Here is a 56,201-nt window from a genome sequence, read left to right on the forward strand (position 1 = left end):
CGGGATGAAGTCGCCGCGGCCGATGAGGGTCTCCAGTGCGTCCCTGGTCAGCGGATCGGCCTTGCCGGCCATGTCCAGCAGGCCCGCCCGGCTCGACGGCGCTGCCAGGGCCCGGGTGGCGTCGACGAACAGCCGCCCGCCGGCCTCGTGCATCGGCGCCATGGCCGTGAGCTGCCACATGGAGAAGCCCAGGGGCTTCATGGCGTCCGTCATCATCTGCTGGTGACCGACGGAGAGGTAGACGTGGTTCTCCCCGTCGGCGGACCTGGGGATCGGGAACAGCGTGGTGATCGGCCGGCTCTGGACGATCTGGAAGTCGTCGTCGACCAGGCACCATTCGATGTCCTGCGGGCGGCCGAAGTGCGCCTCGATCCGCCGGCCGAGCTGCACCAGCCGCAGGACCTGCGCGTCCGTCAGCGTCGGCTGCTGCTGCCGCTCCGGGTCGATCGCCTGGTGCGTCGTCCCGCCGGCCGGCAGCGCGTGGACGGCGAGCCGCTTGGTGGCGATCGTCCGGTCGACGACCGCGCCGTCCCGCACCGTGTACGCGTCCGCGTTCACCAGCCCGGAGACCAGCGCCTCGCCGAGTCCGAAGCTGGCCTCCACGGAGGCGACCTTCCGGTTGGACGTGACCGGGTCGGCCGTGAACAGGACGCCGGCCACCTGCGGGAAGACCATCGTCTGGACGACGACGGCCATCTGGACCCGGCGGTGGTCGATGCCGTTGCGCTGGCGGTAGGTCACCGCGCGCTCGGTGAACAGCGAGGCCCAGCACCGGCTGACGTGCCGCAGGATCGCCGCCGGCCCCACCACGTTGAGGTAGGTGTCCTGCTGCCCGGCGAAGGAGGCCGTCGGCAGGTCCTCCGCCGTCGCGCTGGACCGGACGGCGTACGCCGCCCGCTCACCGTGCCGGGCGAGCGCCCGGGTGATCGCCGCCGCCACGTCGTCGGGGAGGACGGTTCCCTCGATGGTGCGGCGGATCTCCGCACTGAGCGTGCGGATCCCCTCCCGGTCGTCCGGGTCCAGGCGCGACAGCTGAGCGAGCCGCTCGTCGATCGCCGGCGCCTCGGACACGACCCGCCGGAAGGCGTCCGTCGTCACGCAGAACCCGGCCGGCACGCGAATGCCGTCGATCCGCGCCAACGCCCCCAGGTGCGCGCCCTTGCCGCCGGCGAGCACGACCTGCGTCTCGTCGACCTCGTGCACATCCGACACGTATTGCTCGATCATCGCGATGTCGCGCCCCGATTCTTCGTCCGTTCCCCGGTCCGGCCGACGATTCTGCGCCAGACCCGGGGTCTTGCGGCAAGACCCCGGGTCCGATATACGTTAAAGTGGGGCCGCGGAAGATCCCGCGAGATCAGCTGATCAGCGGGCGACTCACGACACTTTCGGTGCGGCCGCTCAACTCCCGGTCCAGGCTCTCCTGCGCGTCGCGCATCGCCTCGGCATACTGCGGCTCGGCGAGCCGCCGCATGCCCACCTCGGGTGCGACCTCCTCTACCACCGCGCTGATCCACCAGATGTTGCCGAACGGGTCGCGTACCCGGCCGCCCCGCTGACCGAAGGCGTGGGTCGCCGGCGCGGTGACCACCCGGGCCCCGGCGGCGACCGCGCGCTCGATCGCGGTGTCGGCGTCGGGGACGAAGACCCGCAGCAGCGACGGCATGGCCGGCCAGTCCGGCTGGCGATCGAAGGCCAGCAGAATCGTGTCGCCGACCCGGATCTCGGCGTGGCCGATCGTCCCGTCCTCCAGGCGTACCCGGCCGAGCTCGACCCCGTCGAACACCGCGGTGACGAAGTCCAGCAGCTGCCCGGTGTCCGGCGTGACGATCCACGGTGCGGCGGTCGTGTACCCGGCGGGCGCGGTGCGGCTCATAGTGGATCTCCCTCGTGTCGTGTGAACTGCGCCCACGGTAGATCGCGTATAGGTCAATTCCTGTCCTAGTCACGCGGCAGAATGGCGGCCATGTCCGACCCCCGTGCCCGACTGCTGTCCCTGCTGTCGTTGCTGCAGACCCCACGGCTCTGGCCGGGAAGCGAGCTGGCGCAACGGCTCGGGGTGTCCGGCCGGACCCTGCGGCGTGACATCGACCGGCTGCGTGACCTGGGCTACCCGGTCCACGCGGAGCAGGGCGGGCTGGGCGGATACCGGTTGGCCGCCGGCGCGGCGATGCCACCGCTGCTGCTGGAGGACGACGAGGCGGTCGCCGTGGCCATCGGTCTGCGCACGGCCGCGGCGCAGCCGGTGGCCGGGGTGGACGAGGCGGCGGTGCGGGCACTGGGCAAGCTGCTGCAGGTGCTGCCCGCCCGGCTGCGCCGCCGGGTCGACACCCTGGCCTCCTCCACTGTGGCCCACCCGTTCGCACCGGCCGTCGAACCGGTGGACCCCGACACGCTGGTCGTCGCCTCCGCGGCGATCGCCAACCACGAGCGGCTGCGGTTCCGATACCGTGACCAGGGCCGGCACGTCGAGCCGCGCGCCCTGGTAACGGCCGGGCGGCGCTGGTACCTCCTCGCCTTCGACCTCGACCGCGACGACTGGCGGACCTTCCGGCTGGACACGGTCACCACGGCCGCCGCGACCGGTGCGCGGGCGACCACGAGGGACGTACCCGGCGGGGACGTCGCCGCCTTCGTCGCCGACCGGACCATGCGGATGGCGCCGACCTGTGCGGCCGACGTGGTGCTGCACGCGCCGGCCGCCCAGGTGGTGGATCGCCTCGGCGGGCCGCCGCCCGGCACCCTGACCGATCGACCGGACGGCACCTGCCGGTGGCTCGCGCCGCCAGACACCCCCGAATGGCACGCGCTCCGGCTGGCCTCGATCGGGCTGCCGTTCACCGTCGACGGCCCGCCGGAGCTGGCCGCCCACCTCAGATCGACGGCCGCGCTGTTCCGGGCCGCCACGGCCGGGCCGGCCCGACCGGTCGCGTAACGGCTCGGCAGCCCCCAGCGCCTTTCTTGTACCGCACCTTCCCGTGGCCTCGGGAGAGGTGCGGCACGGTCGAGTCGAGCAGGGGGAGTGTTCATGGTGGAGCACGCGACGTCCGTTCCGCAGCCGGGGCCCGGCCCGCAACCGGCGGCCGCCCTGCCGGAGGCCACCACGGCGACACCCGCCGCCGACGCCGGCGCCGCTCCGGCCGTACAGCCGGCGCTCGGCACGGGGCACAGGCCGACCTGCCAGCACTGCCGGCAGCCCCTGTTCGAGGACAGCCTCTGGGGATGGATGCACGCGGGCGGCCGGTACCTGTGCCAGGACGCGGCCACCGGCGAGCCGCTATGCCAGCCCGCCACACCCGCCTGACTTTGCCCGCCGGCTCACCCGGTCGGGCTGTTCGCGCTGCTCGTTCGGGCAAGGCACCCGACCGCGGGCGGTGGCGCGCCTAGGGTGGAGGCCCGGGCGGCCACCGTGGTCGACCGTCGCAGCGAGGCGGGCTGCCGGGGCCGGTACCCGCCCCCGGGTGTTCAGCCGGAAGGCACCGATGGCCGAGACAACCGCGCCGGTACGGAACGCCGGCAGGCCGCCGCTCGACAGGCCGGCGACGCCCCCGGCGACCAGGGCGTGCCCTGGCGGCCACCGCTGAGATGGACTGGGCCGGATGGGCGGTGTTCGGGCTGGTCGCCACCGCCGCGCTGACCGCGGCGATGATCATCGCGCAGATGGCCGGGTTGACCCGCCTCGACCTTCCCCTGGTGCTCGGCACCCTCGTCACCGAGGACCCCGACCGCGCCCGGGTCGTCGGCTTCTTCATCCACCTCCTCTCCGGGCAGGGCTTCGCCCTGGGGTACGCGGTCGCGTTCGCCCTGCTGCACCGCGCCACCTGGTGGCTCGGTGCGCTGTTCGGCGGGCTCCACGTCGCGATCGCGTTGACGGTGATCCTGCCGCTGCTGCCCGGTGTCCATCCGCGGATGGCCTCGCTGCGGGCCGGGCCCTCCAGCACCGCCGTGCTGGAGCCACCCGGCCTGTTCGCCCTCAACTACGGCGTCCAGACGCCCGCGGTCACGGCCGTCGTCCACGTGATCTACGGGGTCGTCCTCGGACTGCTCCTGCGGACCCCGTCGTGACGGACCCCCGACCGCCGGCGCCGATCAGCGACTACGGGCTGCTCGGCGACACCCGTACCGCCGCCCTCGTGAGCGGTGACGGCGCCATCGACTGGCTCTGCGTACCCCGGTTCGACGGTGAGCCCGTGTTCGGACGCCTCGTGGGCGGCCCGGCGGCGGGGACCTTCCGCGTCGGTCCGGTCCCGCCCGCCCCCGTCGTCCAGCGGCGCTACCGGCAGGACACCGCCACGATCGAGACGACGTGGGAGGTGGACGGCCGGCGGCTGACCCTCACCGAGTCGATGGTGGCCGAGATCACGGGACGGCTGCTGCCCACGACGCTGCTGGTGCGGCGGCTGTCGGCCGAGGGGGGCACGGTGGGCGCGGTCGTCGAGTTCGACCCCCGCCTCGGGGCACGGCACCGCCGGCCGCGACTGCACCGCCGGGGGAACGCCCTGGTGTGCCAGTGGGGGGCGCTCGCCGTGTCCCTGGACTGCACGCCCGGGGTCACGGTCGAGCCGGGCCGGACCACCCCGGTCGAGGTGGTGCCGGGCCGTCCGCTCACCCTGGTCCTCGCCGTGGCCGACCGGGAACCGCTGATCCACGTGGAGCCGGAGGCGGCCTGGGAACTCGTCCTCGGCGACGAGGCCCGCTGGCGCGCCTGGACGGCCGGGATCCATGGCTCGCTGCCGTTCCGGGAGGCTGTCGTCCGCAGCCTGCTGACGTTGCGGCTGCTGACCTACTCACCGTCGCAGGCGCCGGTCGCCGCGCCGACGATGTCGTTGCCCGAGGACCCCGGAGGGGTACGCAACTGGGACTACCGCTACGTCTGGCCCCGGGACGCCAGCATCGGAGTGAACGCGTTCCTGGGCGTCGGCAAGCTCGACGAGGCCCACGGCTTCCTGGCGTGGCTGCTGCACGCCAGCCGGCTGGAGCGGCCGCGCCTGCCGGCGCTGTTCACGCTGACCGGCCGCCACGTGCCGCGGGAACGGGAGCTGCCCGGCTGGCCCGGCTACCTCGGCAGCGTGCCGGTACGGACCGGCAACGGCGCCGCCGGGCAGCACCAGCTCGACGGCTACGGCTGGGTGGTCGACGCGGCCTGGGTGTTCGTGCAGGCCGGGCACCGCCTCTACTCGGAGACGTGGCGGGCCGTACGCGGCTTCGCCGACGTCGTCGCCGGCCGCTGGGGCGAACCGGATGCCGGCATCTGGGAGGTGCGCGAGCCCGGTCACCACGTCCACTCGAAGCTCATGGGCTGGCTCGCCCTCGACCGGGCACTCCGCATCGGTGACACCCACCCGCTGCCGGACCGGCAACGCCGGCGCTGGCAGGAGGCCCGCGACGCCATCGCCGACGAAGTCCGGACGCGCGGCTTCGACCCGGCCCAGTCCAGCTACGTCCGCAGCTACGGGGCCCCGGACCTGGACTCGGCGGTACTCGTGCTGCCGCTGCTCGGCCTGGACGACGTCGCCTCCGCCCGCGTGCGGGGCACCGTCGACGCCATCCGCGAGCGGCTGTCCGCCGGCGGCCCGCTGCTCTACCGCTACCCGCCGGGACGCGACGGCCTTCCCGGCCCCGAAAACGCCTTCCTGCCCTGCTCGTTCTGGCTCGTCCAGGCCCTCGCCTCCACCGGGCGACGCCGCGAGGCGGAGGAGCTGTTCCGGGAACTGCTCGACCACGCCAGCCCGCTGGGCCTGTACGCCGAGGAGCTCGACCCCGCGACCGGCGCCCACCTCGGGAACTATCCGCAGACGCTGACCCACGCCGCGCTCGTCCAGGCCGCGCTCGCGATCCGCGACAGCCCTGACCCTGGCGACGGCGGAGGACCCGTCTGAGGTCGGCGAGCAGGTCCTCGCGCCGGTGGTTCAGCGCCTCAGGTCGCCCGCAGCCAACCGCGCCGCCAGGTGCGGATCGCCCTCGGCGCGCTTCAACAGGGACTCCACCGACCATCGGGCGGTCCGGTTGCCGCTCGACCCGTCGATGACCTCGAGTTCGAGGCCGAGCTCGAAACGGTCGCCGAACATCGCCATCTCGACGTCGGGCAGGCGCGCATGCAGGGCATCCAGCAGCATCATGGCCGAGGCGTCGCGCTGCGCGCGGCGTAGGGGATCACACTCTCGCAGTGCGGTGGCGACATTTTCGCTGGTCGGATCAAATTCCTCGAGCAGCGGGACCAACGACGGGTGGGCCAGGAACGCGGCAGCCTCGAAGGTGGAGGGGTGGACGCTCTCCTCGGCGAGCAGGCCGGCCACCAGCGGCAGCGCCCGCGGATCCCGTCGCCGAGCCAGCCCCCGGATGCCTTCCTCGCGAGCCTCACCGTAGCTGTCGCTGGTCCGCTCCCACAGCGCCTGTCGGACCGGGCGTCCGTCGACGGTGCTCTGCCAGCCCAGGGCGAACGCGGCCCAGTTGCGCACCTCAGGGTCGACGTCCCCGCACAGGTTGACCAGCGTCGCCACAACGGATCGATCCACGTCGTCACCCAGCACGGCCGGCAGCGACGTCGCGACTTCGAGCCGGATCTCCGCATCGGCGCTCTCACCCAGGCCGAGCAGCACGGGCGTGGCCCGCACATCACCGGTGGCCCCCAACGCTCTGGCGATGGACCACCGCACCGCGTCCTCGACCTCGTCAGCGGCGAGCGAGATCAGCGCCGACGCCGCGTCCTCGCGGATGTCCTCGTGCGACTGGCTGGCCACGCCGAGCAGATCGCACGCGGTCGACCGCACCGCCACGTCAGCAGAGGTCGTCCGGGTGACAGCGAGGCGGGCAGCCAACCTGCCGGCCTTGCCGGCCCGGCGCAACAGCTCCCACCGGTCCTCGTCGTCGCGGGCACCGGCGGCGGAGGCTGAGCGTGCCGCTGCTGCATCGAAGAGCGCGGCGACCTCGCGTGCGTTCACGGCCCGGATCGTCCCACGCGGGGCCATGGGGTGGCTTTCGAGATCCGGCCGCTCGGGGCTCGGTGGCGTGAGCGCCCAGGACATCGGTGCCGCCACGGCCTTGTGGTATCCGCGTACCGCGGGCGACACTGCGGCCGTGTGGCTGGCCTTGTTGATCCTTGTGAGCGCCTACGTCGTCCTGAGGCAGGTCGGCGTGTCCGACGGCGGAGCGGGGTTCTGGGCACCTGCGGCTGCGGCCGTGGTTGCGCTCCTGCAGGTGTGGCGTGGCGCGCGCGACGGCGAGGCGCCGTCGGTGCAGCGGCTGCGCCGCGCGGCGTTCGCCCGCCGCGTGCTGACGTTGGCCATCCTGACCTACCTCGGCACGTCACTGGTTGCCGGAGCCGTCGGCGGGTTCGTGCCGGTGATCCCGCCGGGTGGTTCTCCTGATCACGCCATCGCTGTAGGCGTCCGGCTCGCGACGACCGTGGGCCTGCCCGTCAGTCTGATCCTCATCGGTGGACTGGGCCGACTGTCCGCGACATGGTTGACGGTCCGGAGACCTTTCCGCTGGCTCGGGTTGATATCCGCGGTCCCGGCCCTGGTCTCGTTGGCGCTGCATCCCATCGCCGTCGCATTCTCCGCGAACCATGGCACCACGCCTCCTCGCGGACTCGCCGAGACCGCTCCCCGTACGGCTGTGGTGACGGTCTTGATCTTCTGCGCTCTGGCCCTCGGGAACCTGAACGGGCGAGCGTCTCTGCGACGACGGGCGGCGCGGACGGACGGGGCTCACCTCCGCAGCCCCGGTGCCGTTGATGCCGGCGAAGCCACGGGGCCGAACGCGCGGCCCTCCTGACGCAATTCTTCCAGTGGGTGTGGGACGGCGAGCTGCCGAGAGGGACGTGGTCGCGTGGGTTCACCTTCGCCTTTCGGAGGTTCACGGCCGCCGGTCCCCGGGGTCGCGTCGGACGCCTTCCCGGCGGGTCAGGGGACGCCGCGGGTGCGGCGACCAGCCGGGGCCGGTGCTGCCTCGCGCACCGGAGCCGGTCGTGCCCGGGCAGCGCCCGGTCACGCGCCGCGCCCGACAGGTGGTGCCGGACCGGGAAGCGGCGGGGCCCGCCCGGCGGCCGCCGGAGGCCCTGGGCGCCATGCCGACCCGGAGCGGCGGGTCGGCGGGATCCCTCGGCGCCGCCAGGTCACGGCCGCGCCGCAGCGGGGACAGCAGCAACGGTACGGGCGCGAGCGCCAGGCCGGCGCCGATGAGCAGCAGCGTGGACCGGATGCCGACGAGCTCCCCGAGGGCGCCGCCGAGCAGGCCGCCGAGCGGCAGCGCGCCCATGACGAGGAAGCGCATGGTGGCGTTGACCCGGCACTGGAGTCGCGCGGGCACGGTGGCCTGCCGGTAGGTGGTCTGTGCGATGCCGTAGACGACCTGCCCGGCGCCACTGCCCAGGAGGCCGACCACGAAGAAGGCCAGGCCCCAGCCACGGCCGGTCAGGGGGACCAGCAGGTTGAACGGGCTGCTCACCGCCGCTGACAGCCAGATGGTGCGGGTCAGGCCGACCCGGCGCGCGAGCCGGCCCGCCGTGACGGCGCCCAGCAGGGCGGCGGCCGGGGCGGCGGACAGCAGCACGCCGGCGGCGGCGGGCGAGACGCCGACGGTGTCGATCAGGAACAGGACGATCAGGGCGGTGGCGGCGGTGAACAGCAGGTTGACCAGGGCGCTGGTGGCCGCGATGGCGCGGAGCACCGGATCCCGGAGGACGAAGGACAGGCCTTCCCGGGCCTCGTGCGCCGTGCCCGTCCGGGCGGCCGGCCGGGGCGCCGGCTCGCGGGCCCTGATCCGCGCCAGGCAGGCGGCGCTGATCAGGAAGCTCACGGCGTCGACCAGCAGGGTGTTCGTGGCGCCGACCAGGTGGGTGAGCCAGCCGCCGAGGCTCGGGCCGGCGACCTGCCCCGAGGAGCGGACGGTCTCCAGCGTGCAGTTGCCGCGCAGCAGGTCCGCCCGGTGGAGCAGCCTCGGCAGGTACGACTGGTGGCCGATGTCGAACAGCACCCGCATGGCGGCCATGACCGCGGCCGCCGCGACGAGCAGCGGCAGGGTCAGCCGGCCCAGCGCGGCCGTCACGGTGACCGCGACCAGCGCCGCGCACCGGACCAGATCGGTCGTGATCAGCACCGGCCGGAGCCGCCGCCGGTCGAGCCAGACGCCGGCCGGCACCCCGAGCAGGAGGAACGCGCCGTTCTGCACGGCGACCAGGACGCCCAGCTGCCACGGTGTGGCGTGCAGGAGCAGCACGGCGATCAGCGGGAACGCGATCGTCGTGACGTCGGTGCCGAGCTGGGTGACGGTCTGGCCGGCGACGAGCAGCCGGAAGTCGCCGGACCGCCAGGGCAGGCCCTGAGCTCGTACTGTCATCTGCGCCCTCGCACGTGCCGTGGTTCCCGTGCGGACACCGCCGCGGGGGGAGCCGGCCACCGGCCCGCCGGTCGGCGGCGGGCGGGAGCGTGCGAAGAGCGGCTCGCGGGCGTTGGGGGAGACCCGCGGCCCTCGGTCAGAGGTTAGCCCAGCGACGCCGGGCCAGGCGCGTGATCGGCCACGGCGCAGGGGACGGCGATCGCGGCCGTCCGGCGCGGGGCCCCGCGCGCCTGCGGGGCCCCGCGCGGCCTCAGCGGCCCTGGAGGGACTTCACGTTGTCCCCGAAGGTCCAGCCCTTCGAGCCGTCCCAGTTGACCGACCAGGTCATCAGCCCCTTGAGGCCGCCCCGGTAGGTGTTCCACGCCTGCGCCACCAACGCCGGAGACAGGTATCCGCCGCCGGCGCCGGTCTGCGCGGGCAGCCCGGGGACCTGCTTGTCGTAGGGGACGCGGATGGTGGTGCCCTGCACGACCAGGCCGCTGTTGAGGCAGTCGGTCTGCACGGTGAAGCCCTGGACCGTGCCGGCCGGGTACGAGTCGCCCGCGCAGCCGTACATCGAGCCGTTGTAGTACTGCATGTTCAGCCACCAGAGCCGGCCGTTGTCCGCGTACTTCTTGATGATCGGCAGGTACGCGCCCCAGATCGAGCCGTAGGTGACGCTGCCGCCGGTGACGTACGCGGTCTCGGGGGCCATGGTGAGCCCGAAGCCGGCGGGCATCTGGGCCAGCACCCCGTCGATGATCCGCACGAGGTTGGCCTGTGAGGTCGAGAACTGGTTGATGTTGCCGCTGCCGGTCAGCCCGGTCTCGATGTCGATGTCGATGCCGTCGAAGTTGAACCGCTTGAGGATCGGCACGACGGTGGCGACGAACCGGTCGGCGACCGCGCTGGAGCCGAGGTCGATGCCGGCGGTCGCGCCGCCGATCGACAGCAGGACGGTCAGGCCGGTGGCCTTGGCCTGGCACACCTCGGCGGGCGTGGGCACCTTGACGCCGGCGTCCATGCCGTTCTCCCAGAGCACGGTGCCGTCGGCGCGGATCACCGGGAATGCCAGGGTGACCACGTTGTAGCCGTGTGCGGTGATCCGGGAGTCGGTGACCGGGATCCAGCCCATGCCCGGGTGCACGCCGTTGGCCGCGCCGTCCCAGTTCTCCCAGTAGCCCTGGAGCACCTTGCCGGTGGGCCGCGACTTGAGCGCGCAGGTGGTACCGCCCGGCGGCGTGGTCGCGGTGGGAGTGGGCGTCGCCGTGGGGGTGGGCGACGCCGTGGGGGAGGCGGTGGGCGTGGGGGTGGGCGAGGGCGGCTTCGTGGTGGCGGTCGGTGACGGGGTGCCGCCGCCGCAGGCGCCGAGGTCACTCCAGAGCGCCGGTGTGGCCGGTGGCGTCCAGCCCGCGCCGGCCGGCGGCGTGTGGGTGACCAGCGCCTGGTAGAGCCGGTTGGCGTAGGTGGCCCGGCTGCCTGCGGTCCAGGTCACCCCCTCGGCCCAGGCCGGCACGCCCGCGCAGGAGACCAGCGCGGTCTCCGCGGCGGAGGCGGCCAGACCGGTGGCGGCCGGCAGGGCGGTGGGTACGGCGAGCAGCAGGGCACCGCCGAGCACGGCGGTCAGCCGTCGTCGAAGTCGCATGACATACCTCCTCATCGATGCGCCGGAGGCTAGCAGTTAACTTTGTTAAATGTAAATGCGCAGTAGTCTGTCAGCACTTGGTTCACGGCGTGAAGCAGGTCGCCGGGGGCGGCCGGGAGAGGACGGCGGCGGACGTGGACGCCAGACGCACCACCGTGCGCGACATGCGTCGTGCCAACCGGTCGGTCCTGCTCACCCGGATCTGGCTGGACGGCCCGCTGAGCCGGCACGAGCTGGGGCAGTCCACCGCGCTCAGCCTGGCCAGCGTGAGCAACCTGGTCGGCGAGATGATCGCCGAGGGCCTGGTCGAGGAGGCCGGCTCGGTCGAGTCCGACGGCGGCCGCCCCCGGGTCCTGCTCCGGGTCGCCCCCGCCTACGGCTACCTCGTCGGCGCCGACGTCGGCGAGACCCGGGTGCAGGTCGAGCTGTTCGACCTGGCGATGACCGCGCTCGCCAAGGCGGAGTATCCGATCGCCGCCGCCGAACCCGACCCCCGGCAGGTCACCGACCACCTGCTGCACGGCCTCGCCGCCGTGATCGACCAGGCCGGTGTCGACCCGGCCGCGGTGCTCGGCTTCGGCGTCGCCGTCTCCGGCACCGTCGAGCGCACCGCCGACGCCGTCGTGCACGCGCAGACCCTCGGCTGGGACGGCGTGCCGCTCGGCGCCATGCTCCGCGCCGGCACCGACATCCCCGTGCACATCGACAACGGCGCCAAGACCCTCGGCCAGGCCGAGATGTGGTTCGGCGCCGGGCGCGGCGTCCGGCACGCGGTCGTGGCCCTGGTCGGCTCCGGCGTCGGGGCCTGCGTGGTCGCCGACGGCGTGGGCTACCGCGGCGCGCACAGCAGCGCCGGCGAGTGGGGGCACACGACCATCGTGTACGGGGGCCGCCGCTGCCGCTGCGGCAACCTCGGCTGCCTCGAGGCGTACGTGGGGGCGGAAGGGGTGCTCGACCGGTTCCGGCAGGCCAACCGCGGTCGCCCCGCGGCCGGCGGCGACGAGGAGACCGCCTTCGGCGAGCTGCTGCGCGCCGGCAGCCGTACCGCCGCGAAGGTGCTCGACGAGACGGTCGGCTACCTGGGCGCCGGGGTGGCGAACCTCGTGAACCTGTTCAACCCCGAGCGGGTGGTGCTGGGCGGCTGGGCCGGCCTGGCCCTGGGCGAGCGCTACCTGCCGCAGATCCGCGAGGTCACGGCGCGGCACGCGCTGCGCCAGCCGTACGCCCAGACCTCGATCGAGCTGTGCCGGCTCGGACCGGACGCGGTCGCGATGGGCGCGGCCACCCTGCCGATGGCCCGGCTGCTGCGCGACGGCGGCGTGCCGCGCGAACCGGTCGCCCGGCTGTCCCCGGCGCCGGTGCCGCCGGCCCGCCGGCCCCGCGCGCGCACCCGCTGAGCCACCGGGCCGGCGGCGGGAGCGCCGCCGGCCCGGCCCCGGCTCAGGACGGGAGGTTCCACTTCTGGTTGGCCCCGCCCGTGCAGCTCCAGATCTGCGTCTTCGTGCCGTCGGCGGAGGTGTTGCCGGTGACGTCGAGGCACTTGTTCGCCTGCGGGTTCACGAGGTCCCGCGCGGCCGTCCAGGTCCACTGCTGGGCGGGGCTGCCGTTACAGGTCCACAGCTGCACCTTCGTGCCGTTGGCGGTGCCGCCGCCGGACACGTCGAGGCACTTGCCCAGCACGCGGAGGGTGCCGTCGGCGGCCCGGGTCCACTGCTGGTTCGCGCCGCCGGTGCAGCTCCAGATCTGCGCCGGGGTGCCGTCGGCGCTGCTGTTGTCGGTGGCGTCGAGGCACTTGCCACCGATGCCGGTGATCGGGCCGGTCGGCGTGCCGCCCCCGCCGCCGGACTGGGTGCCGGCCCAGGTGAAGGTGGCGGTGGTGCGGGCCGGCAGGGTGTAGGTGAAGGACTGCCCGCCCCAGACCACCTTCACCGACTGGGCGGAGCCGCCGCCGTTGTGCGCGAGCAGCGCCTTGGTGCCGTCCGGGTTCCGGTACGCGACGTTCTGCACCGTGCCGTTGGCGGTGGAGTCGATCCGGAGCGCGCCGGGCCGGACGAACTTCGTGAGGTGCCCGGTCGTGTAGTACTCGATGGTGTAGTCGACCTGGCCGGCGCGGGCGCCGCCCTCCTGCACCGTGATGAGGCCGGTGCAGGTGCCGCAGCCGCCGTTGTGCGGGCCCATGAACTGGTTGACCGCGAGGCTCCACTTCACGACGCTCCGGCTCCAGTTCCGGGCGTAGTTCACGATGTCGGCCATGTCCTCGTTGTGCTGGTTGCCGATCCAGGTGCCGCCGGAGTGCTCGGTGCTGAACTGCGGCACCGCCGGGTACTGGCCGTGCACCTGACTGCCGACCGCCGGGTCACCCCAGTAGCCGTGCCAGGCGATGCCGCCGAAGAGCGGGTCGGTGCGCACCGCGCTGTCCGCGAGCAGCCCGGCGCCGATGGTGCCGTAGTCGCCGTAGTTCCAGTCGTGCACCAGCACCTTCGTGGTGATGCCGGCGGCGCGGAACGCCGGGTAGACGAAGTTCTTGGTCAGCTCGACGAGGCCGGAGGAGTTCCAGCTCATCCCCGGGTAGTCCATGGCGGTGGGGTTGCCGGACTGGCAGCAGTTGGGTTCGTTCTGCACCGAGAGGTAGTCGACCTTCACGCCCCGGGCCGCGTACGCCTGGATGGTCTTCACGAAGTACTGGGCGTAGGTGGCGTAGTACTCCCACTTGAGCCAGCCCATCTGGTCCATCCGGCCGTTGTCCTTCATCCAGCCGGGCGCGCTCCACGGCACCACCATCACCCGCAGCGCCGGGTTGAGCTGCCGGGCCTGCGCGGTGAGCAGTTCCACGTCGGTGTCGTAGCCGTTTGCGCCGAAGTCGTTGAGGTCGCAGCAGGTGTCGTCGAGCGAGACGTTGCCGGGCCGGGACAGGTCGGACGCGCCGATCGGGTTGCGGACGTAGGACAGGCCGATGCCGTCGGTGGGGCTGAACAGCTTGCGCATCACCTCGTCGCGGGTGGCCGCGCTCACCGGCCCGCCGCGCAGCAGGTACGCCGTGGTGTCGGTGATGGACGCGCCGGCGCCCTCGAACGGCTGGTAGCGGGTGTTCTCGTCGACGGTGATCGTGTGCGTGGCGCCGGGGCTGGTGGCGGCGAAGGTCAGGGGGCTCTGCTGTTGCAGGCCCCGGGTGACGGTCCGCCCGCCGGAGTCGGAGGTGGTGGTGAGCCAGACGTTGACGCTCTCGCCGGCCGCTTGGGCGGCCGGTGGCGGCGCGAGGGCGAGGGTGCCGGCGGCGAGGCAGAGCGCCAGGGCGGCGCGGCCGGCGAGCCGGGGCATGGTGGTGGGGGACACGGATGCTCCTTCCGAATAGACATCCGTGAATGAGAAAACCCCTCACACCTGCTTATGTCAAGACATGAAAAAAGCGTCTGAACGGCTCGCCGGGCACGGCGGGGCGGCCGCCCGGGAGGATCCCGCGCGGCCGCCCCGAACTGCCGGTCAGCGCTCCCCGCGCACCCGCCGGATGGTGTCGCGGTACCAGTGCGCGCTGCGCTTCGGCGTGCGCTTCTGGGTGTCGTAGTCCACCCGCACGATGCCGAACCGCTTGTCGTAGCCGTACGCCCACTCGAAGTTGTCCAGCAGCGACCAGGCGAAGTAGCCGCGCACGTCCGCGCCGGCCTGCCGGGCCCGGGCCACCGCCCGCAGGTGCTCGGCCAGGTACTCCACCCGGTCGTCGTCGGCCACGAACCCGTCGGCGTCCGGCTTGTCGTCGAAGGCCGCCCCGTTCTCGGTGATCACCAGGGGCACGCCCGGGTAGTCCCGGTGCAGCCGGACCAGCAGCTCGGTGAAGGAGTCCGGCACGATCTCCCAGTCCATGGCGGTGCGCGGCAGGTCCCGGCGGATGACCCGGCGTACCGGCCGGCCGTCGTCGTCGCGCTCCCGGCCCTGCTCGTCGGTCCCGGAGTGCACCTGCCCGAAGTAGAAGTTCACCCCGAGCACGTCGATCGGCGACGAGATGACCTCCAGGTCCCCGTCCTGCACCGGGATGCGCACCCCCTCGGCCGCCAGGTCGGCCACCACGTCCTCCGGGTAGGAGCCGCGGAACACCGGGTCGAGGTAGAGCCGGTTGCCCAGCCCGTCGGCCGCGCGCGCCGCGTCCCGGTCGGCCGCGCTGTCGCTGGCCGGGTCCGCCGTGGACAGGTTGACGGTCAGGCCCAGCTCGATCGGGGTGGCCGCCGCGGCACGCAGCCGCTGCACCGCCAGCCCGTGCCCCAGCAGCAGGTGGTGCGCGGCGGCGATCCCGTCACCCAGGTTCCGCCGGCCCGGGGCGTGGTTGCCGTACGCGTACCCGAGCATCGCCGAGCACCACGGCTCGTTGAGCGTGGTCCAGGTCTTCACCCGGTCGCCGAGCGCACCGAAGACCAGCTCCGCGTAGTCGGCGAACCGGTGGGCGGTGTCCCGGTTCGGCCAGCCGCCCGCGTCCTCCAGCTCCTGCGGCAGGTCCCAGTGGTAGAGCGTCACCCACGGGTCGATCCCGCGGCCCAGCAGCTCGTCCACGAGCCGGTCGTAGAAGGCCAGCCCGGCCGGGTTCGCGGGCCCCCGGCCGCCCGGCTGCACCCGCGGCCACGCCACGGAGAACCGGTACGTGTCCAGCCCCAGGTCGGCGATGAGCGCGACGTCCTGCGGCATCCGGTGGTAGTGGTCGCAGGCCACGTCGCCGTGGTCGCCGTTGGCCACCGCGCCCGGCACGCGGCAGAAGGTGTCCCAGATCGACGGCGTCCGGCCGTCCTCGGCCACCGCGCCCTCGATCTGGTACGACGAGGTCGCCACCCCCCACCGGAAGGTCGGCGGAAGGGTGTCGATCGGGTCGGCCTGCCCGGTGGTGTCTGGGCGGGTGAGGTCGGTGTCCATGGTTCTCCTCGCGGTAGCGGGTCGTTCGGTCGAACGGAGGGCGGAGGTCAGCGGGGGACCGGTGCGGCGACCGGGTGCAGCCAGCAGGCGACCTCCCGGTCCGGGTCGGTGGCGCCCAGCACCGGCACCTTCTTGTCGCACGGGTCGAACGCTTTCGGACAGCGCGGGTGGAATGCGCAGCCCGCCGGCATGGCCCGCAGGTCCGGCGGCGAGCCGGGGATGCCGGTCAGCTCCCGGCGCGGTCCGCGCAGCGCCGGGAAGGAGTGCAGCAGACCCTCGGTGTACGGGTGCAGGGCCTGCCGGTACAGCTGGGCGGCGGGCGCCTCCTCGACGATCCGGCCGCCGTACATGATGGCGATCCGGTCGGAGAACTCGACCAGCAGCGACAGGTCGTGGGTGATGAACAGCACCGCGAAGCCGAGGCGCTCCCGCAGCTCGGCGAGCTGGCCGAGGATCTGCCGCTGCATCACCACGTCCAGCGCGGTGGTCGGCTCGTCCATGATGACCACCTGCGGCTCCAGCGCCAGCGCCATGGCGATCATCACCCGCTGCCGCATGCCACCGGAGAGCTGGTGCGGGTAGCTGTCCAGCCGGTCCGCGGCGATGCCGACCAGGCGGAGCAGGTCCCGGGCCCGGGCCAGCCGGCCCGCCGCCGTGCTCGTCGGGTCGTGCGCCTTGATCACGTCGAGGAGCTGGGTGGAGACCTTGTGCACCGGGTTCAGCGAGTTCATGGCGCCCTGGAAGACGATCGACGTCTCCGCCCAGCGGAACTGCCGCAGCTGCGCCGGGCTGAGCGTCAGCACGTCGACCGGCGGGCCGTCGGCCGGGTGGTAGATCACCTGGCCGCCGCTGACCACGCCGGGCGGCGGCAGCAGCCGGGTCAGCCCGTACGCCAGGGTGGACTTGCCGCTGCCGCTCTCCCCGGCCAGGCCCAGCACCTCGCCGCGGTGCAGGGTCAGGTCCACGTCGCGGACGGCGTGCACCGCCGCGTCCCCGAGCCCGTAGTCGACCCGCAGCCCGCGGATCTCCAGCACCGGATCGCTCACTTGAGCCCTCCTTCGTTCGCGACTGCGGGGCTCCGCTTCGCTGCACTCCTCGCGCTCACGGTGCGACCTCCTCTCGGGGGGCCGGCACCGGGCGGGAGGCCGGGGCCAGCACGGGGGTGAAGCCGACCCGCATGCGCACAGTGCGGCCGTCGGCGGTGCGGATCCGGGTCTTGCCGGCGCTGCGCAGCCGGGGGCTCACGAACTCGTCGATGCCGAAGTTGATGAGAGCGAGGGCGGTGCCGAGCAGCGCGATGGCCAGCCCGGCCGGCACGAACCACCACCAGGCGCCCTGCGCGAGGGCCTGCTGGCCCTGCGCCCAGAACAGGATGGTGCCCCAGTTCCACGACGAGATCGACGAGATGCCGATGAACGCCAGGGTGATCTCCGACATGACCGCGAAGATGACGGTGCCGACGAAGCCGGAGGCGATGATCGCGGTGAGGTTGGGCAGGATCTCGAACAGGATGATCCGCCAGGTCCGCTCGCCGGTGGCCCGGGCCGCCTCGACGTAGTCGCGGCGGCGTAGCGACAGCGTCTGGGCGCGCAGCACGCGGGCGCCCCACGCCCACGAGGTGAAGCCGATGATGAGTGCCACCAGCGTGTCGCTGGCCTGCTCGACGATCGACGTCACGATGATGATCAGCGGCAGGGCGGGGATGACCAGGAACACGTTGGACAGCGCCGACAGGCCCTCGTCGGGCACCCCGCCGATGTAGCCGGCCGTCACCCCGATGAGGATGGACAGGATCGTCGCCAGGACGCCGGCGAGCAGGCCCACCAGCATGACGCTGCGGGCGCCGACGAGGATCTGGCTGAAGATGTCCTGACCGAGGTGGGTGGTGCCGAACCAGTGCCGGGCCGACGGCCCCTGGAGGACGTCGGCGCTGCGCGCGTCCGGGTCGTACGGCGCCACCCAGGGCCCGATCACCGCGAAGAGGCAGTAGACGCCCAGGATGACCAGGCCGGTGGCGGCCTTGGCGTTGGCGACGAACCGGAACCGGCGCCGTTTCGCCCGGCCGGGCGCGGCCGACGGCTGCGCCATCGCCCCCTGACCGGGGATGACCTGCTCGATGCTCGACGGTGAGATGGTCATCGCTCAGCTCTTTCGGGTCCGCGGGTCGAGAAGGAGGTACGCGACGTCGGCGAGCAGGTTCGCCACCAGCACGGAGATCGTGATGATCAGGAAGATCCCCTGCATCAGCGGGTAGTCCTTGTAGCCGACCGCCTGGAAGAGCTGGAAACCGAGGCCCGGGTAGGAGAACACGATCTCCACGAGCAGCGTGCCGCCGACGATGAACCCGAGCGACAGCGCGAAGCCCGAGACGTTCGGCAGCAGCGCGTTTCGGGCGGCGTAGCTCAGGGCGACCCGGCGCTCCGACAGGCCCTTCGCATGGGCGACCGTGATGTAGTCCTCCGACGAGACGGTCACCATCATGTTGCGCATGCTGAGGATCCACCCGCTCATCGAGGAGACCAGGATGGTGGCGGCGGGCAGGACGCTGTGCTTGATCGCGCTCGGGATGAAGTACCCGTCGAACGCCGGCACGAGGCCCGCCTCGTAGCCGCCGGAGGAGGGGAAGAAGCTCCCCGGCCCGGTGAACACGGCGATGGCGACGAGCCCCAGCCAGAAGTAGGGGATCGAGGACAGGAACGTCGTGGCCGGCAGCAGCCCGTCGACCCAGGAGCCGCGCCGCCACCCGGCGCCGACGCCGAGCGCGGTGCCGAGGAAGAAGCTGATGATCGTGGTGATCCCGACCAGGCCGACCGTCCACGGCAGGCTGTCGCCGATCACCGTCGACACCGGCGTGGGGAAGAAGGTGAACGACAGGCCCAGGTCGCCGTGGAGCAGCTGCCCCCAGTAGTCGAGGTACTGCTGCCAGATGTTCTCGTGCGAGTCCAGCCCGAACAGCACGCGCAGCGACTCGATGGCGTCGGCGCTGATCCGGCCCTGATTGCGCGAGATGAGGGCCTGCACCGGATCGCCCGGCACCAGCCGCGGGATGAAGAAGTTGAGCGTGATGGCGGCCCACGCCGTGAACAGGTAGAAGGCCGTGCGCTGCAGGAGGAATCTCATCGTGCCTCCCCCAGGGTGGCGGTGTCGACCCGCTCGACCGCCGGCGCGGGTGGTGGCACGGTCGGGTCGGCGTCGGGCGCGGCCGAGCCGGGGGGTTCGGCGGCGAGGGTGTCCGGGTCGTAGAGCCAGCAGGCCGCCCAGTGGTCGGGCCGGTCGCCGATGTCCAGCCGCGGCGGCAGGTCGGTGGTGCAGCGCCGCATGGCGTGCGGGCACCGGGGGTGGAACCGGCAGCCCGACGGCGGGGCGATGAGGCTCGGCGGCTCGCCCTGACCGCGGTCCGCACCGGCGGCCGCGTCGGCGCCGGCGCCGTCGCCGGTGATCCGCTCCGGGTCGGGCGCGGAGTCGGTGAGCAGCCGGGTGTACGGGTGGGCCGGGTTCTGGGTGACGGTTTCGCTGTCGCCGCCCTCGACCATCCGGCCGGCGTACATGACGATCGTCTCGTCGGCGAAGTAGCGGGCCGAGGCGATGTCGTGGGTGATGTAGAGGATGGCGATGTTGAGCCGCTGCTTGAGGTCCTGCAGCAGGTTGAGCACGCCGAGGCGGATCGAGACGTCGAGCATGGAGACCGGCTCGTCGGCGAGGAGCACCTCCGGGCCGGCGCCGAGTGCCCGGGCGATGGCGACACGCTGCCGCTGGCCGCCGGAGAGCTCGTGCGGGAACGCGTCCAGGTAACGCTCGGGCGGGGTGAGGCTCACCCGGGTGAGCAGCTTGGCGAGGGCCGCCTCCAGTTCCTCGGCGCCGCGCCCGGCGTTGCCGTGGATCCGCAGCGACCGGGTCAGGTGGTAGCGGACGGTGTGCACCGGGTTCAACGAGGCGAACGGGTCCTGCAGGATCAGTTGGACCCGCCGCACGTACGACCGGAACGGCCGGCCGCCGCGCACCCGGGTCGAGGTGCCGTGCAGGCGGATGTCGCCGGCGGTGCGGGGATAGATCTGGGCCAGCAGCCGCGCCACCGTGGACTTGCCGGAGCCGGACTCCCCGACCAGCGCGGTCACCCGGCCGCGACGCAGCGCGAACGATACGTCGTCGACGGCGTGCACGACGGCCGGCGTCCGGGAGAAGAGGTCACGCAGCCGCCTGCGGACGGGGAAGTGCTTGGTCAGGCCGACGGCCTCCAGCACCACCTCGTCGACCGGCGCCGCCGCGCTCTCGCTCAACGTCATGCCGAGTTCCTGTCTGAACGTGGGGTGCGCCTCCCCGGCCGGCCGGCAGCCGGCCGGGGAGGCGGTTGGCGGGATCAGCCGTTGGCGGGCTTGAGGTGCAGGACCACGTCCACCGCGTTGGGCTGGGTGGGCTGCATGGCGCCGTACGGGTTCGAGTCGTCCGGCCAGCCGGTCCAGTTCTTCGTGCTGTACGCGCCGCCGATGTTGTCCGCGCCGACCGGGATCATCGGCATCTGGTCGACGAAGATCTTCTGCAGCGAGTTCATGGCGGTGGTGCGCGCCGCGTCGTCGGTCGCGTTCGCGTAGGCGACCAGGGCGTCGGTCGCCTCCTTGTTGTTGAAGCGGCCGAAGTTGCCGGCGGGTGAGGCGGTGCCGATCGGCTTGAGCTGCCGGCCGTCCATGATCGTCCGGTAGATGTCGTACGGCGTGGCGCCGCCCTCGGTCCACCGGAAGGTCGCCTCGAAGTTGCCCTGCTCGACGTTGCGGAACCAGGCGTCCTGGTTGGCCTTGTCGATCGTGGCCGCGATGCCGATCTTCGAGAGGTTGTCCTTCACGATCTCCAGGCTGGTCTGGTAGTCGGACCAGCCGGCCGGGTCGGTCAGCTTGATGGTGACGGCCTTGCCGGTCTTGTCCTTGAGGGTGTTGCCCTCCAGCTTGTAGCCGGCGCCGGTCAGCAGCGCCTTGGCGCCCTCGACGTCGACCTTGTGCTCCTGGCCCTTGAAGTCGGGCGCGACGAACGAGTCACCGGCCGGGCTGGGCAGGCCGGTCACGCTCTTCACCTGCGGGTGGAAGTAGCCGGCCTCGGCCGTGGTGAAGATGTCGGCGCGGTCGATGACCATGTTCATGGCGCGGCGCAGCGCCGGGTCGTCGAACGGCTTCTTCGTGGTGTTGAGGTAGAGGCCGTGGATGCCGAGGATCGCCGGCGCCCACACCTTGTGGTGCTCCTGGTCCTTGGCCACGAAGACGGCCTGGTAGTTGGGGATGAAGACGAAGCTCCACTCCGACTCGCCGTTGGCCAGGGCGGTGGTCTGCGCGCTGTTGTCCGTGTAGGAGGTGTAGCGCAGCTCCTTGACCTTCGGCAGGTCCTGCCAGTAGCCCTTGTCCCGCACCGACAGGGTCATGCTGGCCGGGGTGAAGGACTTCAAGGTGTACGGGCCGCTGCCGACCGGCTGCTTGACGGTGTCGGTCGTCGGGTCGCTGATCTTCTCCCAGATGTGCTTGGGCACGATCGGCACCCGCCACAGCACCTTCTGCTGGTTGACGAACTGCGGGCTCTCCATCTTGATGGTGACTTCGTTGCCGCTGGCGGTCGCGTCCGTGTAGGGCACGCCCTGGTCGTTCAGCGCCGGGTACTTCTTCACCAGGTTGTAGGTGAAGGCCACGTCCTCCGCGGTGACCTTCTGCCCGTCCGACCAGGTCGCGTTGTCCCGGATGGTGACCTTCACCGAGGTGTAGTCCTGCGACCACTCGGCCTTGGTGGCCAGCCACGGCTTGAACGGGTCGGCCGGCTTCACCGGGTTCCACATCATCAGCGGCTCGTAGATCTGCCAGCGGTAGCCGAGCGACGCCGCGGCGGACGTGGTGAGGAACGGGTTGTTGTTCTCTGCCTGCGGTCCGTTCGGCATGCCGACGTTCAGCACCGTGGCCGCCTGGCCGTTCTTCTTGTTGGCGTTCGGGCTGTCGCCGCAGGCGGCGACGCCGGTGGCCATCGCGCCGGCCAGCGCGACGGCGAGGAGTTGCCTTCTTCTCATGGAGGTCTCCCTCGGTGCTCCCGCGGTCCTCGAGCGGGATGGGGTGGATGAAGGGTGTGCGGTGCTACCACCGGTGGGCGGGTCGCCCGCCGGTGCGGGTGGTGCTGTCTCGATGGGGAGGTCAGGTGGCGCCGGTCGACGCACGGACGGTGAAGCTGGTCGGGATCACGGTCGGGGTGCCGGGCAGCGGCGTCCCGCCGAGGTGGGCGATGAGGGTACGGGCGGCGACCGCCCCCATCTCCCGCAACGGCTGGCGCACCGAGCTCAGCGGTGGATGGGTGTGCCCGGCCAGCGGCAGGTCGTCGAAGCCGACCACCGCCACGTCCTCCGGGACCCGCCGGCCGGCGTCCCGCAGCGCCTGGAGCGCCCCGGCGGCGGAGAGGTCGTTGTGGGCGAAGACGGCGTCGAACGGCACGCCGTCGGCGAGCAGGTGTTCCACCGCGACCCGCCCGCACTCGAAGGTGAAGTCACCCTCCACGACGAGGGTGGGATCGATGGGCAGGCCGGCGTCGGCGTACCCGGCCGCGAACCCGGCGAGCCGCTCCCGGGTGCAGCCGAAGCGGCTCAGGCCGGTGACGACCAGCGGCCGCTTCCGCCCGTGCGCCAGCAGGTGCGTCGCTGCCGCCCGCGCGCCGGCCTCGTTGGTGGTCCGCACCGACGGGAAGCCGGGCTGGTGGCCGCGGTCGTCGATGAGGATCACCGGCAGGCCGCGCTCGTGCAGCTCGGTGATGTAGTCGAGGGTGCCCTCCGGCTCGACCACGAGCAGGCCGTCGAAGGACTTCGCGGAGACCTGGGAGGCGAACCGCCGCATCGACTCGTCGCCGTGGGTGCAGGTGAACAGCAGCATGCCGTACCCCTCGGCCTCGACCACGTCGGCCGCGCCCTGGAGCACCTCGCCCATCCACGGCCAGGTCAGGGCGGGGACCAGCATGCCCACCACCCGGGTACGCCCGCGGGCCAGGCCGACCGCCCGGGCGCTCGGCACGTACCCGAGGGCATTGATGACCGCGCGGACCCGGTCGGCCGTCCGGACGTGCACCTCGCCCTTGCCGTTGAGCACCCGCGAGACCGTCGTCTTGCTCACCCCGGCACGGGTGGCGACGTCGGCGATGGTGATCGGCACGTGACGCTCCCGGGTCGCAGGGGTGAGGCGGATGTTTCGGAACCGGTTGCGGAAGCGGTTCCGTCGCAGTCAACCGAAGTGGCGGCGGTCACGTCAATAACGGGCGCGTAACAAAACATGGCTAAGTTCGAAACCTGAAAAAAGTGCCTCTGGACAAGGTGGCCGATCAAGGGTGTGAGCAGCGTCGATACGAGGAACTACGCCGGGCGGGTGCGGGCGTAGACGTCGCCGGAGTTGGCCTCGTGGGGGAGGGCCCGCAGGTATGCCGCCACCTCGTCCGCCGCTCGCCAGCCGGGCAGGGCGAACGCCATCTCGTCGCCGAGCGCCACGGTGAACGACGTGAACCCCAGCCCGGTGAGCCGGTCCAGGCAGCGCGCGGCCAGGTCGCGTTCGATGGTGGTGAACTCGAACGACAGCGCCGGCAGTGGCCGGCTCAGCCCGGCCAGCACGGCGTCCTCGAAGCCCTCCACGTCGATCTTCACGAAGGCCGGCACGCCGTGCGCCGCGATCAGGGTGTCGAGGGTGGTCCCGGCCACCTCGATCTCGGCGTCCCAGACCTCGTGCGCCCAGCCGCCGGCGCCGTCGGCCGCCTGCAGGAACCCCGCCGACACCGTCGAGATCGTGGGGTTTGCCGAGTTCACGTGCAGCCGCACCGGCCCGGTACGCGCCCCGCACGCCGCCTCCACCACAATCACCCGATCGTCGTCCGCGTAGAGGGCGTGCAGGGCCCGGGTGCAGAGCGGCTGCGGCTCGACGGCCACGACCCGGGCGCCCAGCCGCCGGAAACTGCCGAGGCGGTCGCCCACGTGGGCGCCGATGTCGAAGACCAGGTCACCGGGACGGATGAGGGGTGCGTAGAACGCGTCCATCGCCGTGTCGCGGGCCGGGTCGCCGTAGTACGCCTCCAGCGACCGGCGCAGGCCCGACATGGTGGGGTCTGCCTTGAGTGCCTCGATCACCCCGTTATGACCGCCCACCACTCCGACGCTAGCCGCGCCGACTCGTTCGTGAGCCCCTTTCGAGTGAGGCCCCGTCACCCGTATCCCTAGCCTCCTAGGACGCTCTAGGGGAGTGTGTGGTGTCATCAAGGTCGGCCAGAAAAAGTCGCGGTGCGATGTCGAGAACGTGCGGGCGGCTCCGTCCCCCGGGTGAACACGGCCACGACGGCCGTACCGCACTGAGGAGAACACGATGAAGTACCTGCTGCTCAAGCACTACCGGGGCGCACCGGCGGCGGTCAACGACGTGCCGATGGACCAGTGGACGCCGGAGGAGGTCTCGGCCCACATGCAGTACATGCGGGACTTCGCCACCCGGCTCGAGGGCACCGGCGAGTTCGTCGACGGCCAGGCGCTCTCCCCGGAGGGCACGTTCGTCCGGTACGACGGCGAGGGGCGGCCGCCGGTCACCGACGGCCCGTTCGCGGAGACCAAGGACCTGATCGCCGGCTGGATGGTGATCGACGTCGACAGCTACGAGCGGGCGCTCGCGCTCGCCGGTGAGCTGTCCGCGGCGCCGGGCGCGGGTGGGAAGCCGATCCACGAGTGGCTCGAGGTGCGGCCGTTCCTGACCGAGCCCCCGACCATCACGGAGTGACCACGGTGGACGAGGCCCTGCTGAGGACCCTCACCCCCACCGTGATCGGCATCCTCGTCCGCCGCGGAGCTGACTTCGCGGCGGCCGAGGACGCCGTCCAGGACGCCCTCGTCGAGGCGGTGCGTGCGTGGCCGGGCGACCCGCCGCGCGACCCGAAGGGCTGGCTGGTCACGGTGGCCTGGCGAAAGTTCCTCGACGCCGTTCGCGCCGATGCCTCGCGCCGGCACCGCGAGGTGCGCGTCGACGCCGAGCCGGTGCCCGGCCCGGTCGAGGGGGAGGACGACACGCTCCAGCTGTACTTCCTGTGCGCGCACCCGTCCCTGACACCTGCTTCGGCCGTGGCCCTCACGTTGCGCGCGGTCGGCGGCCTGACCACCCGGCAGATCGCGGAGGCCTACCTGGTGCCGGAGGCGACCATGGCCCAGCGGATCAGCCGGGCCAAGCGGACCGTCGCGGAGGTGCGGTTCGACCAGCCCGGTGATGTCGCCACCGTGCTGCGCGTGCTCTACCTGGTCTTCAACGAGGGCTACTCCGGCGACGTCGACCTCGCGGGCGAGGCGATCCGGCTCACCCGCCAGCTGGCGGCCGCGATCGACCACGAGGAGGTCGCCGGGCTGCTCGCGCTCATGCTGCTCCACCATGCGCGGCGCCCGGCACGGACCGGCCCCGACGGCCGGCTCGTACCCCTCGCCGAGCAGGACCGCAGCCGCTGGAACACCCGGCTGATCGCCGAGGGCGTCGAGGTGCTCCAGCGGGCGCTCGCCCGCGACCGGCTGGGCGAGTTCCAGGCCCAGGCGGCCATCGCCGCGCTCCACGCCGACGCCCCGGCCGCCGAGGAGACCGACTGGGTGCAGATCGTCGAGTGGTACGACGAGCTGGTGCGGCTCACCGGCAGCCCGGTGGCCCGTCTCAACCGGGCCGTCGCGGTCGGCGAGGCCGACGGCGCGCGTTCGGGACTTGCGGCACTGGCGACGCTGGACCCCGCCCTGCCCCGCTACACCGCCGTCGCGGCGTACCTGCACGAGCGGGACGGTGACGTCGTGACCGCTGCCCGGCTCTACGCCGAGGCCGCCCGGTCAGCAGCCAGCCTCGCCGAACGTGACCACCTCACCCGGCAGGCCGCACGGCTCAACGCGCGGCTGAGCCGCTGAGCGGCCGACGGGTGGGTGGCCCGGCTCAGGGCGTCTCGACGACCTCCTGGCCGAGGGGCCAGAGCGCGGCGGGGACGAGCTTGAAGTTGGCCACCCCGAACGGGATGCCGATGATCGTGACGCAGAGCGCGACGCCGGCGAGGATGTGCGACAGGGCCAGCCACCAGCCGGCCAGCAGCACCCACAGCACGTTGGCCAGGCCGGAGGCGACCCCGGCGCCGGGCTTCGGGACGAGCGTGCGGCCGAACGGCCACAGCGCGTACGAGGCCAGGCGGAGCGAGGCCACCCCGAACGGGATGGTGATCACCAGCGCGAAGCAGATCAGGGCGGCCACCCCGTAGCCCAGGGCCAGGACGGCGCCACCGCCGAAGACGAGCCACAACACGTTCAGCAGGAAGCGAAGCACGCTCCCATGGTGGCCACCGTCCGCAAGGTCACCTCGCGGCGGCACCTTCGCGATCCCGACCCTCGCCGAGCCGGTGGCGCAGGGCGAGGTGGAGTACCAGCCGCCGGTCGGGGTCGTCGAGGTCCGTGCCGAACAGGTCCCGCAGCCGGCGCATCCGGTAGCGCACGGTCTGCGGGTGGGTGTGCAGGTCCTCGGCCACGGCGACCACCTGCCCTTGCCGGCGCAGCCAGCCGTGCAGCGTCTCGGCGAGGGCCCGCCGGGCCGCCGGCCGCAGCCCGGCGAGTGGCGTGAGGCAGGCGTCGGCGAGGTGGTCGGCCAGCCCCGGTTCCCAGCGCAGCACCAGGGTGAGCAGGTGCTCGTCCCCGACGACCGGGTCGGCGGGCAGCACCCCGTCGCGCCGCAGCGCCAGGGCCCGCCCGGAGATCCGGTACGACAGCCGCGCCCGGCCCAGCGCCACGCTCGGCCCGAGCGCCGCCCGCCGGCCGGTGAGCGCCTGGCGGGCCCGGTCGAGCCGTCCCGGGAGGTCCGGGTCGGGCAGCACGATCCGTACCACGTCGTCGATGACCGTGGCGATCGCGCCGCCGCCGATGGTGCGGCCCAGGTGTTCGGCGTCGTCGCCGTCGACACTGAGCACGGCGACCGTCCGGGGCAGCGGCCAGCGGGCCGCATCGGCGGCGGCGCGCAGCGCGGCGTCGGCCGGCGGCTGCGGCTGGACGAGCAGGGTGATGAGCCGCCGCCGGGTGGTGGCCCAGTCCTGCGCGGCGTCGCGCTGCTCGTCGAGGTAGCCCTCGGCGGCGGCGCCGGCGAGGGCGTCGACGTAGCCGAAGAGCGCGCCGGCGACCACGTACAGGTCGGTGGGGGCGGGGCCGGCGGCCGTGGTGTGCGCGACGAGGAACGCCCAGATCTCCCGGCCGCCGAGGGTGAGCACGGCGCGCAGCGCGTCGACCCGGTGTCCCTCCCGGTACTCGGTGCGGCCCAGCTCGTGGAAGACGGCCCGGGTGGCGGCCAGGTCGCGGGCCGGCTCGGCCACCGCGTCGACGAAGGCGTCCACCGCGGTACGCACGCCGAGGGCCAGCCCGCGCCCCTGCCCGCCGGTGAGCGAGCGGCCCTGGGCCCGCATGGCGGCGCGGACGGTCTCGAGGATCCGTTCGTGCAGCGGGGTCCGCAGCCCGCGCAGCTGCGCGCCGACCGCCGGCGCGAGCCGCGCCAGGCCGGGTTCGATGTCGAGCAGCGTGTCCGCCATCGTCGGCTCCTTTTGTCATCGGGGTGACAAACCCGGTGGCGGATCGCGCACACCCCGACCAAGGATTTTGGCATCCGGCTACGTACGGTCGGTGCCGTGGATACCGATGTGATCGTGATCGGCGCCGGGCTGGCCGGCCTGGTCGCCGCCGCCGAGGCCGCCGACGCGGGCCGCCGGGTGGTGCTGCTGGACCAGGAACCGGAGCAGAACCTCGGCGGGCAGGCGTGGTGGTCGTTCGGCGGGCTGTTCCTGGTCGACTCGCCGGAGCAGCGCCGGATGGGCATCCGGGACTCCGTGGAGCTGGCCTGGCAGGACTGGACCGGCAGCGCCGCCTTCGACCGCCCGGAGGACCACTGGCCGCGCCGGTGGGCCGAGGCGTACGTGCACTTCGCGGCCGGGGAGAAGCGGGCCTGGCTGCGAGGGATGGGCCACCGGGTCTTCCCGGTGGTGAGCTGGGCCGAGCGGGGCGGGGGAGCGGCGCACGGGCACGGCAACTCGGTGCCCCGGTTCCACGTCACGTGGGGCACCGGCCCGGGTGTGGTCGAGCCGTTCGCCCGGCGGGTCCGCGCCGCCGCCGAGCAGGGCCGGATCCGGTTGCTGTTCCGGCACCGGGTGGACGAGCTGGTCACCAGCGGCGGCGCGGTCACCGGCGTCCGCGGCGCGATCCTGGCGCCCGACGACGCCCCGCGCGGCCGGCCCACCTCACGGACGGTGGTCGGCGACTTCGCGTACGGGGCGCAGGCCGTGATCATCACGTCGGGTGGCATCGGCGGCGACCACGACCTGGTCCGGCGGGCCTGGCCGGCGCGGCTCGGCACCCCACCGGCCCGGATGGTCACCGGCGTGCCCGCGTACGTCGACGGCCGGATGCTCGCCGTCACCGAGACGGCCGGCGGTCAGGTGATCAACCCGGACCGGATGTGGCACTACACCGAGGGACTGCGCAACTGGGACCCCGTCTGGCCCGGCCACGGCATCCGCATCCTGCCCGGGCCGTCCTCGCTCTGGCTCGACGCGACCGGCGAGCGGCTGCCGGCGCCGTTGTTCCCCGGCTTCGACACCCTCGCCACGCTGCGCCACCTGCGGGCCACCGGCCACGACTACAGCTGGTTCGTGCTCACCCAGAAGATCCTGGAGAAGGAGTTCGCGCTCTCCGGCTCCGAGCAGAACCCGGACCTGACCAACCGCAGCGTGCGGCAGGTGCTGCAGCGGGTCCGCCCGGGGGCGCCCGCGCCGGTGGAGGCGTTCAAGCGGCACGGCGCGGACTTCGTCGTCGCCGACGCCCTGCCGGAGCTGGTCGACGGGATGAACAAGCTGGCCGCCGAGAGCGGCGGGCCGCAGCTCGACGCGACGGCGCTGCGCCGGGTCGTCGAGGCCCGGGACCGGGAGATCGCCCACCCGTTCGGCAAGGACGCCCAGCTGCACGCCATCCGCGGCGCCCGCCGTTACCGGGGTGACCGGCTGATCCGGGTCGCCACCCCGCACCGGCTGCTCGACCCGGCTGCCGGCCCGCTGATCGCCGTGCAGCTGCACGTGCTGACCCGCAAGACCCTCGGCGGCCTGCACACCGACCTGTCCGCACGGGTGCTGCGCCCGGACGGCGAGCCCCTCGCCGGGGTGTACGCCGCCGGCGAGGTCGCCGGGTTCGGGGGCGGCGGCATGCACGGCTACAACGCCCTGGAGGGCACGTTCCTCGGCGGCTGCCTCTTCTCCGGCCGCACGGCCGGCCGCGCCGCCGCGGCCGCGGTCGGGTAGCTCGCCAGGCCGGCCGGGACCCGCGGGGCGGACCCGGCCGGCTCGGGATCAGGGCCCGACAGGTTCCCGCCCGGTCGCGAGCAGCCGCCGGATCTCCGCGGCGGCCGGGTGCTCCGGTGCGACGGCCAGGAAACGCCGCAGCGTGTCGACCGCCTCGACGGGCCGGCTGTTCCGCTGCGCCAGGCCCAGCACCAGCAGGCCGTCGGGGGAAGCCGGTTCGCGGGCGAGCACGTCCCGGGCGGTTCGTTGCGCGGCCGCGCCGTCACCGGCGCGGAGCTGCGCGAACGCGAGTCGCAGCCGGACGTCGTCGTCGGGCCGGTCCCGCAGCGCCTCCTGGTACATCTGCGCGGCGGCGTCGTACCTGTTCTGCGTCTCCAGGTCGTGGGCGAGTTGGAGGGCGACCGCGACCGGGTCGGCCGGCGCCGGCCGGGCGGGCGGGTCGAGCCGGTCGGCGACGATCGCGACGGACGCCACGAGCGCCACCACCCCCGCGGACGCCACCCGCCACGCCCGGCGTGCGCCCCGGGCGTCCGGCGCCCAGGGGACGGCGGAACCGGTGCGGGCGGCACCGGTCCGGCCGGCACCGGGTCGGAGCGTCCGCACGGCCGCGTAGCCGCCGGCCAGCAACGCCAGCGCGGGTACGCCCCAGAGCAGCAGCCGGACCCCGCGAGCCGGTGGATCGGTCAGCACGTCGGCGCCGTAGCGCTGGACGAACCACCGCCGGATCTCGGTCCGGTCCCGCCCCTGGGCGAGCTGGTCCGCCACCACCTGCCGCATCGCCGCCGCGATCGGTGACCGGGAGTCCGCCACCGACTCGCCCTGACAGGCCGGGCAGCGCAGCCCGGCGGACACCGCGCGCACCGGGTCCTGGCGGTCGGGGTCGCCCGCCGACCGGGCCAGCGCGGCGCCGGCCGCCGCGGCGAGCATGACGAGCACGAGCGCCACCAGGGCGCGTCGCCACCTCATCCGGCCAGCAGCGGTGGGATCCGCTGCTCCAGCCACTGCCGGGTCACCACCCCCTGCCGCCGGTCGACGAGCCGGCCGTCCCGGCCGACCACGAAGGTCTCCGGCACGCCCCGCACGCCCCACTCGACCGCCCGCGTCCCGTCGGGATCCGGCACCACGGTCAACCCGGCCGCACCGGTCTCGTCGAGCAGCGCCCGGACCGCGTCGCTGCCGTCGCGGATGTTGAGCCCGACCAGCCGTACGCCGCGCGGCGACCAGGTGCGCTCGGCCTCCCTCAGCACCGGCAGCTCGTCCCGGCACGGTCCGCACCAGGAGGCGAACACGTTGACCAGCACCACCTGGCCCCGGGCTTCGGTGAGCGCGAAGCGGCCACCGTCCAGGGTGGCGCCGGCCAGTGCCGGGGCGGGCCTGCCGGTCACCGCCGTGAGCTCGCCGGGGTTCGGCGTGGCGGGTGCGCGCAGGCCGAAGGCGATCAGCGCGCCGACGGCGACGGTGAGCGCGAGGACCGTCGCCGGCCCGGCGCGCAGCCGTCCGGGGCGCCGCGCCGGCCGCCTCACGTCGGGGCTCCCGGTCCGACGGCCACCGGGGCTGGCCGCGGCCGGTCGGCGCGGGCGGCCGGGCGGGTTCGGGAGCGGGCGGTGGCGGCGGCCGCGAGCAATCCGCTGACGGCGGTCAGGGCGCCGCCGACCCAGATCAGGCCGACGAGCGGGTTCACCGCGAGTCGGACGGTGGCGGTGCCGCTGTCCTCGGCGACGGCGAGCAGCGTGACGTACGTGTCGCGCAACGGGCCGGCGCCGATCGCGGGCACGGTGACGGCGGTGTCCCGGGCGGCCTGGTAGCGCAGCGCGGGCCTGATCGTCCGTTCGTGGCCCGACGCGGTGAGCACCAGCCGGGCCCGTACCGCCATGTTCCCGTCGCCGCCGGTCCGGTCCACCCCGACCAGCCGGACCGCGACGTCGCTCACCCGCAGCGTCTCGCCGACCCGCAGCGTCCGTTCGGTGTCCCGGCCGTACGCCGACGAGCCGGCGACACCCGCCGCGACCAGGGCGAGACCGGCGTGCGCGACCAGTCCGGCGAGCCGGGCGGGCCGTCGGTGCGGGCCGGGCCGGCGCAGCCGCGGGGCCAGGTCCCCGGCCAGTCCGGTGAGGACGAACCCGGCCGCGCCGAACGCGGTGAGCGCGGCCGGGCCGGGGCGGCTGAGCAGCCCGACGAGGGCCACGGTGCCCAGGCCGGCGCCGGCGGGGACGACGAGCCGCCACAGCGCCGCCGAGCGGTCGCGGACCCGCAGGGCCGGCGTCACGCCCATCACCAGCAGCACCACGACCGCCAGGGGCACCGCTGTGCGCTGGTAGTAGGCGGGCCCCACCGACGAGCCCGAGCCGGTCAGCGGGGTGGTGAGCAGCGGCAGGATCGTGCCGATCAGCACCACCGCGGCGATGGTCACCAGGAGCACGGCGTGGACCAGCACCAGGGTGGCGCGGGACAGCGCCCGGGGGCGCTCCGTAGGGGCCGGCTCGGGGGCCCGGCGGCCGGTCAGGACGGCCGACACCACCACCGCCAGCAGCACGAAGCCGAGCAGCATCGGGCCCAGCGGCGAGTCGGTGAAGGCGTGCACGCTGGCCACCGCACCGGATCGGGTCAGGAAGGTGCCGAGCAGCACCAGCAGGAAGCTCGCGCAGGCGAGCGCGCCGTGCCAGGCGACCCGTCCGCGGACCAGGGTGGTGTGCAGGAACGCGGTGGCGGTCAGCCAGGGCAGCAGGGAGGCGTTCTCCACCGGGTCCCACGCCCAGTAGCCGCCCCAGCCCAGCACCGCGTACGACCACCAGGCGCCCATCCCGATGCCCCCGGTCAGCGCCGCCCAGGCGACCAGCGCCCACGGGCGCGCCATCCGCACCCAACCCGGTCCGTCCCGTCCCGCCAGTGGCGCCGCCAGCGCGAACGCGAAGGGTACGACCAGGCCGAGGTAGCCGGCGTAGAGCAGCGGCGGGTGCACCCCCATGGCCGGGTGCTGCTGGAGCAGGGGATTCGGTCCGGGGCCGTCGGCCGGCACCGGGCTCACCGCGCGGAACGGGTTCGCGGCGAAGGTGGACAGCGCGAAGAAGAACATCGTGACCACGCTGAGGACCACCATGGCGTACGCGTGCAGCCGCGGCGGGTACGCGCGCCGGGCCAGCAGCGCGGCGTAGCCGCCGAGGACCAGCAACCACAGCAGCAGCGAACCGTCCAGGGCCGACCAGAGGCTGGTCAGGGTGTAGTAGAGCGGGACGTCCCGGCCGCCGTTCTCGGCCACGAACCGGACGCTGAAGTCGTGCCGCAGCAGCGCCGTCTCCAGCAGGGCGCAGGCCAGGGCGGCGGCGGCCAGGGTGGCGGCGGTGCCGTGCCGGGCGGTGCGGACGGCCGCGCCGAACAGGGCCACCCGCAGCCAGAGCAGGGTGGTGAGGGTCGCGCAGGCGAGTCCGACGGCGAGGCCGGCGGTGCCGAGGTCACCCAGCATCGACCGTTACCGCGGGGGAGGACGACGGGCCGTACTCGTTGCCGTGCCGGACCACCACGTGGTCGGAGCGGAACACGCCGTCGGAGGACAGCCTGCCCTCGACGACCGCCCCGGTTCCCTCGCGGAAGGTCTCCGGAGGCGCGCCGCGCTGCTCGACGGTGATCTCGTGGCCGGCCTCGGCGAGGCGGAACACGACGAGCTCGCCCTCGTGGCGCAGCGAGCCGGGCACGACGTCGCCGCCGAGGCGGACCCGGTGGCCCGCGAGGCCCGGATCGCCGAGCAGCTCGCCCGGCGTCCGGTAGTAGGTGACGGTGTCGCGGAGCGCGCTGGTGACCAGCAGCCCGCCGACGGCGAGCAGCACCGCGACGAGGGCCACCCGGCCCGCCCGCCGCCGTATCATCCGACGCCGGCCGGCGTGCGCTCGGCGGCGGAGGAGGAGGGCTCGGGAGCCAGGCGGCGCTCCAGGTGGCGCACCCGGTGCAGCAGGAGGCAGAACGCGGCGAGGGTCGCGGCGGCCACGGCGAGGAGCAACGCGGTGGCCATCCGAAGGTCGATGGGCGGCCGGTGCGGGGCCAGCACCGTCGCCTGCTGGTGCAGCGAGCGCCACCAGACCACGGAGAAGTGCACCACGGGCACCAGGAGGAAGCCGGCGACGCCGGCGACCGCGGCCGGCCGGGCCACCCGGTGATCGCCGCCGTCGCGCGCCGCCCGGCGCTCGGCCAGCGCCCGGCGCAGGGCGAGGTAGCCGGCGTAGGCGAGCAGCAGCAGGGCGGTGCTGACCAGCCGCGGATCCCAGGCCCACCAGGTGCCCCAGACCAGGTGCCCCCAGATGGCCCCGGTGCCGATGGCAGCGGCGGTGAGAACCACGCCGAGTTCGGCCGCCGCCCGGGCGAACCGGTCCCAGCGCAGGTCACCGCCGATCAGGTACGCCCCGCTGGCCGCGAGCACGACCGTGAACGCGGCGTACGCCACCCAGGCGGCGGGGACGTGCAGGTACATGAGGCGTTGCGCGTCGCCCTGGAGTTCATCGGGGGGCGCGAGCCAGCCGCCGGCCACCGTGGCCGCGGCGGTGAGCCCGGCGGCGGCCCAGGCCATCGTCCGACGGGCCGCGGCCGCTGCGGCGGTGTCCGTGAGGAGGTCCACGGTGGAGGCGTGCATCATCTCCCTGTCCGCGTCCCTGAGGCGCTTGACCGAGAAGGTGGGACTGGACAACACCATAGGACGCTCGGATATCCCAGATGCCGCTGTTCGGGATAAAAGGTACGAAGGCCGGTATTAGGGTCCTTCCCGGTGAAGACGACAGCGCAGACCATCTCGAGCCCGGCTCGGCGGCAGCGCCGGCCGCGGTCGGTGCTGCCGCTGCTGTACGGCCCGCTGCTGCTCGCCGGCTGCTCCGGCGGCAGCCCCTCGGCGTTGAGTCCGGCGGGGACCGGGGCGGGGCGGGTCAGCGGCCTCTGGTGGCTGCTGTTCTGGGTCTCCATGGCGGTGTTCGCCGAGGTCATGGCGCTGCTCGCCTGGGCCCTCGTGTTCCGGCGGGGCACCGCCCGGGTGCGTCACGGCCAGCCGTTGCGCTTCGTGACGATTGCCGGGGCGGGGCTGCCGTTCGTCATCCTCGTGGCGGTCTACGGCGTCGGTCTGCGGGACCTCGCCGCGCTCGGCGCCGGCCCGGGACGGGACGCGCCCACCGTGGAGGTCACCGGCCACAAGTGGTGGTGGGAGGTGCGCTACGCGGGCGCCTCCGGCGCCACCGCGAACGAGATCCACATTCCGGTGGGGGAGCGGGTCCGGGTCCGGCTGCGCACCGACGACGTGCTGCACAGCTTCTGGGTACCGCAGTTGATGCCGAAGCTGGACCTGATCGCCGGCGAGACCCGGGAGACCTGGCTGGAGGCCCGGCGCGGCGGCCGCTACCGCGGCCAGTGCGCCGAGTACTGCGGCACCCAGCACGCCCACATGGCGTTCCTCGTGGTGGCCGAACCCCGCGCCGATTTCGACGCCTGGCTGGCCCGGCTGGACGCCCCCGCCCGGGCGCCGCGGACCGAGGCCGAACGGCGCGGTCAGCAGACCTTCGTGCAGGGCACCTGCGCGGCCTGCCACACGGTCCGGGGCACCGGCGCGCAGGGGCAGGTGGGGCCGGACCTGTCGAACGCCGGCTCGCGGTGGAGCATCGGCGCCGGCGCGGTGCCCAACGACGCCGGACACCTCGGCGGCTGGATCGCCAACTCGCAGACCGTCAAGCCGGGCAACGCCATGCCCCCGCAGCCGGTCGACGCCGACCGGCTGCCCGACCTCATCACCTACCTGCGGTCGCTGGAGTAGGGCCACCATGTCCACGACCACCAGCACCGCCCCCGGCGTGGGCCGGGACGACCTGGCCCGCCTGGCCGAGCACTGGGCCGAGCCCCGCTCGCTGCGCGCCTGGTTCACCACGGTCGACCACAAGAAGATCGGCCGGCGCTACCTGGTCACCGCCGCGTTCTTCTTCGTCCTCGCCGGGCTCAGCGCCCTGGTGATGCGCACCCAGCTCGCCCGGCCCGAGTCCGGCGTGGTGTCCCCGCAGGAGTACAACCAGATCTTCACCATGCACGGCACCGCGATGATCTTCCTGTTCGCCACCCCGATGCTCTTCGGCTTCGGCAACTTCCTCGTGCCGTTGATGATCGGATCACGGGACATGGCGTTCCCCCGCCTGAACGCCTTCGGCTACTGGGTCTTCCTCTTCGCCGGCCTGTTCATGTGGGCGAGCCTGCCCTTCGGGGCGGCCCCAAACAACGGCTGGTTCGCGTACGCGCCGCTGAACCAGGTGCAGCACAACCCGGGCCTGCACATGGACGTCTACGCGCTCGGACTGCTGTTCCTCGGAATCTCCACCACCTCGGGCGCCATCAACTTCATCGTCACGGCGCTCAAGCTGCGGGCGCCGGGGATGTCGCTCAACCGGGTGCCGCTGTTCGTCTGGGCGATCGTGGCCACCGCGTTCATGGTGGTCTTCGCCCTACCGGCGCTGAACGCGGACAACACGATGCTCTTCCTCGACCGCCGGTTCGGCACCCACTTCTTCGACCCGTCCGGCGGCGGGAACGTGCTGCTCTGGCAGCACCTGTTCTGGATCTTCGGGCACCCCGACGTGTACATCATCGTGCTATCCGCGCTGGGCATCGTCTCCGCGGTGCTGCCCGCGTTCACCCGCCGGGGCGTGGTCGCCTACTCGCTGATCGTGCTCTCCATCGTGGCGATCGCGATCATCTCGTTCGGGGTCTGGGTGCACCACATGTTCGCCACCGGGCTGCCGCAGCTGTCGTACAGCTTCTTCAGCGCGGCCAGCACCGTCATCACCATCCCGTCCGGGATCCAGATCTTCGCCTGGCTGGCCACCATGCTGCTCGGCCGGCTGGTCCTGCGGGTGCCGCTGCTGTTCGTGATCGGGTTCATCGTGACCTTCGTGCTCGGCGGCCTCACCGGCGCGATGTTCGCGGTGACCGCGTTCGACCAGCAGGTCACCGACTCCTACTTCGTGGTGGCGCACTTCCACTACGTGCTGATCGGCGGGGCCGTCTTCCCGATGCTCGCCGGCATCTACTACTGGCTCCCGAAGATCACCGGCCGGATGTACCACGAGGGGCTCGGGCGGTGGGCGTTCTGGCTGACCTTCGCCGGCATGCACGTCACCTTCTTCCCCATGCACCTCACCGGCCTGTTCGGCATGCCCCGGCGCGTGTACACCTACCGCAGCGAGCCGGGTTGGGACGGGTGGAACCTGGTCAGCACGGTCGGGTCGTACCTGCTGGCGCTCGGGCTCCTGCTGGTGCTCGTCGGCGTGGTGCACGCGCTGCGGCGGGGCCGGCCGGCGCCTGCGGACCCGTGGGAGGGCGACAGCCTGGAATGGTCGACGGCCTCGCCACCCGAGCCGTACAACTTCCCGGTCATTCCCCGGGTGCACAGCCTGCACCCCGCCTGGGACGCACGGACCGCCGAGTCGACCACCACCGGGGCGACCGCCGAGCGCGTCCTCAGCGACGGCCGGCGCACCCTGTTCACCAGCGAGCTGGACGCCCGCACCGAGCGGGCGGTGGACATGCCCGAGTCATCGTTCAAGCCACTCGTCCTCGCCGGCGCGCTGCTGGTCTTCTTCACCGCCATGCTGCTGGCCGCGTACCCCGTCGCGGTCGTCGCCGCGCTGGTGGTGGCGGCGACGATCGCGGCCTGGCTCTGGCCGCCGCGTCGTCCCGACGAGGAACTCGGGGTGGCGTCATGACCGACCCGGGTGGGGTCGTGGCGGCGGCCACCGGCGTCACGGCGCTGACCACGGAGGAGCCGGTCGGCCGGCCGACCGGCTGGTGGGGCATGGTGCTGTTCGTCGCCACCGAGGCCACCCTCTTCGCCTGCCTGCTCGGCAGCTACTTCTACCTCCGCTTCCAGTTCGGTCCGCAGTGGCCGCCGGGCGGCGTCGACAAGCCGAAGCTGCTCCTCCCGCTGCTCATGACCGCGGTGCTGGTGCCCAGCAGCCTGCCCGTGGTCTGGGCCGAGCACGGCATCCGGCGCGGCCGGCGCGGGCGGCTGCGGGCCGGGCTCGCCGCCACCCTGGTGCTCGGGCTGACCTTCCTGGCTCTGCTGGCCGTCGAGTACGCCGAGGACCTCAAGCACTTCACCATGACCACCGACGTCTACGGCTCGCTGTTCTACCTGATCACCGGTTTCCACGGGCTGCACGTGCTGGTCGGGTTGACGATGATCGGCTGGCTGCTCACCGCCTCCCTGCGCGGTGGCAGCTTCGGTTCCCACCGCCACGAACGCGTCCGCAACGCCGCGATCTACTGGCACTTCGTCGACGCGGTGTGGGTCGCCATCCTGTTCACCATCTACCTCTCCCCGCGGCTGTGATGACCACCGGACCCGGCCCGCACACCCGCCTGGCCGGCGGCCTGCTGCTCTGGTACGGCGTCCTCGGCGGGGCCGTCGCCTGGGCCGCGCACCTGCTCGTGGCCTGGCCGCTGGACGAGTTGACCTGCGCCGCGGGCCGCGAGCACGTCTCCGCCGTGCCGCTCTGGCTGGCGGTGTGGCTCGCGGTGGTGATCCCGGGCGTGGTCACCGTGGGCTCGCTGCTGGTGGCCACGCTGGTCTGGCGGCGCACCGCGCGGGCGTCGTCGGCCGGCGCGGAGGACCGGGCCGTCGACCGCTCCCGGATGCTCGCCGTGGTCGGTGTCTGGGCGAACCTGCTGTTCCTGACGATCATCGTGCTCGGCGGGGTCGCCGTGCTGGTGTTCCCGCCATGTCAGGGCTGAGCGTCTACCGGGCCCACGGGTCCGGCGCCGGCGACGTGGCCGACGGGCTGCTGACGATGCTGACCGTGACCGCGGTCTGCCTGCTCGCGGCCGGCTACGGCCGGGGTGTGCAGGAGCTGTGGGCGCGGCGCGGCCGCGGCCGGGTGGTGGCGGGCCGGCGGGTGACGGCGTTCGGCGCCGGGCTGGTGGTGGTGCTGGCGGCCGACCAGGGGCCCGTGCACCGGCTGGCCGAGTCCTCCTACGCCGGGCACATGGCCCAGCACATGCTGCTCCTGCTGGTGGCCGGCCCGCTGCTCGCGGCCGGTGCGGCGGGACTGCCGCTCACCCTGGCCGCGCCCCGCCCGCTGCGCCGGCTGCTGGCCCGCGTCCGGGCCGCGGCGCCGGTGCGCCGGCTGCGCCGCCCGGCCGGGTACGGCCTGCTGGCCGCGGCGGCCCAGACCCTGGCCCTGTGGCTGTGGCACCTGCCGGGGCCGTACGTCGCCGCGGTGGACCGCCCGGTAATGCACGCCGCCGAGCACCTGAGCCTGGTGACGGCGGCGTGGCTGCTGTGGGCGCCGGTGCTCGGCCCGGCCCGCCACCGCACGCCCGCGCCGGTGTCGCTGCTGCTGCTGGTCGGCACCATGCTGCCCGCCTCCGCGCTCGGCGCCGTCCTCACCTTCGCCCCCGAGCCGGTCTACCCCGCGCGCGTCCTCGGCCCCGACCCGCTCGCCGACCAGCAGCTCGCCGGACTGCTGATGTGGGCGCCGATGGACCTGGTGGTCCTGGTGGCGGCGCTGGCGGTCTTCCTCGGCTGGCTGCTGCGGCTGGACCGGGAGCGGCCCGCCCGCCTGGTCACGACCCGGCCCGGCGTGCCGCCGGCGAAGGGTCCCGCAACCGAAGGGATGGTGCGATGAGCCGTCATTTCTGGATGCTGGCCACGGTGCTGGCGGCGCTGCCGGTCGTCGCCGTGACCGGCTGCGCGTCGACATCGCCACCACCGCCGCCCGAGTCCCGCGCCGGGCGGCCGGACCGGGGCGCGAAGCTGATCGCCCAGTACGGGTGCGGCTCCTGCCACACGGTCCCCGGCGTCGACCGGGCAGGCGGGCTGGTCGGCCCGCCGTTGACCCGCTTCGGCGCCCGGTCGTACATCGCCGGTGAGCTGCCCAACAACGCGGACAACCTGCGACGGTGGATCACCGACCCGCAGGCCGTCGAGCCGGGCACCGCCATGCCGGACCTCGGCGTCAGCGCGATCGACGCCCAGGACATCGCCGCATACCTCTACACGTTGGACTGACGGATGCGGCGACCACGAGCGGTGACGCTGCCCGCCCTGTACCCGCGCCGGGCCCTCGTGGTCGGGTCCGTACTGGCGCTCGCCGTGGGACCGGTGGCGCTCGCGCCCGACCCCACGCCGGCCCCGGCCGCCACCACCCCCGCCGCCGACCGCGGCGCCCAGCTCTACCTGGAGCAGTGCGCGAGCTGCCACGGCGTGCGCGGGCAGGGGTCGCAGCAGGGGCCGTCCCTGGTCGGCGTCGGGCCCGCCTCGGTCGACTTCCAGCTCTCCACCGGCCGGATGCCGGTGTCCCGCGAGGTTTCCCAGGCGCGGCGCCGCGAACCCGTCTTCTCCGCCGGCGACATCTCCGCGCTGGTCGACCACGTCACCGGCTTCGGCGGTGGAGGCCCGCGGATTCCCCGGGTCGCCCCCGGCGACGTGGCCTCCGGCCGGGAGGTCTTCGCCGCCAACTGCGCGCCCTGCCACGGGGCTACCGGCTCGGGGGCCGTGCTCACGAACGGCTGGAGCGCCCCACCGCTGTACGACGCGTCGGCCACCCAGGTCGCCGAGGCGGTCCGCGTCGGCCCCGGGCTGATGCCGGCCTTCCCCGGCCAGGTGCTCACCGACCAGCAGGTCGACGACCTGACCAGCTACGTGCGGCGGCTGCGCACCGAGCGGCTGGACCCGGGCGGAAACCCGCTCGGCCGGCTCGGCCCGCTGGCCGAAGGGCTGCTCGCCTGGGCGGCGGTCCTCGTACTCCTGGTGGCCGGCGTGCGCTGGCTTGGCCGGAGGGCGGCGGAGTGAGACGCCCGCCCCCGTCGCCGGCCGAGGAGTCCGCGAGCCGCCGGATCGTCGGCGCGTTCCTGGTGAGCGCCGCCGGGGCGGTCGGCTTCGCCGTGACGTACGGGCTCGGCGGCGACACCCGGTGGGAGGGGGTGTGCCTGGCGGTCGCCTTCGCCGGCCTGGCGGTGGGGCTCGCGGTCTGGGCCCGGCGGCTGGTCCCGGTCGGCGGGTACGTCGAGGAGCACGAGGGCTTCCCCTCGCCGCCGGCCGAGCAGGCGCTGACCGCGGCGGAGTTCGCCGCGCCGGACAGCCCGACGCGCCGGTACGGCCTGCTCGCAGCGCTCGGGCTCGCGCTGACCGCCCTCGGCGTCGCCGCGCTGTTCCCCCTGCGCTCCCTGCTTCCCTGGGACCGGGTGCGCCCGCCCCGGGCCATCAAGGACACCCCGTGGGGGCCCGGCGTACGGCTGGTCGACGACACGGGACGGCCCCTGCGGCCGGACGACGTGCCCGCCGAGACGATGGTGGCGGTCTTCCCCGAGGGGGACCCGGATGCCGGTGACGCCCCCGCCTTCGCGGTCCGCCTCGACCCCGAGCGCTTCGCCCGCCCGCCCGCCGGCGGCCACCTGGGCGGCCTGGTCGTCTGGTCGATGCTGTGCACCCATGCCGGCTGCCCGGTGCGGCTCTACCTCAAGGGCACCGGCCGGGTGCTCTGCCCCTGCCACCAGTCGTCATTCGACCTGCTGGCCGGGGCGCGGGCGGTCGCCGGTCCCGCGGCGCGGCCGCTGCCGGGACTGCCGATCGAGGTCGGCCCGGACGGCTTCCTCCGGGCCACCGGCGACTTCACCGCGCCGCCCGGCGCCGGCTTCTGGAGCCGGCCATGATCATGAATCGGCTGGCCCGCGCGCTGGACGACCGGCTCCGGCTCTCCCCGATCACCCGCCGGGCGCTGGCGAAGGTCTTCCCCGACCACTGGTCGTTCATGCTCGGCGAGCTCGCGCTCTACTCGTTCGTGGCGCTGATCCTCACCGGCGTCTACCTCACCTTCTTCTTCGACGCCAGCTCCGCCGACCGCGTCTACCAGGGGTCGTACGCCCCACTGGACGGCAGCACCACCTCCGCCGCGTACGCCTCGGTGGTGCGGCTGAGCTGGGACGTGCGGGCTGGTCTGCTGATCCGGCAGACCCACCACTGGGCCTCCCTGGTCTTCGTCGCCGCGATCGTTCTGCACCTGGCCCGGATCTTCTTCACCGGGGCGTTCCGGAAGCCGCGCGAACTCAACTGGCTGATCGGCGTCACGATGCTGACCCTCGCCCTGGCCAACGGCTTCACCGGCTACTCCATGCCCGACGACCTTCTCTCCGGACTGGGCCTGCGGATCATCACCTCGGTGGTGGAGTCGATTCCCCTGGTCGGGACCTGGCTGGCCGCCCTGGCCCTGGGTGGCGAGTTCCCCTCCGACGAGATGATCCCGCGGATGTTCGTCACCCACGTGCTGCTCGTGCCGGCCGTCCTCGTCGCCCTCATCTCCCTGCACCTCGGCATCCTGGTGCGGCAGAAGCACACCCAGTTCCCGGGCCCGGGCCGGACGGAGCACAACGTGGTCGGCTCCCGGCTGTGGCCGAGCTACACCCTGCGCTCGCTGGCCCTCTTCGCCTGGGTCCTGGCGGTGCTGTTCGCCCTCGGCGGCCTGGCCCAGATCAACCCGGTGTGGCTCTACGGGCCGTTCGAGCCGGCCCAGTCCACCTCGCCGGCGCAGCCGGACTGGTACGTCGCCTGGGGCGACGGCGCGCTGCGCCTGTTCCCGCCCTGGGAGTTCCGCGTCGGCGGCTACCTGGTGCCGGCGCCGTTCTTCCCCGGCGTCGTGCTCGGCGGGCTGGCCTTCCTGGCCCTCTACGTCTGGCCGTTCGCCGAGCGGCTGCGCACACGCGACCACCGTTCGCACCACCTGCTCGACCGGCCCCGGGACCACCCCGTGCGGATCGGTGTCGGCGTAGCCGCGCTGACCTTCTTCGCGGTGCTCGTGGTGGCCGCCGGCGACGACATCCTCGCCCGGCTGCTCGGGGTGCCGGTCTACGACCTGCTGTACCTCTTCCGGGTCCTGGTGCTCGCCCTGCCGATCCTGACGGGCGCGGTCGCGTTCCTGACCGCGCGGGCGCTGCGCCGCGGCGACGCGACCTCGCTCGGGGACCTCACCCGGGCCGACCTGCGGCGTGCCGGCCGTCCCTCCCGCCGGTCACCTCGGCGCGACGACGAACCCGAGCTCCCCGCGCCGGACCGGCCGGGGGAGCGGATCGAGCTGTGGCCGGAGGGGGAGGTGTGGCGGTGGCGCTACCGCGACGAGGCCCGGCGGCTCGTGCTGACCGCCAACCGGGTCGCGGTGTCGGAGGAGGAGGCGGTCGAGGCCGCCCGGCTGGCGTACCCGGGCGTGGACCGGGTCGTGGTGCCGGGGCCACCCCCACCGCCTCCGCCCGGGCCGGTCCGGGCCGCCCTGCGCCGGTGGGGACGGGCGGCCGCCGCCGGTTCGTTGCTCGTCGCGGCGCTGGTCGAGCGCAGGCGCGACGGCCGCCGGCAGCGGGACGGCGCCGAACCGCCGGAAAAGGTGGACGCGGGCGACCCCCGATAAAACCGGCAATCCTCCTCTTGAGGACGGGCAGGCCCGCACGGAACCGGTGGACCACAGGGTGGAAAAGCCTGGTGCCCCGCCCGAAACGGGCGGGGCACCGGGCGTCGGCTGGTCGGTCAGGTCTGATTGCCGGGGACGTTCTTGTAGTCCTTCGGGCTCATCCCCGTCGGGCGGGGGTCCTTCTGCCGTTGGCCGCCGCCCTGGCGGGCGTTGGCCGACCCACCGAGTTTCTGGATCATCTCGCCCTTGTTCATCTGGTCGACGTTGCGCATTCCGGCGCGTTCCGCCTGCTTGCGCAGCTCGCCGGTCTTCATCTGAGCGGGATCGCGGGCCATCGTTCCTCCTTCGGTCAGCGGACGAACGGGGAACCCGGTCGGCATCCGCCGGGCCGCGGGCTGGTCGTGCCGGTGTCGGCATCGCCGCACCATGTGGCCGCTGTCGTCCGTCTCGCCCCGTTGCCGGTTCACGGTCCCGGCTCGCTTACCCGGCGACGGGCCGCACCAACGTCGACGGGCGCCGGCCGGTACGGGTCCTCGATCAGCAGCGGCCTCCGGCGACGGTGGGGGCGGGCTCTCCGTCGCCGCTGGACCTGCGCACCGCCGGCAGGACCAGCGGCGTGCCGGTCTCCGGGTCCTCGATGATCCGGCAGGGCAGACCGAACACGTCCTCGACCAGCTCGGTGGTGACGATGTCCCGCGGGTCCCCGGCGGCGACCACCCGCCCGTCGCGCATGGCCACCAGGTGGGTGGCGTACCGGGCGGCCTGGTGCAGGTCGTGCAGCACCGCCACGAGGGTGCGGCCCTGCTCCTCGTGCAGCCGGGCGCACAGGTCCAGCACCTCGACCTGATGGGCGATGTCCAGGTAGGTGGTCGGCTCGTCGAGCAGCAGCAGCGGCGTCTGCTGGGCCAGCGCCATGGCGATCCAGACCCGCTGCCGCTGCCCGCCGGACAGCTCGTCGACCGGCCGGTCGGCCAGCTCCGCGACCCCGGTGTCGGCCATCGCCCGTTCGACCACGCGCTCGTCCTCACGGGACCACTGCCGCAGCAGGCCCTGGTGGGGGTAGCGGCCCCGGGAGACCAGTTCGGCCACCGTCAACCCGTCCGGGGCCACCGCCGACTGCGGGAGCAGCCCGAGGGTACGGGCCACCTGCCGCGCCGGCCGGCGGTGGATGTCGGCGCCGTCGAGCAGCACGGTGCCCCGGGCCGGACGCAGCAGCCGGGCCAGGGCGCGCAGCAGGGTCGACTTGCCGCACGCGTTCGGCCCGATGATCACGGTGAACGACCCGTCGGGGACCGCGACCGTCAGGTCCTCGGCGACGGTGCGCCGGTCGTAGCCGAGGGTCAGCGCCTCGCCGACCAGCCGGGGGGTGTCGGGCCGCATCGGGGTTCCCTTCTCGTCGGGGCCGGTCATCGCCGGCCCCCGCGTTCGCCGGCGAGCAGCCAGGCCAGGTACCCGCCGCCGAGCACGCCCGTGATGACGCCGACGGGCAGTTGCCGGCCGGCGACGGCGTGCTGCGCGAGCTGGTCGGCCGCGAGCAGCAAGGCCGCCCCGACGACCGCCGACGGCAGCAGGTTCGGCCCGGGCGCGCGGGTGAGCCGGCGGGCCAGGTGCGGCGCGGTCAGCGCCAGGAACGACACCGGCCCGGCGGCCGCCGCGGCGACCGAGACGAGGAGCACGGCCGAGCCGAGCGCGGCGACCCGGACGCGGCGTACCGGCACGCCGAGCCCGGCCGCCGAGTCGTCGCCCATCTCCAGCAGCCGCAGCGCGGGGGCGCGGGCGAGGAGCACGGCGGGCAGCAGGACCGCGAGGGCGCCGAGCACGGGCAGCGCGTTCGCCCAGCCCCGCCCGTCGAGGCTGCCGGTGATCCAGAGCGCGGCACGGGCGGCGTCCATGAGCGGGGCGCGGGTGAGCAGCCAGCCGTTGACCCCGGTGAGGATCGCGGTGACCCCGATGCCCACCAGCACGAGCCGGTGCCCGCCCACGCCGTGCCGGCCGGCCAGGGCGTACAGGAGCAGGCCGGTGGCCACGCCACCGGCGGCGGCCGCACCGGCCAGCGCGGCGCTGCCGCCGCCGGCCACCACCACGACCAGCGCGCCGGTGGCCGCGCCCGAGGTGACCCCGAGGACGTCCGGGCTGCCCAGCGGGTTGCGGGTCAGGGACTGGAACACCGCGCCGGCCAGGCCGAGGGCGGCGCCCACCGCGAGGGCCGTGACGAGCCGGGGCAGCCGCAGCTCGGTGACGATGAACCGGTCGGCGGGGCTGCCGCCGCCGGCGAGGACGCGCAGCACGCCGGCCGGGGCGATCGGGTAGTCGCCTGCGCCGACGGCCAGCACGGCGAGGGCGAGGGCGAGCAGCGTGCCGGCCAGGCCGACGACGAGGGCGCGGGGGCGCAGGCGCAGCGACAGCCCGCCGGGAAGGCGCAGCACGATCACAGCCGGCCCACCCGTCCGCGCCGGACCAGGTGCAGGAAGAGCGGCCCGCCGAGCACGGCGGTGACCAGGCCGACCTGGAGTTCGCCGGGGCGGCCCAGCAGCCGGCCGGCGACGTCGGCGGTGAGCAGCAGCACCGGCGCGAACACCGCGCACCAGGGCAGCAGCCGGCGCGGATCCGGACCGGTGAGGGCGCGCACCAGGTGCGGGGCGAGCAGCCCGACGAAGACGATCGGCCCGCAGGCCGCCGTGGCGGCCCCGCAGAGCAGCGTGACGGCGACGACCACGGCGCCCCGGACCAGGCCGGGCCGGGCGCCGAGTGCCCGGGCCGAGTCGTCGCCGAGGGCCAGCGCGGCCAGCGGACGGGTCACCAGCAGCGCGATCACCAGCCCGGCCAGGACGAACGGCAGCAGGCTCGGCACGGTGTCGGTGCGCGCCCCGGCGAGGGAGCCGACCGTCCAGAACCGCATGCGCTCCAGCGAGGTGCTGTCGACCAGCATCATGGCGCTGACGTAGGAGTAGAGGGCCGCGTTGAGCGCCGCGCCGGCCAGGGCCAGCCGGGCCGGGGTGGCCTGCCGGCCGCCGGCGATCGCGTGCACGGCGACGGTGACGGCGGCGGCGCCGAGCAGCGCGTACCAGACCTGGCGGTCCAGGTCGGCGACGCCGAGCAGCACGGTGGCGGTGGCCACGGCGGCCGACGCGCCCGCGTTGATGCCGAGCAGCCCGGGGTCGGCGAGCGGGTTGCGGGTCAGCGTCTGCATGGCCGCGCCCGCGACGCCGAGCGCCGCGCCGGCGGCGAGGCCGAGCAGCGTACGGGGCAGCCGTCCCTGGTGCACCACGGCGTACTCGGGGGAGGCCGGGTCGGTGAGGCCGTGCCACACGTCGGCGAGGGAGAGCGGCTTCGCGCCGAGGGCGAGGCTGAGCACGGCCACGGCGGCGAGCAGCAGCACGCCGACGGCCAGCCCGCTGATCCGGAGCCGGCGGCGGCCGGGCGCCGGGGCGGCGACGGCGCCGCTGCGGGGTGGGGTGATGACGGACAGCGTGGGCTCCGGGAGGCGGGAAGGACCTTGACAGCGACTTAGGTTAGGTTAACCTAACTCCGCTGTCCATGGTCATTCCCAGACCCGTACCGAAAGACTTCGCCATGCCCGACATCGTGTCCAGCCGCCGCCTTTCCCGCCGTGGCCTCCTCGCCGCCGCCGGTGCCGCCGGCCTCACCGCCCTCCTCGCCGGCTGCGGCAAGGACGGCGACGCCGCCACCAGCGCCGGCCCGACCGGCGGCCCCTGGTCGTTCACCGACGACCGGCCGGAGAAGGCCGGCGCCGCCGCCCGGCCCTCCCGGATCGTCGCCTTCACCGGGGTGGCCGCCGCCCTGGTCGACTTCGGACTCGACACGCAGATCGCCGGTGTGTTCGGCGAGACGAAAAAGGCCGACGGCAGCAAGGAGCCGCAGGCCGGCGACCTGAACGTCGAGCAGGTCGAGATCCTCGGCAACGCCTGGGGCGAGTTCAACCTGGAGAAGTACGCCGGCCTCCGCCCCGACCTGCTGGTCACCCACATGTACGACCCGGGCGCGCTCTGGTACGTCCCGGACGAGAGCAAGGCGAAGATCCTCCCGCTGGCCCCGAGCGTCGCCATCACCACCGCCCGCGTGCCGATGACCAAGCCGATCGAGCGGTACGCCGAACTCGCCCGCTCCCTCGGCGCCGACCTGAGCGCGAAGAAGGTCACCGACGCGAAGGCCCGGTTCACGGCCGCCGCCGACGCGGTGCGCCAGGCGGTCAGGGCGAACCCGGGCATCAAGGTGATGGCCGCGTCCGGCAGCCCCGACCTGTTCTACGTCTCCAACCCGAAGGTCAGCACCGACCTCATGTACTTCGCCGAACTCGGCGTCGACATCGTGGTGCCGACCAAGCTCGAACAGGGCGACTACTTCGAGGCGCTGAGCTGGGAGAACACCGGCAAGTTCCCGGCCGACCTGATCCTGCTCGACAACCGCCCCACCGCCCTGCAGCCGAAGGACCTCGCGGCCAAGCCCACCTGGGCGCAGCTGCCCGCGGTGAAGGCCGGCCAGGTCACCCCGTGGGACGCGGTGCCCCGCTTCTCGTACGCCGGGGCCGCCCCGCTGCTGGAGAACCTGGCCACCGCCATCCGGGGCGCGAAGAAGGTCACCGCGTGAGCACCGCCGTCGCCCTGCGGTACCGGTTCTACGCCGCCCGGGTGACCGCCACCCGGGCGGTGGGCGACTGCCTGGTCCGGGTCACCCTCGGCGGCGCGGACCTCGGCGAGTTCGCCGGCGGCGGCCGGGACCAGAGCGTCTCGGTCTTCCTGCCGCACCCCGGCCAGGACGCCCCGGTCGTCCCCGTCGAGGCGGGGGAGGACTGGTACGCGGCCTGGCGGGCCCTGGACCCGGACGTGCGGGCGGTGATGCGCTCCTACACGATCCGCGCGCAGCGCCCCGAACTCGGCGAGCTGGACATCGACTTCGTCCGCCACGGCGACTCCGGCCCGGCCACCCGCTGGGCCGGCCGGGCCCGCCCGGGCGACCGGGTGCTGCTGCTCGGCCCCGCCGTGCCCGACGAGCGCACGGTCCGCTTCCAGCCGCCCACCGGCGCCGACTCCGTGCTCCTGGTCGCCGACGAGACCGCGCTGCCGGCCGTCGGCGGGATCCTCGACTGGCTGCCCGCCGGCACCCCGGTCCGGGCCTTCGTCGAGGTGCCCACGGCCGGCGACATCCAGCCGCTGCCCACCGGCGCCCGCGCCGAGGTGACCTGGCTGGTCCGGGGTGCCACCGCGCCGGGCAGCAGCCTGCTGGCCGACACGCTGCGCGCCGCCCGCCTGCCCGGCGTCGCGCCGTACGCGTGGATCGCGGGGGAGGCCGGCATGGTCCGGGCGGTCCGCCGGCACCTGGTCGGCGAGCGCGGAATGGACCGGCGCCGGGTCACCTTCGCCGGCTACTGGCGGCGCGGCGCGTCGGAGGAGGACCTCCGGGCCGAGGCCGCGACCGCCTGACCGGCCCGGCGGCGGGACTACCGCAGCGCCACGGGGGTAGAGGGGTGCGTGACCGCGCCCGGGCCGTACCGCCGGTGGCGCCCGGACCGCCGGGACGCGCCGTGACCGACGTGGTGGCCGTCGCCCGGCGGCACGCCCAGGAGGCGTACGAGCGGCTGCGCCGGTATTTCATCGTCGCCCTCCAGGCCGGGCTGGCGGCCGGGCTGTCCTGGTACGTGGCCAACACCCTGCTGCACAACCCGCAGCCGTTGTTCGCGCCCGCCGCGGCCGTGGGCACCATCGCCGCGGCGATCGGCAACCGGGTACGCCGCACCGCCGAACTGCTCGCCGGGGTGATCCTCGGCGTGCTCGTGGGCGACGTGATCATCCAGGTGATCGGGAACGGGCCCGTGCAGACCGGGCTGGTCGTCGCGCTGGCCATCTCGGCGGCCGTGGTGTTCCGCGGCAGCGGCGCCGTGATGGTGCAGGCCGGCAGCACGGCGGTGCTGCTGGGTACGGTCGAGCCCGCCGGGCCGGACCTCGCCGTGCCGCGGACCGCCAACGCTCTGGTGGGCGGCGGCGTGGCCGTGGTGGTGGCGCTGCTCCTGCTGCCGCTGAACCCGGTCCGGGTGGTGCACCGGGCCGCCGGTCCCACCCTCGACCTCTTCGCCAACCAGTTGACCGTCACGGCCGAGGCCCTCGCCGACGGCGACACGGGACGGGCCGACGCCGCCTTGGAGCGGCTCCAGACGGCCGAGGCGGAGCGAAGACAGACCACCGAGATCGTCGCGGCGGCCGCGGAGGTCGCGTCGCTGTCCCCGTGGCGGTGGGGGCGCCGCTCCCAGCTGCGCCGCTACGAGCACGCCGCCAACCACCTGGAGCTGGCCTTCACCAACAGCCGCAACATGGTGCGCCGGGTGGTCGCGCTGCTCGACGCCCGGGAGCCGGCGCCGGCCGACCTGCCCAGGGCGATCGAGACCTTCGGGCAGTCCCTGCGGCTGCTGCACCGGGACTTCCTGGCCGGCCGGACCCCCGAGATCGCCCGGTCCCGGGCCCTGCACGCCGCCGAGGCGGCCCGCCGGGCCCGGGCCGCGGGGCTCGGCTTCTCCGGCACCATCGTCGCCTCGCAGGTGTTCATCGTGGTCGGCGAGCTGCTCCAGGCGTCCGGGCTGACCAAGGCCGAGGCCGACCGGATGGCCGGGGTCTGAGCGGGCACCGGGGTCCCGCGACCGCCCAAACGACCGTTAAGCTTCCAGGGTGGGAACCGACGAGCTGTACCCGGCCGAGCGGCTGGCCGCCGCCCAGCGCGCCACGGCCGCCGCCGGGCTGGACGCGCTGCTGCTCACCCCCGGCTCCGATCTGCGCTACCTCACCGGTTACGACGCGCACGAGGGGGAGCGGCTCACCTGCCTGCTGGTCCCCGCCGAGGGCGAGCCCACCCTCGTCGTCCCGGTGCTGGAGCGCCCCGGCGCCGAGGCCGCGCCCGGCGCCGGCTACCGGATCGTCGACCACGCCGACGGGACCGACCCGTTCCCGCTGGTGCGGGCCGCGCTGCCCGGCCCGGCCACCGCCGTCGGCCTTTCCGACCGGATGTGGGCCGAGCACGTGCTCGCCCTGCGTGCCGCGCTGCCCGACGCCACTCAGCGGCTCGCCTCCGAGGTGCTGCGCGAGTTGCGGATCCGCAAGTCACCCGCCGAGGTGGCGGCCCTGGCCGAGGCCGGCGCCGCGATCGACGCGGTGCACCGGCGGATGGGGGAGTGGCTGCGCCCCGGCCGGACCGAGGCCGAGGTGGCCGCCGACATCGCCGCCGCCATCCGCGCCGCCGGCCACGTGCGGGTCGACTTCGTCATCGTGGCCGCCGGCCCGAACGGCGCCAGCCCGCACCACCAGACCGGCGACCGGCCGATCGGGGCGGGCGAGCCGGTGGTGGTCGACATCGGCGGCACCATGCCGTCCGGCTACCGCTCCGACTGCACCCGCACCTACGTCGCGGGCGGTCCCGCCCCGGCCGAGTTCACCGACTACTACACGGTCCTGCACGAGGCGCAGCGCGCCGCCGTGGCGGCCGTCCGCCCGGGGGTGACCGCCGAGGCGCTCGACGCGGTCGCCCGGGACCTCATCACCGCCGCCGGTCACGGCGACGCGTTCCTGCACCGCACCGGCCACGGCATCGGCCTCGACACCCACGAGGACCCGTACGTGGTGGCCGGCAACTCCCGGCCGATCGAGGCCGGCATGGCGTTCTCGGTCGAACCCGGGATCTACCTCGCCGGGCGGCACGGCGCCCGGATCGAGGACATCGTCGTCTGCACGACGGACGGCGGGCAGCGGCTCAACACCACCCCCACGGAGCTCATCGCGCTATGACTGTCGACCGGATCCTCCCCACCGACGAGGCCCACGACCTGCTGGACCTCGCCACCGAACTCGCCGACCGGGAGCTCGCCCCCAGGGCCGCCGGCTTCGAGGAGCGCGCCGAGTTCCCCCGCGAGGTGCTGCGCACCCTGGGCCGGGCCGGCCTGCTCGGCCTGCCGTACCCCGAGGAGCACGGCGGCGCCGCCCAGCCGTACGAGGTCTACCTCCAGGTGCTGGAGATCCTCGCCAGCCGCTGGCTGGCCGTCGCCGAGGCGGTCAGCGTGCACACCCTGTCCTGCTACCCGGTCGCCCAGTTCGGCACCGACGCGCAGCGCAAGCTCCTGCCCGACATGATCGGCGGCGAGCTGCTGGGGGCGTACTGCCTCTCCGAGCCCCAGGGTGGCTCCGACGCCGCGGCCCTCACCACGAAGGCGGTCCGCGACGGCGACGACTACGTGGTCTCCGGCACCAAGGCGTGGATCACCCACGCCCGGGTCGCCGACTTCTACAACATCTTCTGCCGCACCGGAGGCCCCGGCCCGAAGGGCATCTCCTGCCTGCTGGCCGACCGGCACACCCCGGGCATCCACCCCCAGGCCGCCGAACGGACCATGGGCCTGCACGCCTCCCCGGTCGCCCAGATCGCCTTCGACGACGCCCGGGTGCCGGCCGATCGGCTGATCGGCGGCGAGGGCGCGGGCTTCACCATCGCCATGTCGGCGCTGGACTCAGGAAGGCTCGGCATCGCCGCCTGCGCGGTCGGCCTCGCCCAGGCCGCCCTGGACTACGCCATCGGCTACGCCCGCGAGCGCCAGCAGTTCGGCCGGCCGATCATCGACTTCCAGGGGCTCGGCTTCAGCCTGGCCGACCACGCCACCCAGATCTCCGCCGCCCGCGCGCTGACGCTGGCCGCGGCCCGGCTGCGCGACGCCGGCCGGCCGTACTCCATCGAGGCGGCGAAGGCGAAGCTGTTCGCCACCGACATGGCCATGCGGGTGACCACCGACGCCGTGCAGGTGCTCGGCGGGGCCGGCTACGTCGCCGACCACCCCGTCGAGCGGTACATGCGCGAGGCGAAGGTGCTCCAGATCGTCGAGGGCACCAACCAGATCCAGCGGCTGGTCATCTCGCGGGCGCTGGCCAAGGGCTGATCGACCCGCTGCGCGACGACCCGGCCCGCACAGCGTCACGGTGGCGGGCCGGGTGCGGCGTGGGAGCGCTTTTCCAGGTAGGTTGCACCGCGTGGAGGAGATCGACCGCGCCATCGTCGCCGCGCTGACCGGGGACGGTCGGCTGTCGTACACGGACCTCGCCGAGAAGGTGGGGCTGTCGGTGTCGGCCGTGCACCAGCGGGTGCGCCGGCTGGAGCAGCGCGGCGTCATCAAGGGATACACGGCCCGGGTGTCGTTCGAGGCGCTGGAGCTGCCGCTGACCGCGTTCGTGGCGATCCGGCCGTTCGACCCGTCGCAGCCGGACGACGCCCCGGAGCGGCTGGCCCACCTGCCGGAGATCGACTCGTGCTACTCGGTGGCCGGCGAGGACTTCTACCTGCTGCTGGTGCGGGTGGCCAGCCCGGCGGACCTGGAGCGGGTGCTGCAGGAGATCCGCACGGCGGCGAACGTCACCACCCGGACGACGGTCGTCCTCTCCACCCCGTACGAGCACCGCCCGCCGAAGGTCGGCCCGGACCCGGTGGAGCAGCACCGGCTCCGCGGCGTCGTCGGCTGAGCCGCCGGGGCGACCACGCTCCGCGCCCGACGGCCACCCCCGCCACATTCGGGAGGTACGGTGCCGCGTGCGCCGTTTGGGCAGGGACGTGCGGGCCCGCTCCGGCGCTTCGCCTACTGTTGACCCACCGTTCACCGAGCCGTGACGGCTCGCGGAGCGGGTTCGGCACCGTGAAAAAGGAGTTGGCGTTGCAACAGAACCTGCTGGCGGCATGCCCGGACCGGGCGACGCGGCCGCGGTGGATCGGCCCGTCGATGGGGGCGGGGCGGTGACGGCCGCGAAGCCGGGCCGCTCCCGGATCAGCGGATGGCTGGCGGAGGCCCAGACGTCGGCCGCCGGGGCACGTCTGCCCGCCCTGTCGATCGAGGTGGTGGCCCTTGTCGCCCTGCTGCTGGCGGCGGTCGGCGGGTCCCGCCTCTGGGCGCTCGCCCCGGCCGTGGTCGCGGCCGGGCTGCTGGCCTGGACCTGGCGCGCCGGCTCGGCGGTCGCCGGCACCTTCGTCGTGGCGCGCGTCCTGCTGCTCGCCTGCGCGTACCTGCTCGGCGTGGTCCACGGTCTCGATCCCACCCTGGCCGCCGGCGTCGCCGTCGCGGGCCTGGCGGTGCTCACCGAACCGCTGCTGGCGGCCGTGTACGAGGCGGTCTACCCCGTCTCGGCCAACCTGCCCGGCCTCGGCTCGCCGCCGGAGCGCAACGCGAACTCCGGCCGCGTGGCGCTGGTCAACGGCGCCGCGGTGATCGTGGCGCTGGCCTGCGCGTTCACCGGCCGGTTCGGGGCCATCGCACTCGTGGCGGCGGTCGCGGCGCTCGGGTTCACCCTGGTCACCGTGCTGCAGGGGTTGCGGGCGTTCCGGGCGCGGCGCGCCCGCGAGAAGAAGCTGCACGCCGCGCTGACCGCCTACGAGCCGGCCTTCCTCGTGCACTGGAACGCGCCCGCCGGCACCGCTTACCAGCTCGCGATGTGGCTGCCCTACCTGGAGCGCCTCGGCCGCAAGTTCTTCGTGCTGGTGCGCAACCAGACCAACTTCGATGAGGTCGTGGCCCTCACCAAGGTCCCGGTCGTCATGCGGATGGGGCTGAACCAGCTGGACGACGTCATCGCCCCGTCGTTGCGGGCCGCCTTCTACGTGAACACCGCGACGGTGAACAACCACGTCATCCGGTACACGAACCTGAAGCACATCCAGCTCAACCACGGCGACAGCGACAAGGTGCCGAGCCACAACCCGGTCTTCCGGATCTACGACAAGAACTTCGTGGCGGGCCAGGCCGCGATCGACCGGTTCGCGGCCAACGGCGTCAGCATGCCCGCGGAGATGTTCACCATCGTGGGGCGGCCCCAGGTCGAGAACGTCCACATCGCGACCGCGCCGATCGCGTCGATCACCAATCCGCGGGTCCTGTACGCCCCGACCTGGGCCGGCTTCTACGCCGACTCCAACTACTCGTCGCTGCTGGCCGGCTACGACATCGTCAAGGCGCTCGTCGCTCGCGGCTGCAGCGTCGTCTTCCGGCCGCACCCGTACTCGAAGCGGTCCCCGGAGCTGGCGCGCGAGTGCGACCGGATCCGCGCGCTGCTGGCCGAGGACCGCCGGACCAACGGGCGGCCCCACGTGTTCGGCGCCGAGGCGGAGGTGACCATGACGGTCGCCGACTGCTTCAACGCCTCGGACGCCATGGTGTCGGACGTGTCGAGCGTGGTGGCGGACTACCTGTACTCGGAGAAGCCCTTCGTGATGGTGGCCGTCTCCACGCCGGCGGCCCAGTTCGCGGAGGCGTTCCCCCTGGCCCGGGCGGCCTACGTGATCGACGCCCACGGCGGCCGTGTGCAGGGGCTCGACGCGGCCCTCGACGATCTGCTCGGCAGCGACCCCCTGGCCGCGACCCGGCATGACCTCAAGAAGTACTACCTGGGGGACATCCCGGCGGACCGGTACGCGCAGCGCTTCCTCGACGAGGCCGCGCGGTACCTCTGAGCGGCATCGACCGGCTCCGGTTCGGCCTCCGCGCCGAACCGGAGCCGTCGGGGGAGGGTCCGTCGAGGGTCAGTGCCGGGCGGCCCGGTCGGGGCCGGCCGTGGTGGCCTGCGGCACCGGCTGGTTCCACCGCAGGATGACCCGCCGGCCGTGCTCGTGACCGAGCACGCTGAGGGTGGCGGTGTCCAGCCGCAGCAGCCCGCCGGCGGACGGCGGCAGGCCGATCCAGCGCGCGCCGAGGACCCGCAGGCTGTGCGCGTGGCCGACCAGCGCGACACTGCCGCACTCCAGCAGCGGCGCCACGCGGTCGAGCACCCGGTCGAGCCGGGCGCCGACCTCGGCCGGTGACTCCCCGCCGGGGCAGCCGTCGGTCCAGATGTTCCAGCTCGGGTTCTCCTCGTGGATGTCCACGGTGGTGCGCCCCTCGTAGGCGCCGTAGTTCCACTCGGCCAGGTCGGGGTCGGTGGCGTCGACGGTGAGCCCGGCGAGGTGTGCGGTGCGGGTCGCGCGCTGCCGGGGGCTCGACAGCACCCGGGCGAAGCGCCGGTCGGCGAGGGCCACGGCGAGCGCCTGGGACTGCCGCTCGCCGTCGGGGGTCAGCTCCAGGTCGGTGTACGAGGTGTGCCGGCGGCTGGCGCTCCAGGTGGTCTCGCCGTGCCGGATCAGCAGGATCTCGCTCACCCGCCCAGTCAACCACGGACCGGCCGGCCGGGCTGCCGTGGCGGGAGGTCAGCCCCGTAGCGACTGGGTGCCGAGCACGGTCAGCAGCGCGAGGCGCTCGGCGTCCGTGCTGTCCGGATCGGCCGTGTAGACCATGATCCGCAGGTCGTTGCCGGCCACGGTGAGCACGTCGCAGTCGAGGGTCAGCGGCCCCACGTGCGGGTGGTCGACGGTCTTGCGCGCGGCCGTGTGCCGGCCGACCGCGCCCGCGTCCCACAGCTCGGCGAACCGAGGGCTGCGCGCGCGCAGGTCGGCCAGGAGCCGGCCCAACCGCGGGTCGGTCGGGTAACGGGCGGCGGCGGCGCGGAGGTCGCCGACCAGCGCGGCCTCGAACCCGCGTCGCTCCTCCGGGCTGAGCCGGACCCGCGAGCCGGGGCCGAGGAAGTGCCGCCACACGCCGTTGCGCTCCTCGCCCCGCCACCCGGACGGGTCGCCCATGAGCGCCGCGAACGGCGGGTTGGCCACCAGCAGCGTCCAGGAGGCGTCGTAGACCGCGACCGGGGTGCCGGTCAGCCGGTCCAGCAGCCGCTGCACGCTCGGTGTGACCTCGGTGGGCATGGCGTGCGGGCCGGGCGGTGCGAGCCCGGCCAGCCGGTGGAGATGGTCCCGCTCGGCGCCGGAGAGCCGCAGCGCCCGGGCCAGCGCCGCGACGACCTGCGCCGACGGGTGGGAGGCCCGGCCCTGCTCGAGGCGGGTGAGGTAGTCGACCGAGATCCCGGCCAGCAGCGCCAACTCCTCACGGCGCAGTCCGGCAGTACGGCGCGACCGGCCGGCGGGCAGCCCGGCGGCCTCCGGCGGTACCCGGTCGCGCCAGCGCCGGACCGCCTGCCCGAACTCCGCCTCCGTCACAGCCACCAGTCTGCCCCGCGGTCGTTCCGACCGGGTGGCCCTGCCAGTCCCAGGAAAACCGGCGCCTGGCTGGCTGCCCGCTGCGGACGGAGCCTGGTGCCATGACGACGACACTGATCACCGGGGCCAACAAGGGCCTCGGTTTCGAGACCGCCCGCCGGCTGGTGGCCGCCGGGCACACCGTCTGGATCGGCAGCCGGGACGCGGAGCGCGGCCGCCGCGCCGCCGAGCGGCTGGGAGCGCGTTTCGTCCCGCTGGACGTCACCGACGACGCCTCGGTGGCGGCCGCGGCACGCATCGTCGAGGCGGGCGGGGGACTGGACGTGCTGGTCAACAATGCCGGCATCGAGGGGCGCACGGCCGGAAACGGCGTCGTCGGCGCCGCCGAGGTCACCGCCGAGGAGATGCGGACGCTGTTCGAGACGAACGTCTTCGGAACCGTCCGGGTCACCCACGCGTTCCTGCCGCTGCTGCGGCGCTCGGCCGCCCCGGTCGTGGTGAACGTGAGCAGCGGCCTGGCCTCGGTCACCCGGCTCACCGACCCGGCCGACCCGGCGTACGGCTACCCCGGGGTGGCGTATCCCGCC

At 74.0% G+C, this 56,201-nt stretch carries 53 protein-coding genes (2 of these 53 cut by a window edge); 26 read left to right on the plus strand and 27 right to left on the minus strand.

What is annotated here, in order from left to right:
- Both rph and GCE86_RS10540 read right to left on the minus strand, forming a co-directional pair.
- A protein-coding gene (rph, locus tag GCE86_RS10535) for a rifamycin-inactivating phosphotransferase (protein WP_154226777.1) crosses the window boundary here: on the minus strand, positions 1–1,227 show its beginning. It extends 1,371 nt beyond the left edge of the window; 1,227 of the gene's 2,598 nt are visible here — the first part of the coding sequence; the start codon lies at positions 1,225–1,227; its stop codon lies off the left edge, out of view.
- 130 nt (positions 1,228–1,357) lie between these two features.
- A complete protein-coding gene (locus tag GCE86_RS10540; protein WP_154226778.1) occupies positions 1,358–1,876 on the minus strand; it encodes a VOC family protein in 519 nt (172 codons plus the stop codon).
- Between the two features lie 90 nt (positions 1,877–1,966).
- On the opposite strand from GCE86_RS10540, the gene GCE86_RS10545 reads away from it, so the two are divergent.
- From GCE86_RS10545 to GCE86_RS10560, 4 genes are all read left to right on the plus strand, one after another.
- Positions 1,967–2,935 (plus strand): helix-turn-helix transcriptional regulator, encoded by a 969-nt coding sequence (locus GCE86_RS10545; protein ID WP_154226779.1) that lies wholly within the window; start codon positions 1,967–1,969, stop codon positions 2,933–2,935.
- Between the two features lie 93 nt (positions 2,936–3,028).
- Positions 3,029–3,304 carry a hypothetical protein gene (locus GCE86_RS10550; protein WP_154226780.1) on the plus strand — a complete coding sequence of 92 codons (276 nt, stop codon included), beginning with the start codon at positions 3,029–3,031 and terminating at the stop codon, positions 3,302–3,304.
- 281 nt (positions 3,305–3,585) lie between these two features.
- A complete protein-coding gene (locus tag GCE86_RS10555) occupies positions 3,586–4,065 on the plus strand; it encodes a hypothetical protein (RefSeq protein ID WP_154226781.1) in 480 nt (159 codons plus the stop codon).
- The gene (locus GCE86_RS10560; protein ID WP_154226782.1) at positions 4,062–5,879 is read left to right on the plus strand and encodes a glycoside hydrolase family 15 protein; all 1,818 of its coding nucleotides are present in this window, start codon (positions 4,062–4,064) and stop codon (positions 5,877–5,879) included. The genes GCE86_RS10555 and GCE86_RS10560 overlap by 4 nt, the downstream gene beginning before the upstream one ends.
- A 30-nt stretch (positions 5,880–5,909) precedes the next feature.
- On the opposite strand, the gene GCE86_RS10565 is transcribed toward GCE86_RS10560, so the two are convergent.
- Entirely contained in the window at positions 5,910–6,941 is a 1,032-nt protein-coding gene (locus tag GCE86_RS10565; protein WP_163636745.1) for a HEAT repeat domain-containing protein, read from the minus strand.
- Positions 6,942–7,008: 67 nt separating this feature from the next.
- On the opposite strand from GCE86_RS10565, the gene GCE86_RS10570 reads away from it, so the two are divergent.
- The gene (locus GCE86_RS10570; protein WP_154226784.1) at positions 7,009–7,776 is read left to right on the plus strand and encodes a hypothetical protein; all 768 of its coding nucleotides are present in this window, start codon (positions 7,009–7,011) and stop codon (positions 7,774–7,776) included.
- Between the two features lie 81 nt (positions 7,777–7,857).
- Here the strand turns inward: GCE86_RS10570 and GCE86_RS10575 are convergent, their stop codons facing one another.
- Complete coding sequence (locus GCE86_RS10575; protein WP_154226785.1) at positions 7,858–9,339, minus strand: MFS transporter; 1,482 nt, start codon at positions 9,337–9,339, stop codon at positions 7,858–7,860.
- Between the two features lie 250 nt (positions 9,340–9,589).
- A complete protein-coding gene (locus GCE86_RS10580) occupies positions 9,590–10,963 on the minus strand; it encodes a glycosyl hydrolase family 18 protein (RefSeq protein ID WP_154226786.1) in 1,374 nt (457 codons plus the stop codon).
- Positions 10,964–11,127: 164 nt separating this feature from the next.
- Here GCE86_RS10580 and GCE86_RS10585 point away from each other — a divergent pair, with 164 nt between their 5' ends.
- On the plus strand, positions 11,128–12,360 hold the full coding sequence (locus tag GCE86_RS10585; RefSeq protein WP_204342152.1) for an ROK family transcriptional regulator: 1,233 nt from the start codon (positions 11,128–11,130) through the stop codon (positions 12,358–12,360).
- A 43-nt stretch (positions 12,361–12,403) separates the two neighbouring features.
- Here GCE86_RS10585 and GCE86_RS10590 read toward each other — a convergent pair whose 3' ends face one another.
- From GCE86_RS10590 to GCE86_RS10630, 9 genes are all read right to left on the minus strand, one after another.
- The gene (locus GCE86_RS10590) at positions 12,404–14,296 is read right to left on the minus strand and encodes a ricin-type beta-trefoil lectin domain protein (protein WP_338106345.1); all 1,893 of its coding nucleotides are present in this window, start codon (positions 14,294–14,296) and stop codon (positions 12,404–12,406) included.
- A 147-nt stretch (positions 14,297–14,443) separates the two neighbouring features.
- Complete coding sequence (locus tag GCE86_RS10595; protein ID WP_154226787.1) at positions 14,444–15,856, minus strand: GH1 family beta-glucosidase; 1,413 nt, start codon at positions 15,854–15,856, stop codon at positions 14,444–14,446.
- A gap of 47 nt (positions 15,857–15,903) precedes the next feature.
- The gene (locus GCE86_RS10600) at positions 15,904–16,902 is read right to left on the minus strand and encodes an ABC transporter ATP-binding protein (RefSeq protein ID WP_154226788.1); all 999 of its coding nucleotides are present in this window, start codon (positions 16,900–16,902) and stop codon (positions 15,904–15,906) included.
- Positions 16,903–16,957: 55 nt separating this feature from the next.
- Positions 16,958–17,995, minus strand: a complete 1,038-nt coding sequence (locus GCE86_RS10605) for an ABC transporter permease (RefSeq protein WP_204342151.1) — start codon at positions 17,993–17,995, stop codon at positions 16,958–16,960.
- Between the two features lie 3 nt (positions 17,996–17,998).
- Positions 17,999–18,976 (minus strand): ABC transporter permease, encoded by a 978-nt coding sequence (locus GCE86_RS10610; RefSeq protein ID WP_154226789.1) that lies wholly within the window; start codon positions 18,974–18,976, stop codon positions 17,999–18,001.
- Positions 18,973–20,139, minus strand: a complete 1,167-nt coding sequence (locus tag GCE86_RS10615; RefSeq protein WP_154226790.1) for an ABC transporter ATP-binding protein — start codon at positions 20,137–20,139, stop codon at positions 18,973–18,975. The genes GCE86_RS10610 and GCE86_RS10615 overlap by 4 nt, the downstream gene beginning before the upstream one ends.
- 74 nt (positions 20,140–20,213) lie before the next feature.
- Positions 20,214–21,890, minus strand: coding sequence for an ABC transporter substrate-binding protein (locus GCE86_RS10620; protein WP_154226791.1), 1,677 nt, complete (start codon positions 21,888–21,890; stop codon positions 20,214–20,216).
- A 121-nt stretch (positions 21,891–22,011) separates the two neighbouring features.
- Complete coding sequence (locus GCE86_RS10625; RefSeq protein ID WP_154226792.1) at positions 22,012–23,013, minus strand: LacI family DNA-binding transcriptional regulator; 1,002 nt, start codon at positions 23,011–23,013, stop codon at positions 22,012–22,014.
- Positions 23,014–23,210: 197 nt separating this feature from the next.
- Complete coding sequence (locus GCE86_RS10630) at positions 23,211–23,942, minus strand: FkbM family methyltransferase (protein WP_167537093.1); 732 nt, start codon at positions 23,940–23,942, stop codon at positions 23,211–23,213.
- A gap of 262 nt (positions 23,943–24,204) precedes the next feature.
- On the opposite strand from GCE86_RS10630, the gene GCE86_RS10635 reads away from it, so the two are divergent.
- Both GCE86_RS10635 and GCE86_RS10640 read left to right on the plus strand, forming a co-directional pair.
- The gene (locus GCE86_RS10635) at positions 24,205–24,609 is read left to right on the plus strand and encodes a YciI family protein (RefSeq protein WP_154226793.1); all 405 of its coding nucleotides are present in this window, start codon (positions 24,205–24,207) and stop codon (positions 24,607–24,609) included.
- A 5-nt stretch (positions 24,610–24,614) separates the two neighbouring features.
- Positions 24,615–25,760: an RNA polymerase sigma factor gene (locus tag GCE86_RS10640; protein ID WP_154230440.1), complete on the plus strand. Its 1,146-nt coding sequence runs from the start codon at positions 24,615–24,617 to the stop codon at positions 25,758–25,760.
- A 25-nt stretch (positions 25,761–25,785) separates the two neighbouring features.
- Here the strand turns inward: GCE86_RS10640 and GCE86_RS10645 are convergent, their stop codons facing one another.
- Both GCE86_RS10645 and GCE86_RS10650 read right to left on the minus strand, forming a co-directional pair.
- Positions 25,786–26,166, minus strand: coding sequence for a YccF domain-containing protein (locus tag GCE86_RS10645; protein WP_208818086.1), 381 nt, complete (start codon positions 26,164–26,166; stop codon positions 25,786–25,788).
- A gap of 28 nt (positions 26,167–26,194) precedes the next feature.
- The gene (locus GCE86_RS10650; RefSeq protein ID WP_154226795.1) at positions 26,195–27,409 is read right to left on the minus strand and encodes a PucR family transcriptional regulator; all 1,215 of its coding nucleotides are present in this window, start codon (positions 27,407–27,409) and stop codon (positions 26,195–26,197) included.
- A gap of 96 nt (positions 27,410–27,505) precedes the next feature.
- Between GCE86_RS10650 and GCE86_RS10655 the strand changes: the two genes are divergently transcribed.
- On the plus strand, positions 27,506–29,164 hold the full coding sequence (locus tag GCE86_RS10655; RefSeq protein WP_154226796.1) for an FAD-binding dehydrogenase: 1,659 nt from the start codon (positions 27,506–27,508) through the stop codon (positions 29,162–29,164).
- Positions 29,165–29,212: 48 nt separating this feature from the next.
- Here GCE86_RS10655 and GCE86_RS10660 read toward each other — a convergent pair whose 3' ends face one another.
- The 5 genes from GCE86_RS10660 to ccsA are packed head-to-tail and all read right to left on the minus strand — an operon-like array spanning position 29,213 to position 33,785.
- Complete coding sequence (locus GCE86_RS10660) at positions 29,213–30,130, minus strand: cytochrome c-type biogenesis protein CcmH (RefSeq protein WP_154226797.1); 918 nt, start codon at positions 30,128–30,130, stop codon at positions 29,213–29,215.
- Positions 30,127–30,687 (minus strand): TlpA family protein disulfide reductase, encoded by a 561-nt coding sequence (locus GCE86_RS10665; RefSeq protein ID WP_163636743.1) that lies wholly within the window; start codon positions 30,685–30,687, stop codon positions 30,127–30,129. The genes GCE86_RS10660 and GCE86_RS10665 overlap by 4 nt, the downstream gene beginning before the upstream one ends.
- Positions 30,684–32,624: a heme lyase CcmF/NrfE family subunit gene (locus GCE86_RS10670; RefSeq protein WP_154226798.1), complete on the minus strand. Its 1,941-nt coding sequence runs from the start codon at positions 32,622–32,624 to the stop codon at positions 30,684–30,686. Before GCE86_RS10670 ends, GCE86_RS10665 begins: the two co-directional genes overlap by 4 nt.
- Complete coding sequence (locus GCE86_RS10675) at positions 32,614–33,000, minus strand: cytochrome c maturation protein CcmE (RefSeq protein ID WP_163636741.1); 387 nt, start codon at positions 32,998–33,000, stop codon at positions 32,614–32,616. Before GCE86_RS10675 ends, GCE86_RS10670 begins: the two co-directional genes overlap by 11 nt.
- Positions 33,001–33,020: 20 nt before the next feature.
- Positions 33,021–33,785, minus strand: a complete 765-nt coding sequence (gene ccsA / locus GCE86_RS10680) for a cytochrome c biogenesis protein CcsA (protein WP_204342150.1) — start codon at positions 33,783–33,785, stop codon at positions 33,021–33,023.
- 129 nt (positions 33,786–33,914) lie between these two features.
- Between ccsA and GCE86_RS10685 the strand changes: the two genes are divergently transcribed.
- From GCE86_RS10685 to qcrB, 9 genes are read left to right on the plus strand one after another with little or no spacing between them, the layout of a single operon-like run.
- Complete coding sequence (locus GCE86_RS10685; protein WP_204342149.1) at positions 33,915–34,943, plus strand: cytochrome c oxidase subunit II; 1,029 nt, start codon at positions 33,915–33,917, stop codon at positions 34,941–34,943.
- Between the two features lie 7 nt (positions 34,944–34,950).
- Positions 34,951–36,879, plus strand: a complete 1,929-nt coding sequence (gene ctaD / locus GCE86_RS10690; protein WP_154226800.1) for a cytochrome c oxidase subunit I — start codon at positions 34,951–34,953, stop codon at positions 36,877–36,879.
- A complete protein-coding gene (locus GCE86_RS31615) occupies positions 36,876–37,505 on the plus strand; it encodes a cytochrome c oxidase subunit 3 (protein WP_163636739.1) in 630 nt (209 codons plus the stop codon). The genes ctaD and GCE86_RS31615 overlap by 4 nt, the downstream gene beginning before the upstream one ends.
- Positions 37,505–37,906, plus strand: coding sequence for a hypothetical protein (locus tag GCE86_RS10700; protein ID WP_154226802.1), 402 nt, complete (start codon positions 37,505–37,507; stop codon positions 37,904–37,906). The genes GCE86_RS31615 and GCE86_RS10700 overlap by 1 nt, the downstream gene beginning before the upstream one ends.
- Entirely contained in the window at positions 37,894–38,799 is a 906-nt protein-coding gene (locus GCE86_RS10705) for a cytochrome c oxidase assembly protein (protein ID WP_154226803.1), read from the plus strand. The genes GCE86_RS10700 and GCE86_RS10705 overlap by 13 nt, the downstream gene beginning before the upstream one ends.
- Positions 38,796–39,182 (plus strand): c-type cytochrome, encoded by a 387-nt coding sequence (locus GCE86_RS10710; protein WP_204342148.1) that lies wholly within the window; start codon positions 38,796–38,798, stop codon positions 39,180–39,182. The genes GCE86_RS10705 and GCE86_RS10710 overlap by 4 nt, the downstream gene beginning before the upstream one ends.
- 3 nt (positions 39,183–39,185) lie before the next feature.
- Positions 39,186–39,965 carry a cytochrome bc1 complex diheme cytochrome c subunit gene (gene qcrC, locus GCE86_RS10715; RefSeq protein WP_154226804.1) on the plus strand — a complete coding sequence of 260 codons (780 nt, stop codon included), beginning with the start codon at positions 39,186–39,188 and terminating at the stop codon, positions 39,963–39,965.
- Positions 39,962–40,825, plus strand: a complete 864-nt coding sequence (locus GCE86_RS10720; RefSeq protein WP_154226805.1) for a ubiquinol-cytochrome c reductase iron-sulfur subunit — start codon at positions 39,962–39,964, stop codon at positions 40,823–40,825. Before qcrC ends, GCE86_RS10720 begins: the two co-directional genes overlap by 4 nt.
- Positions 40,822–42,567 carry a cytochrome bc1 complex cytochrome b subunit gene (gene qcrB / locus GCE86_RS10725; protein WP_154226806.1) on the plus strand — a complete coding sequence of 582 codons (1,746 nt, stop codon included), beginning with the start codon at positions 40,822–40,824 and terminating at the stop codon, positions 42,565–42,567. The genes GCE86_RS10720 and qcrB overlap by 4 nt, the downstream gene beginning before the upstream one ends.
- Positions 42,568–42,683: 116 nt before the next feature.
- On the opposite strand, the gene GCE86_RS10730 is transcribed toward qcrB, so the two are convergent.
- The 4 genes from GCE86_RS10730 to GCE86_RS10745 all read right to left on the minus strand — a co-directional run bounded on the left by GCE86_RS10730 (position 42,684) and on the right by GCE86_RS10745 (position 45,946).
- A complete protein-coding gene (locus GCE86_RS10730) occupies positions 42,684–42,902 on the minus strand; it encodes a hypothetical protein (protein WP_154226807.1) in 219 nt (72 codons plus the stop codon).
- A gap of 202 nt (positions 42,903–43,104) precedes the next feature.
- A complete protein-coding gene (locus GCE86_RS10735; RefSeq protein WP_154226808.1) occupies positions 43,105–43,947 on the minus strand; it encodes an ABC transporter ATP-binding protein in 843 nt (280 codons plus the stop codon).
- 26 nt (positions 43,948–43,973) lie between these two features.
- Complete coding sequence (locus GCE86_RS10740; protein ID WP_154226809.1) at positions 43,974–44,999, minus strand: FecCD family ABC transporter permease; 1,026 nt, start codon at positions 44,997–44,999, stop codon at positions 43,974–43,976.
- Positions 44,996–45,946: a FecCD family ABC transporter permease gene (locus GCE86_RS10745; RefSeq protein WP_154226810.1), complete on the minus strand. Its 951-nt coding sequence runs from the start codon at positions 45,944–45,946 to the stop codon at positions 44,996–44,998. Before GCE86_RS10745 ends, GCE86_RS10740 begins: the two co-directional genes overlap by 4 nt.
- Before the next feature lie 194 nt (positions 45,947–46,140).
- Here GCE86_RS10745 and GCE86_RS10750 point away from each other — a divergent pair, with 194 nt between their 5' ends.
- From GCE86_RS10750 to GCE86_RS10780, 7 genes are all read left to right on the plus strand, one after another.
- Complete coding sequence (locus GCE86_RS10750; protein ID WP_154226811.1) at positions 46,141–47,175, plus strand: ABC transporter substrate-binding protein; 1,035 nt, start codon at positions 46,141–46,143, stop codon at positions 47,173–47,175.
- Positions 47,172–48,008 carry a siderophore-interacting protein gene (locus tag GCE86_RS10755; protein WP_154226812.1) on the plus strand — a complete coding sequence of 279 codons (837 nt, stop codon included), beginning with the start codon at positions 47,172–47,174 and terminating at the stop codon, positions 48,006–48,008. The genes GCE86_RS10750 and GCE86_RS10755 overlap by 4 nt, the downstream gene beginning before the upstream one ends.
- A gap of 101 nt (positions 48,009–48,109) precedes the next feature.
- Positions 48,110–49,195, plus strand: coding sequence for an FUSC family protein (locus GCE86_RS10760; protein WP_167537042.1), 1,086 nt, complete (start codon positions 48,110–48,112; stop codon positions 49,193–49,195).
- A gap of 49 nt (positions 49,196–49,244) precedes the next feature.
- Positions 49,245–50,354, plus strand: a complete 1,110-nt coding sequence (locus GCE86_RS10765; protein WP_154226813.1) for a M24 family metallopeptidase — start codon at positions 49,245–49,247, stop codon at positions 50,352–50,354.
- Positions 50,351–51,493: an acyl-CoA dehydrogenase family protein gene (locus GCE86_RS10770; RefSeq protein WP_154226814.1), complete on the plus strand. Its 1,143-nt coding sequence runs from the start codon at positions 50,351–50,353 to the stop codon at positions 51,491–51,493. The genes GCE86_RS10765 and GCE86_RS10770 overlap by 4 nt, the downstream gene beginning before the upstream one ends.
- A gap of 91 nt (positions 51,494–51,584) precedes the next feature.
- Positions 51,585–52,070, plus strand: a complete 486-nt coding sequence (locus GCE86_RS10775) for an Lrp/AsnC family transcriptional regulator (protein WP_154226815.1) — start codon at positions 51,585–51,587, stop codon at positions 52,068–52,070.
- A gap of 268 nt (positions 52,071–52,338) precedes the next feature.
- Complete coding sequence (locus GCE86_RS10780; protein WP_244317258.1) at positions 52,339–54,045, plus strand: CDP-glycerol glycerophosphotransferase family protein; 1,707 nt, start codon at positions 52,339–52,341, stop codon at positions 54,043–54,045.
- A 69-nt stretch (positions 54,046–54,114) separates the two neighbouring features.
- Here GCE86_RS10780 and GCE86_RS10785 read toward each other — a convergent pair whose 3' ends face one another.
- Both GCE86_RS10785 and GCE86_RS10790 read right to left on the minus strand, forming a co-directional pair.
- A complete protein-coding gene (locus tag GCE86_RS10785; RefSeq protein WP_154226817.1) occupies positions 54,115–54,726 on the minus strand; it encodes a histidine phosphatase family protein in 612 nt (203 codons plus the stop codon).
- Positions 54,727–54,774: 48 nt separating this feature from the next.
- Positions 54,775–55,614: a helix-turn-helix transcriptional regulator gene (locus GCE86_RS10790; RefSeq protein WP_154226818.1), complete on the minus strand. Its 840-nt coding sequence runs from the start codon at positions 55,612–55,614 to the stop codon at positions 54,775–54,777.
- A 101-nt stretch (positions 55,615–55,715) separates the two neighbouring features.
- Here GCE86_RS10790 and GCE86_RS10795 point away from each other — a divergent pair, with 101 nt between their 5' ends.
- Positions 55,716–56,201, plus strand: the 5' portion of a protein-coding gene (locus GCE86_RS10795) for an SDR family NAD(P)-dependent oxidoreductase (protein ID WP_154226819.1). Its footprint extends 222 nt past the window's final position; 486 of the gene's 708 nt are visible here — the first part of the coding sequence; the start codon lies at positions 55,716–55,718; its stop codon lies beyond the right edge, outside the window.

This window comes from Micromonospora terminaliae (genome assembly GCF_009671205.1).
Classification (GTDB): domain Bacteria; phylum Actinomycetota; class Actinomycetes; order Mycobacteriales; family Micromonosporaceae; genus Micromonospora; species Micromonospora terminaliae.

Excerpts from the sequence above, each read along its gene's own strand:
- GCE86_RS10635 (WP_154226793.1), top strand. The coding sequence starts at position 24,205 with ATGAAGTACCTGCTGCTCAAGCACTACCGGGGCGCACCGGCGGCGGTC.
- GCE86_RS10585 (WP_204342152.1), top strand. The coding sequence starts at position 11,128 with ATGCGTCGTGCCAACCGGTCGGTCCTGCTCACCCGGATCTGGCTGGAC.
- GCE86_RS10615 (WP_154226790.1), bottom strand. The coding sequence starts at position 20,139 with ATGACGTTGAGCGAGAGCGCGGCGGCGCCGGTCGACGAGGTGGTGCTG.
- ctaD (WP_154226800.1), top strand. The coding sequence starts at position 34,951 with ATGTCCACGACCACCAGCACCGCCCCCGGCGTGGGCCGGGACGACCTG.
- GCE86_RS10610 (WP_154226789.1), bottom strand. The coding sequence starts at position 18,976 with ATGAGATTCCTCCTGCAGCGCACGGCCTTCTACCTGTTCACGGCGTGG.
- GCE86_RS10620 (WP_154226791.1), bottom strand. The coding sequence starts at position 21,890 with ATGAGAAGAAGGCAACTCCTCGCCGTCGCGCTGGCCGGCGCGATGGCC.
- GCE86_RS10660 (WP_154226797.1), bottom strand. The coding sequence starts at position 30,130 with ATGAGGTGGCGACGCGCCCTGGTGGCGCTCGTGCTCGTCATGCTCGCC.
- GCE86_RS10555 (WP_154226781.1), top strand. The coding sequence starts at position 3,586 with ATGGACTGGGCCGGATGGGCGGTGTTCGGGCTGGTCGCCACCGCCGCG.
- GCE86_RS10540 (WP_154226778.1), bottom strand. The coding sequence starts at position 1,876 with ATGAGCCGCACCGCGCCCGCCGGGTACACGACCGCCGCACCGTGGATC.
- GCE86_RS10550 (WP_154226780.1), top strand. The coding sequence starts at position 3,029 with ATGGTGGAGCACGCGACGTCCGTTCCGCAGCCGGGGCCCGGCCCGCAA.
- GCE86_RS10605 (WP_204342151.1), bottom strand. The coding sequence starts at position 17,995 with ATGACCATCTCACCGTCGAGCATCGAGCAGGTCATCCCCGGTCAGGGG.
- GCE86_RS10710 (WP_204342148.1), top strand. The coding sequence starts at position 38,796 with ATGAGCCGTCATTTCTGGATGCTGGCCACGGTGCTGGCGGCGCTGCCG.
- ccsA (WP_204342150.1), bottom strand. The coding sequence starts at position 33,785 with ATGATGCACGCCTCCACCGTGGACCTCCTCACGGACACCGCCGCAGCG.
- GCE86_RS10580 (WP_154226786.1), bottom strand. The coding sequence starts at position 10,963 with ATGCGACTTCGACGACGGCTGACCGCCGTGCTCGGCGGTGCCCTGCTG.
- GCE86_RS10705 (WP_154226803.1), top strand. The coding sequence starts at position 37,894 with ATGTCAGGGCTGAGCGTCTACCGGGCCCACGGGTCCGGCGCCGGCGAC.
- GCE86_RS10700 (WP_154226802.1), top strand. The coding sequence starts at position 37,505 with ATGACCACCGGACCCGGCCCGCACACCCGCCTGGCCGGCGGCCTGCTG.
- GCE86_RS10750 (WP_154226811.1), top strand. The coding sequence starts at position 46,141 with ATGCCCGACATCGTGTCCAGCCGCCGCCTTTCCCGCCGTGGCCTCCTC.
- GCE86_RS10630 (WP_167537093.1), bottom strand. The coding sequence starts at position 23,942 with ATGTCGGGCCTGCGCCGGTCGCTGGAGGCGTACTACGGCGACCCGGCC.
- GCE86_RS10595 (WP_154226787.1), bottom strand. The coding sequence starts at position 15,856 with ATGGACACCGACCTCACCCGCCCAGACACCACCGGGCAGGCCGACCCG.
- qcrB (WP_154226806.1), top strand. The coding sequence starts at position 40,822 with ATGATCATGAATCGGCTGGCCCGCGCGCTGGACGACCGGCTCCGGCTC.
- GCE86_RS10670 (WP_154226798.1), bottom strand. The coding sequence starts at position 32,624 with ATGCTGGGTGACCTCGGCACCGCCGGCCTCGCCGTCGGACTCGCCTGC.
- GCE86_RS31615 (WP_163636739.1), top strand. The coding sequence starts at position 36,876 with ATGACCGACCCGGGTGGGGTCGTGGCGGCGGCCACCGGCGTCACGGCG.
- GCE86_RS10545 (WP_154226779.1), top strand. The coding sequence starts at position 1,967 with ATGTCCGACCCCCGTGCCCGACTGCTGTCCCTGCTGTCGTTGCTGCAG.
- GCE86_RS10730 (WP_154226807.1), bottom strand. The coding sequence starts at position 42,902 with ATGGCCCGCGATCCCGCTCAGATGAAGACCGGCGAGCTGCGCAAGCAG.
- GCE86_RS10770 (WP_154226814.1), top strand. The coding sequence starts at position 50,351 with ATGACTGTCGACCGGATCCTCCCCACCGACGAGGCCCACGACCTGCTG.
- qcrC (WP_154226804.1), top strand. The coding sequence starts at position 39,186 with ATGCGGCGACCACGAGCGGTGACGCTGCCCGCCCTGTACCCGCGCCGG.
- GCE86_RS10735 (WP_154226808.1), bottom strand. The coding sequence starts at position 43,947 with ATGCGGCCCGACACCCCCCGGCTGGTCGGCGAGGCGCTGACCCTCGGC.
- GCE86_RS10575 (WP_154226785.1), bottom strand. The coding sequence starts at position 9,339 with ATGACAGTACGAGCTCAGGGCCTGCCCTGGCGGTCCGGCGACTTCCGG.
- GCE86_RS10650 (WP_154226795.1), bottom strand. The coding sequence starts at position 27,409 with ATGGCGGACACGCTGCTCGACATCGAACCCGGCCTGGCGCGGCTCGCG.